Below are 54,383 nucleotides of genomic sequence, written 5' to 3' on the forward strand. Positions count from 1 at the left end.
CGGCGCCCGGCGCGTCTTCTGCAGGCGCGCCGCCTCGGCCCACCAGACCAGGTCATCGGCGAAGCGGGCGAAACTCTTCTCCAGCGACTTGCCGGCCTCGCCGACAGGTTGCCCCTGCTCGTCGAGTGTCCTGGCGATCGGCCCGACGTTGACGGCGCTGGAAATCACCACCATGCCCATCTCCGACAGCGTGCCCAGCCACGCGACGTTCGCGCGGGCACCGGCCAGACGTCCGGCCGAATAGCTGACCACGCCTGCGGGTCGCCAGAACCACTCCTCCAGGAAGTGATCCGTGAGGTTCTTCAGGCCCGGCTGCACGCCCCAGTTGTACTCGCCGGTGACGAACACGAAGCCATCGGCAGCCCGGATCTTCTCTGCCAGCACTTCCATTGCCGTGGGAGCCTGGCCTTGCGGATATTCCTTGTACATCCGGTCCAGCATCGGCAGGTCAACTGCCTTCGCGTCGATCAGCTCGACGTCGTGACCCCGGGCCAGCAGTGTCCGCACGCAATAGTCGGCCAGCCGGATGCCCATGCGGTCGGCGCGATAGGACCCGTAGAACACCAGGATGCGTTCGGACATGAGCGTGCTCCGAAGGTGGCGGCGACAGTGGACCTTGATCATCGCACCGTTCGTGCAACGGTATGCAACGCGGACTTACGCTCCGAGGGAACAACGCCGTACAAACACGAGGTGCCGCCCCACCGGAGCCCCAATGGCGGACGCAGCGCAATCGCTGCATTCGAGGCGCCATCACCCGTGGCGGTCGCGCACGGTCCGGCCGGATAGTCCCGGAACGCCGGCACCAGATGCATCAGGGCATGCCGAGCGGCCCGATCCAGAAGATCTCGCGTAACGATCGTGCGCGCGCCTGATGCGCCGACTGCTGGAGGCCGGACCCACCATCAGCGCGCCCGATGGAATCCTGCGGTAGCTGCAACGGCAGGCGCTGCGCCGGTCGGGGTTGGACCGGACGTCCCTGTCATCCGAAGTCGCGGTGCAAGCGAAGAGCGCTCCGCTCCCCATCCACCGCCATCGATGCGTGCACGCAATTAAATTGATTTGCAATGCAAATCATATGTCTCTAGGATTCGTCGATGATTGCTTTACCTTCGGCATCGTCCCCACGCGCTCGTTTCGGAATCCGCTTTGCCGTGCTGGCACGTCGCTGGCGCCAGGTGCTCGACAGCGAACTCGTTGCTGCCGGGCTCACCGATGCCACCTGGGTCCCGCTGGTGCACCTGCACGAAAGTGGCGACGGCATCACCCAGAAGGCGCTCGCGGCACGTATCAACCTGGACGGGTCCAGCCTCGTGCGCCTGCTCGACATCCTCGGCCGTCAGGGGCTGGTGGAGCGCCGCGTGGATCCGGCCGACGCCCGCGCGCGCCGGGTGTACCTGACCGCCGCCGGGCGGATGCGCGTGCAGGCCATCCGCCGCACCCTGCTGCGGCATGAGACCCGCATGCTCGAAGGCATTTCCGATTCCGATCTGGCCAACATGCTCGGGCACTTCGAACGCATCGACGAACGTCTGCGCGCACTGCAGGACAGCGGCGCCGAGCCAGCGCCATGAATCCGCCCCCCGGCACCACGTCCGCCGCGCGCATCCGTCGTCGCGACGCAATGCGCCAACTGCTGCAGGGCTACCACCTGCGCGACAGCGTATCGCTGGCACCGCGCGCGCCCATCGGCGATGCATTGGCCGCAGGCACACAGGCCGCCGTCGCGGCCCTGATCGTACTGCCGCTTGCCCTGCTCTCGCCCTGGCCGCACCTGATCGGCTTTGCTTCGCTGGGCGCCCTGGTGGCGCTGTTCGCGCGCTTCGCTCCTGCCGCGCAACGCCGTGCCCAGATGTTGCGGGTGGCCCTGCTTCAGGTCGGCTCGGTCGCGGCCATGTCCATGGCTGCATGGCTCGGCCTGGGTTTGGAACTGCAGTTGCTGGTGCTGGCGCTGCTGTGCGGCGTGTTCTTCCTGGCCTGCGAAGCCGGACGCTTCGGCGCGCCGGGGCCACTGATCTTCGTGTTCGCGGCGAGCGCGTCGATGTCGCCGGCGCTGTCCACTACCCAACTCCTGGAACGGATCGCGGTCACCGCCGTGGCCGCGCTGGTCGCCTGGCTGGTCTGCGCCCTGTCGGACCCGGCACGTCGACGCCGCCTGACCATGGCCTCGCCCGCGCCAGGTGCACCCGCGCAATGGCGGTTCGTGCTGGGGCGGATCATCGTCGGTACCGCGGCCGCTGCCTTTGTCACCCATGCAGCAGGCGCGGCATATCCGGGCTGGGCGGCGATGGGAGCGCTTGCGGTTCTGCAGGCCACACGGCTGCACTTCGGCCTCCAGCGGGCGCTGCAGCGCGTGGTGGGAACGGCGATCGGCGCGCTGCTGGTGGGGTGCCTGCTGGCGATGCAGCCGTCAGCGTGGACCATCATCGGCGTGCTCGCGCTCATACAAGTGGCCACAGAACTGGTCATCGGCCGCAACTACGCGATCGGCCAGGTCCTGGTCACGCCGATGGCGCTGCTGATGACCGCACTTGCAGCGCCCACGGCCGCGGGCAGTGGGATGGTGGCCGAACGCGTCGTCGACACCATTGCCGGTGCCGTCATCGGCCTCACTGTCTTGGTGCTGCTGTCGTCCGAGCGCGACCGCCTGCATCTGCAGCTCCACCACAGCGAGCAGACCTCTGGCCGGCACTGAACACCCCGCATCGTTGAACACGGACCGGTGCCATTGCGAACGCACCGGCCTGCGCAGCGCCTGACCGCCGCCGCGACTGATCCGGGATACGGCGTGGCCAGCCTGGGGCAACAGTGGGGACAACGCGGCCCAATGGCCTGCCACAGCCGAGAAACGGGTGCGTGCGCTTGACCCGGGGCGCGGCGCCGCGTGCTGTCCACGGGCGACACGCGCCCAATGATTCCGCCCCGCTGATTACCAGGGTTGCCCGGCAGGCCCCACGGTGAACTCGTTGATCGTGGTGTCCTCGGGCTGGTCGATCGCGAATGCCACCACGCTGGCGATACGCTCCGGCGGAATGCCGTAACGATCGTAGACCGCCTGCATCTGGCCGAGTGCGCCTTCGTCCCGGATCGTCGTGAGCAGTTCGGTATTGATCGCCGCCGGATATATCGTCGTGGTCCGGATGTGGGTGCCCTCGATCGCCGACTCCATGCGCAGCACCTCCATGAAATCGCGCACGAACCACTTGGTGCCGCCGTACACGGCGCCGCCGGGATACGCCTTCAGTCCGGCCACCGATGAGGTGGCAACGACATGCCCCCATCCCTGCTCCAGGAAGACCGGCAACACCGCGGCCACGCCGTTGAGCACGCCCTTGATGTTGACGTCCACCATGCGGTGCCACTCGTCCGTACGCAGCGCGGACAACGGCGCATTGGGCATCAGGCCGGCGTTGAGGAACATGACATCGACGCGCCCGAACCGTTCCATCGCCAGTTCGACGATCTGCGTGTTGGCGGCCTGGTCTGTAACGTCGAGTGGGTGATGGATGGCCTCGCCGCCCTCGCGCTGGATGTCCTCGACAATCCGCAGCAGCCTGTCTTCCCGACGTGCGCCGAGGACAACCCGGGCCCCCTGCGCGCCCAACAGCCTGGCAGTGGCCTCGCCGATGCCCGCCGACGCACCGGTGACGATGACGACCTTGTTTCCGATCATGACGTTCTCCAACGGGAAGGCGCGTCGCAATCACCCCGCGCGACGAGGCCCGCGTGCCGCCGCCCGACCGTCGGACACGCGCAACTCGCGCATGAAGATCGGGCCGCGCCGGGTGCGGCTCCATGCCGACGATTGAGCACCCCGAGGGCGGAAACGCGACGTCCCGGCCGGGGCCGGGACGTCGGTTGCGAAAACACCGCTGGCTGCAGGCCTGCGGCGCGCCGCGGTCAGGCGTCGTGCGATGCCTTCAGCGAACGGGCCATTTCCAGATGACGCGCGATCATTGCCCGGGTCTGTTCGAGCTGCGCTTTCACCGCCGGGTCGGTTGCCTTGGGGATGTCGCGATCGAGCTTCGTCAGCGCGTCCTCATGGCTGCGGATCATGTGGTCCACCCACGCCTTGGCGTAGGCATCATCGGCCAGCTCATCGAGGCGACGCACGTCCTCGTCGAATTTCTCGCGCATCCGATGCAGGTCGGAATCGTTGTCGGTGGCGGCATCCGCCGTACCCGTGGCACCGGTCGAACCAGTGGACGTCATTCCCAGGGCGCGACGCGAACTGCTTGTCTTCCCGTCTGTGCTGCCACCCAACAGCCGCTCGGTGGCCTCGAGATCGCGGGTGTGGTCCGCAAGCAGGGTTTCCGCATAACTGCGCACGGCTTCTTTCATGTTCTTCTTGTTCAAAGCATGCTTCGCGGCCGCGATCTCATGGCGGTCGATCTCAGCCACCTCCCGGAGGGCCTTGCGATCGGACTCCGACAGCGTGCCGTGCGCGGCAGCGGTGGCATCGTGTGTCGCATCCGCCGTCGTGCTGGCGCCAGTCGTTGCGGTGCCTGCGTCCGCGGCGGTGTTCGCAGCGGTGTTCGACGTATCGGTGGGTGGAGCGGTGGCACCACTGCCGGCGGTGGTGCTTCCGGCGGCGGAGGTGCCGGTACCGGCGGTGCTGTCGGCAGACCGATCGTTCTTTTTGTCATCACATGCGGAGAGGACCAACGCGAGAGCTGCAGCAAGCAGGGTCGGTGCGATATTCATGGGGGATTCCCGGGCCGGAAGGGGGGTATAGCGAAGGTAGTCCGGCAAATGCTATGGCACGGTGAATACCCGGACCCGGTAGAAACTCCTGGATACCAGCGTGGCCGTTCCGGGGCCCGGACAACCGGTGTGCCTGCCAGGCTGCGCCGCCAATCGCCTCCCTTCCGAGCACTAGCGCGCACGCGCCCTGTGCCGCCCTGCAGAATGATGGTCCGGCAGGGCGGGCCAACACAGCGGACGGACCGACCAGGCGGTCGGCACATTCACGATCGCGACTGCCCAGGTGTCGGGCGCGGGGGCGTGCGCGCGCCGGTGACAGCGTCGCGCAACTGGTCCAGCGCCAGCTTTGCCTGATCCAGCGCGTCGCCGTAGGAGACGACCATCTGGTCATCCGCGGCGGAGCCACCCGGCGGTGCGACACGCGGCAACCGTGCCGCGGCCTGGACCACACGTCGGCTGTTGGCGGCCGGCCCGCCGTGGCCGAATTCGGCTGCGAGCTCGAGGAGATAGGCACGAATGGCCTCGCCGACCGCCCGCAGTCCGGCCGCGACGTGGCTGTCCCCATCGCGGAGTGCACGGCGCCACACCCTGTGCAGGCCGGATACCGCAATGCGCAGGTGGCGCAGCGCATGATTGACCCTGTCCGGATCGACCGCTCCGCCGTGCTCCCGGCCGAACCGCTCGGCCTCGGCCTGTTGACCGAACGCGTCCAGGCGGGCGAACGCCTCGTCGAGCTTGCCGTCGAGCGCGGCGTTGGCGCCGTCGCGGGGGGCGACGATCACCTGGCCCAGCAACACCAGCACCTCCGCCACCTCGCTGCGCAGCAGCGTCTCGGCGCGGCGCGGAAACACCAGCAGCTGCACGCCGATCCCGATCAGACAACCGATCAGGATCTCCAGCACCCGGTGCCCGGCGGAAACGACCACGTCGGCGTGGCTGGGCGCGGCGACCAGCATGATCGCCGCGGTCATCGGCGCGATGCGCAGGCTCGGGTAGCGCACCGCGAAGATCGCGAGCCAGCCGGTGGAGATCACCAGCGCGACAAGCGTGCCCCACTCGCCCGAGGGCGTGACCATCGCCAGCAGGAAGCCGATCGCCGCACCCGCAAACGTCCCCACCAGGCGGACGCGGACGGCCTGCACTGTCGCGCCCATGGTTTCCTGGGTGATCAGCACCGCGCTGATCACCGCCCAGTAGCCCTGCGGCAACGAGAACGCCTCGGCGAACAGGAAGGACACCGCGGCCGCCACGGCGGTACGCACGCCCTGCTTCCAGGCCCGGTCGTCCCTGAGCACGTCCACGATCGCCATGCCGTTCTCCTGAGCGCAATCGACGGGCAACGCATTACGCGGGGCACGGCCCGGTGGACACCCAGCGCCGCCAGCCACGAACGCCGTTGGCGCAGCAGCCGATGGAGGCAGCGCTGCATCAAGCGCAAGAGGGTGACGGCGCGGCCTGAGCTGTCGGGCCATTGCTCCGGCCCGGGCAACGGTCGGAAGTTCAGCCCGACACCGGTACGGCCGTGTGAAGCCGCCCCACGCCGTGTCGCAAGCATTGGCCGCGCGGCGTCGCAGCGCGGGCGAGCATCCACCGCGGCGCGCGGCCAGTCCTGGACAACGTCAGGAACGATCGCAGAGACGCGCGCGTGACAAGCGACATTCGGGCCGGCGATCGCGGACAAGCTCAGGCTGGGGCGAGCAGGACAGACCGGAATGGCTGGAAACGGAGCTCCGCCTGCCCCCGGCGCACAGGACGGATCCGCCTTACCCGGCGTCAGCCATCCGCACCTGGTCGCGACCACCGTGCTTGGCGGCGTACAGGGCGGCATCTGCCTTGGCAACCGCACGCGAAAACACGCCACCGGCCGGCCACGGCGCCCCGCCGATGCTGATCGTGACCCGCAGGCAGGTGGCACCGAACGCGAACGGCGTGCCGCCCACCGCCTCGCGCAAGCGCTCCGCAGTTGCACCGGCCTCGTCCAGATCCGCCGGGTCCAGCAACACCAGGAACTCCTCACCCCCCCAGCGGGACAGCGGCGTGCCCGCCGGCAGCGCGCCGCTCAGGCGGCCGGAGACCGCTCGCAGCACCTGATCGCCGCGCTCGTGGCCGTGGGTGTCATTGATGCGCTTGAAGTGGTCGACGTCCAGCAGCACCACCACCGGCTGACGCCCGCGTTCGAGCACATCCGCCTGCCACTTCCCTGTGCACTCGTTGAGCGCTCGACGGGTCAACAGACCGCTGAGCTCGTCCGTACTGGCTTGCCGGCGCAGGCGGCGGTCCAGGCGCGCGTTGGCCAGGTTGAGCACATGTGCGCCCACCAGCAGCGGCAGCAGTGCATAGCTCACGCCGTACGCGGCCAGCAGCGGTGGCTCGACATAGAGCAGGTGACGGTGCTCGGGTCCATCGTGCTGGAGGGTTGCATACAAGGCGAAGACCCAGGTTCCGGCGTAGAACAACAGGGTGGCCGCCATCGCGGTCTCCGCCGCATTGCGCGGCGCCAGCAGCGCCCGCCGCACCGCCCAGGTGAGGCCCAGCGACAGGGCCAGGCCCACGAGGTGGAATGCGAGCGCGAAACTGCGCGATCCTGCGGACCAGGCGACCAGCAACAGCAGGCACAGCGCAGCGATCTCGGAGAGTCGCCGGGGCCGGGGGATCGGCGGCACGCCCACCAGTTGGCGCAGTGCGCGATAGATCACCAGCGTCGCCACCACCGCCGACAACGCAAGTGTGAGGGTGGGCCATCGCGCAGTGCGCTCGACGAGGCCGCTGAGCACCATGCCCGCGCCAAGCACCGCGAATCCCAGCGCGCAGCGCAGCAGCACGTCGCGATGCAGACGGTCCCCCTGGACCGCGATCAGCATCATCAGGGCAGCAGCCCAGGCACCGAAGCCGCCGATCACATACGCGAAGAGGATGTCGATGGAGTCCATGGCCCGTAGCCTCCTGGCGCACGCGGCAGACGCGGCATCGGAAGCTTGTATCGGCCGGCGCCGGGCGGACTTGAACGCCTGCGAGGTCGGGCCGGGACGCCCCGACCCGCGCCAGGTCTACCGGGGCGCGTCGCATGCGCTCGCGGAACCTTCCCCCTATGCCTACCCGGGCATGGATAAGATACGCGCCGATGTTGGCCGGCCCGGCCTTCGCCATTGCACGAGAGCAGGATGAAACTGGTTTTCCCCGATGGCGAGCACGACCCGGTCCCGCTGAGCGCAGGGCTCCACCGCATCGGCGCGGCACCCGGCGGCGCGGTCGTGCTGAGCGCGGACGGCATCGCCGCTCTCCACTGCGAGATCCATGTCACGGTAACCGGCGCGAACGTGCAGGTGCCGCACGGCGGCGGCCCGGTGTCGGTCAACGGCAGGCCGGTTTCCGACCTCATGGCGCTGCGCGACGGGGACCAGATCGACATCGGTCCGGTGGCCGCGACGTTCGTCCTCAAGGAATCCGTGCGTGATCCCATCGCAGCGGCCGATACCCGCGAGCACAAAGAGGACGTCGGCGCCACCCGCGTGCGCGCGGCACTGCCCCGGTTCGTACTGCGCGGCGTATCAGGCGCGCTGTCCGACAAGGTCTTCCCGGTCACGGGGCCGGTGGTCATCGGCCGTTCGCCGGAGTGCGACATCACGGTGCCTGCCGAAGAGATCTCCCGACGCCACGCCATGGTGAAACCGGCCGGTGATGGCCTGTCGATCGAAGACCTCGGCTCGTCCAACGGCACCTACATCAATTCCAGACGCGTACAGCAGGGATTTCTGGGCCCGGGCGACGAACTCCGCCTGGACGCCGTACGCTTCGTCCTGGTGGCACCGGGCGTAGAAATCCCGAGGCAGACCGCGCCCGGGGCCGCGCCCAGCGAACCTGTGCCGCGGCTGCACGCCGCCACGCCGGTCCGCAGATGGGTGCCCATCATGCTCACTGCCGCGGCGGTGGTGGCGATCGCTGCGCTCGCGCTGGGCTGAGTCGTTCACGGAGCACTCCCTGCCGGGGAGCGGCACGTTCTCGCCCTCCCCCATCCTCCGGTGTGCGCGAAAGGACTCGGCGGCTCCTCCCCGGGGACGCCCTTGTGAGTTGCAAATGCCTGCTCCGCGGCCGCGAGTGCCGGCCCGCCAACGCTTGGCCGGATCCGGGACAGAACCACGTGCCGCGAATGCGGTCGTGACGTTGCGCCAGCAGAGTTCCAGCAGGACAGCGATTGCATGCCTCGGGTGAAGACGCGCCTCGCAGGATTCCCGGGCGCCGGCAAAAGGCGCCGGTGCCGCAGCCGCCTCCGTCTTCAGGGTGTCGGCATCATGCCGGGGGAGGCGCCCGGCTCACAGACAGAACGCCCGGCCGATCCGCCGTCAATCGCGCCTGAGACTGCGCGCGGCTTCCGCCGCCGACTGGAGAGCGCGGAGGTAGTCCGTGCGTGCCGCGGGGGCCTGGCTGGCCACGCTTTCCAGGCCATCGATATAAGCCCTCATCAACGCCGAAGCATTGAACTGGTCGGCCATTTCGGCCATCGAAGTGGTGACGGCGTCGCGCAGGTGCCAATCCACCTTGACGCCTTTCTGCGCTTCATTGGCAAGGTCTACGACGCGCAGCAGATGCGGCGTCACGAGGCCGACAACGGTGGCTCTCATTCGTTCCATCCTGGATTCAAAACATGGAAGGCTAACAGGGCCCGAGGCGTCTTTCGCGGATGCGAAGCAGGCGCACGCGCCTGTTCCGCCAGCCGCGGGTCACGGCACCTGCGCGGTTATCGGTTCTGCAGCCGCGCCTTCAGATCGGCGAACGGATTGGACGTGGCCGCGGCCGGGGCGTCCTCTGCATCCAGGGCACTGACGCCGGTATGGTCGAGCTGTCGGGAGTGCTCGTTGTCGTGGCAGTACACGCACAACAGCTCCCAGTTGCTGCCGTCGGCCGGGTTGTCGTCATGGTTGTGATTTCGATGGTGCACGGTCAGCTCGCGCACGTTGGCGCGGGTGAACTCGCGCGCGCAGCGGCCACAGACCCATGGGTACATTTTCAGCGCGCGCTCGCGGTATCCGCTGGCGCGCTGCTCGGCGCTGCGCCTGGCCTCGGCAACGATACGGTCGAGCCTGGCGTGATCGGGGGTCGTCATGGGCGGATTCTAGCCGGTGGGGAGGTCGCAAGAGACCGCGGCATCAACAACGCCCATCCAAGGGCGCGAAGAGGCCCGCACGCAGGCCAGGGACGGGCGCGGGTGGCGCAGACGGTGGCTCAGACGGGTGGCGCCGCTGTCGTGTCCGACGCGGGCGCCGGTTCGAGGATCGCACTGCCATAGGCGCCGCGCAGGCCCGGAGTCTTGATCCAGTCTGCGATCATGCGGAAGTAGCCATCGGGGTTGCGCAGCATGATGCGGTCGTCGCCATCCTGCTCGTACTCGTAGATGCCGTGGTCGGTGCCCGGAAAAACCGCCAGGTCCAGCGGACGCCCGCCCGCCTGCAGGGCGCGCAGCCGCCGTAGCGTCTCCACGTTCGGCGCTTGCCGGTCGTCGCCTGCGATCACCCACAGCTGCGGGACCACCAACGCCTGCAGCACCGGCATCGGCTCGTAGTCCCAGCTTGTGCCCACGTCCTGGCGCGCGGCAATGCGCCGCACCAGCCACCGCGGCGTCCACGCCGGGATGCGCATGAGCTGGCCAGTGAACTCGCCCTGCATCGCGTCGAACCAGGGCTCGCGGCCATGCCGTTCGTGGACAGCCTGGAGTTCGTCGAAGCCGCGGGTGAACCCCGATGCCATCAGCAGCGCGGTTGCATCCGTCGCCTCGCGCGCCTTGGCCAGAACATCGTCGCCGTAGCCCTTGGCGCGCAGGTCGTTGAGAACCTGTTCGCGATCCTCGGCCAATGCGTTCTCCGCCATGCCGTACAGCGCGACCACGTAGTCGGCATCGCTGCGCGATGCGGCAAGCGGCCCCACCCAGCCGCCCTGGCTGGTGCCGACGAAGCCGACGCGGCTGAACCCGTCCGGATGCAACTGCCGCGCATGCGCCAGCGCGGCGACGGCATCGGCGGCCAGCAGGCGGAAATCCTGGCTGTAGTCGCCATCCGAGCCGCCCGTGCCGCGCTTGTCGTAGACGAACACCGCCACGCCCTGGGCCGGCAGCAGGTGCTGCAGGGGATACTCGTCGAGGCCGGATTCCCTGCCCGAGCCGTGCACCAGCACCGCCAGCGGCACCGGCCCCGTGGCCTCGCCCGTCGGCAGCACCAGCCGCCCCTGCAGGCCCACGCCGTCGCTGGTGAAGCGGGTTTCCCGCTGGACCAGCGGAAGCCGGGTGGCGTCCTCGGCCGGGCCATCGCCAAGCTGGATCCGCATGCGCGCTTCGTCGCAGGGGGCGAAGCTGGCCGTGGCCACCACCGGGCCTGCGAGACGCCGCCCCTCGCGCGACTGCAGCGCATCGTCGGGGGCCCCGTCCTGCACCTGGAACTTGCCGCCACGCCCGTCGAGCAGACGCCAGCGCAGGCCGTCGTCCACCGGCAGCAGGGACACCACTGTGCCATCGGCGGTCACCCAGGCACCCGCCTGACAGGCCAGGGCTTCGGAGAGTTCGGCCTCAGGCTGCTCACGGCTGCAGGCGGTCACCGTCAGCAGCGCGGCCATGGCCAGGGCAAGAAAGCGGCATGCGGGCATGGCGGGCCTCCGGTGCGTTGTCGCGAAATGTATACCCGCCAACGAGGTCAGTGGGCCGGCAGCGTCAGGCGACGCTCGCTACAGCTCCCTGCCCCTCATCGTTCACGGATACAAGGCCTGTGCCGGCGCACAGTCGCAGGCGGCGGAAATACCGGCGCCACGTGCGTGAGCTGGATGGACATGCCCTGGTTCCGGAACGTCGCGCCTGACCGCGCTCCGCTGTGCTCGTGCTCTGCCCCCAAGCCGGAGACTATCGATGTCCACCGATCCCGGACGCATGGCAGAGGCGAGCCGCGCCGCGTCGTGCATTGCCTCCGTCGGCTTCTGCGGCCGGCGCGCCGGCACCGCGCTGCGGCCAATCATCGACGACCGCCTTCACCGCCTGGGCCTCGAACTGCGGGCATGCCCGGAGACGAGTTGCCTGCAGCTGCCAGAATTCGACACCCGCTTGTCCGGTCGCCAACCAACGCCTGGCCACCGGCCGGATCGCCAGTACCGGCCACGCTCACCGCGTTTGCGCGTGGCCGCCGTCGAAGCCGGTGCGGCCACGAGGCGCACAAGCGAACCCGCGCCGGCTGCTAGTCCAGATCGGTCTGGATCCAGCGCGGCGAGTGGTGGATGTCGATCGTCTGCAGGCGCCCGGGGCCGATATTTTCGAACCTGTGCGGAATACCCGCGGGCCCGAAAACGACTTCGCCCGCGCCTGCCTCGAGGACGGTCTCCCCGACAAAAACCCTCGCCCGGCCTTCAAGGACGATGAATGTCTCGTCATACGGATGGACATGAAGCCGCGGCCCGGCACCTGGCGTGTCCGTTCCGTATGCGAGCACCGTGACGGGGCCTCCGATGGCGATTCCTTCCACGGAGCCGCGCCACGGGCCTTCGGTTCCAGGATCGAACAGCCTGGCCTGCGCCGGAGGCCGGGCATCGGGCTGGAAGGTCGAGGGGTCGAAATCCTTGCGCGCCATGGGACCTGCTCCAGAGCCGGGTGGAGCAGGAACGATACAGGCCCGGGCCCGCGACCTTTCCCGGCCGTGCGACCCCGGCAAGGGGCCTGACCAGCGGACGCCGGCAGGTCGCGGCACAAACCTTCCGAAGTTGTTCCGGCCCATGCGGCGATGCCCCCAGTGGAGCGTGTAACGATGGACACGACCCCGCCTGCAGGATCGCCGATCGCGCGCCGCCGGGAGGCCCGCCGCCACATCGCGCTGTGCGCAGTCGTCGGTGTGATTGCCGGCGCGATCGGATCGGTGTTCCACCTCGCCATCGAAGCGGCCCTGCGCTGGCCGGCCTATCTGCGCCAGCTGATGGACGGCCCCCTGCTCGTGGTGTGCGCGGCCCTCATCACCATGGGGGTGACCGTGGCAGTGACGTACGTGGTACGCCATTACGTGCCCGAAGCCTCCGGGAGCGGAATCCAGGAAGTGGAAGGCGCGATGGCGGGTTCGAGGCAGGTGCGCTGGGCGCGGGTTCTGCCCGTCAAGTTCCTCGGAGGCATTGCCGCCATCGGCTCGGGCCTGGTGCTGGGGCGCGAGGGGCCGACGATCCACATCGCCGCATCCGTGGCCGCCATGTGCTCGGACTTCGCCCGTGCAGGCAGGACCCAACGCGCAGGGCTCCTCGCCGCGGGTGCGGCCGCGGGGCTGGCCTGCGCGTTCAACGCGCCGGTCGCCGCCATCCTGTTCGTCATCGAGGAGACACGGCGCGAGTTTCCCTACACCTACCGCACCTACATGGGCGTCATCATCGCGTCGCTGCTTGCGACGATCGCGACCGAATGGATCGGCGGCGTGGCCCCGGACATGTCGCTGCCCGCAACCGCGCCCGCATTGCGTACCTTGCCGCTCTTCGCACTGCTCGGCTGCGTGCTGGGCGGCGTGGGCGTGCTGCTCAACAGCGCCGTGCTGCGTGCACTGGCCTTCGCCGGAACAGCGCAGACCAGGGCGCCCTATGTCTACCCCGCCGTAGTCGGCTGCGTGATCGGTGCGCTGATGGTGCTCTACCCGCAGAGCGTCACCGGCGGGGAATCCCTGGTTCGGACGCTGCTGGCGCAACAGACCGCGCTGTTGCTCCTGCTGCTGCTCGCGACGGCGCGCTTCTGCACCACGGTCGCCAGCTACTCGTCCGGCGTACCCGGTGGCATCTTCGCGCCGATGCTGTCGCTGGCCGCATGCGTGGGCCTGGCGTTTGGCGCGGCCGTCAACATCGTCGGGCCCGACTGGGGCGTGACTCCCGTCGTCTTCGCGATCGCAGCAATGGGTGGCCTGTTTACCGCCTCGGTGCGTGCTCCCTTGGTCGGAGTGGTACTCACGCTGGAACTCACCGGCACCTACCCGCTCGCCGTTCCGCTCCTGACGACCTGCCTGGTCGCCAATCTCGTCGCGTCCTTCCTGGGCGGGAAACCGATCTACGACCAACTGCTCGCCCGGACACTGGCGTTGGCCGCGGCTGACGACACGAAGAAGCCGGGTTGATCCCGGTCACCGGCTTGTGCCGCCATCCCTCGGTGAGTCCTCGGTCCAGCCGACGCTCCCCGTATCCAGCGCTGGCCGGTGGCTACCCCGCCCCGCCTTGGCCTTCTTCAGCTGCCAAATCGTTGCCTGGGGAAGCCGCCCTTCGGCCACGGCCGATCGCGCGCCTCTTCCGGTCGATCGCCGCCTACTCGAGTGCCATCGCCGCAAGGCGGGTCACGGTGTTGATGTTGCGGGCCGTGCCGCGCGCGGCGGCGGGCAGTTTGAACCTGGACTGGCCCATTCCCTCGCCAAAATGGATGTAGAGCTCCCGGGTACCGGCGCGGGCCTCCTCGCCACCGGGCGCCACCATGCCCGCCTGCCAGTCGTCTGGCGGCGCCTCATCGAGAAAGACGACCACCGTGCGATTGGGCGCCTTCTCCGGGAACGGATTCGCGGCCAGCACCTCCGACATCTGCGCCGCGCTGCGCACCATCACCCCCACCGGCTTGCCCGCATAGCCTGCGAGCGCCTCCTCGAGTACGGCCTTGATCTGCTGCTCGGAGCTGTCGCTCTCCAGGACCAGATTGCCGCTGGCGATATAGGTCCGCGCCCGCTGGAAGCCCGCGCTCTTGGCCATTGCCACGAGATCGGACATGGGCAGTTTTCCGGTGCCCCCGACGTTGACGGCACGCAACAGTGCGACGTATGCGGGCATGTGGCGGCTCCAGCTCGGGACACGCGGCCCGGAGAACCCCGGCCTGACGGGAGCAGTGTATGAGGAAGAGGAGCCGTGGCGATCAGACCACTCCCTGCGGCTGTATGGGGCAGCGCCTGGTGTGCACGAGGGCACCAGGACGCACTGCGACCCCGGGCTGGCCTTCCCCCTGATGCGCCGGATGGCCGCGTGCTCATTGCATGCAAGGATGCCGATCCAGCGGGTCAGCCGAAACCTTCGTCGATCAGGCTGGAGACGAGGTCATCGGGCACGGAATCGTCCAGCAGGATGCTGATCCAAAGTGTTTTGTCCCTGCGGCATGCCGGGAGCCCCCCTCTGTCGAAGCGCGCGGACCTTTGCCGGGCGCCGCTTGACGTCGAGGACATCGATTTCACCGGCACCCGCAATACCACGTCGTTCGCGAGGCACGCTCATGATCAGCCCCTACCAATCACCTTCCTTGCCATGTCGCAGCGCGATACAGCTCGGGAACTGATGGAACGGGTTCGGCGCGGCGGAGAAACAGACTGCGATGGACGTTGGCCCTGGCGCCATTACTCCAGAGTTATCTCCGGTCCGCTTTCGGGAACGGTGTCATGGCCCGCCGTTTCATCCATACCAGGCCAGCCCCTTGGGGGCGCTCGAAAACCCGATGGCACGAAGCGCAGCGGCCAGCGGGCTCCTGGACGGGGACAGATCGTCCACCCGCTCCAGGGTGAAGGCTCCATGTTTTTCCCGTTTCAGGGCGGTTGCCAATGCGTTGAGGCCGGCGGCATGCGCCCTGGCCGTGGCGACGTCATCCGCATCGCCATAGCTGAGCAAATGGCGCCCGCCCTGGGCGAGGTAGAACATCAGGCGTCCGTCGACCAGCACCACGAAGGCCCCGGCGCGGCACGCTGGACGCGTACTCGACGGATGGGAAGGCCACGGCAGCAAGGTCCCGAAGGGATTGGCGGGGTCCACAGCGGACAGTGCCACCGCGACAGGCTCGCCAGGAGAGGTGGATGCAAGTTCGCGCAATCGGTCGACCGTCATGCGTTCGGCGAACTGGGCAGCCCCCAGGCCCTCGACGAAGCGTCCGCGCAGCACGCGGCCGGTGTCCTCCATCCCGCGAAACACGGGCCGCAAGGCCGGGAATCCCCCGGGAATGTCCTCAGCCATCGCCGCGCTGCGGGTGACCACGCCATAGCGGTCAAGCAGACCTTCGACCCGAGCGAGCGCCCGCGCCGTATCGTTCATCGGCTCAGGGGACAGCAGCGACCAGCGGCCTGCGAGCGTGGCATCGCCGAGTGTCGCGACAGATGTCATGGGCGAGGTCGCCGCCGACATTCGATCCCCGTAGGCCCTGCCGCGAAGTCCTGTGCGCCGCCGGGATGTCTGGATGGCGCGCGGCCGCCGTGTCGGGCGTGCGTTGCAGTAGGCCCGTACGGGCGACCAGGTGTCGGCGGTGACATGACCGCTCCAGACCAGGCTCCAGAGCGCCTCGCCGATATCCGAGGGCGTGGGCGTCGGCGCAGGTTCTCCCTGCCGGCGGGTCGCAGCCAGCGTCGCGAGTTGGCGCACGAAGTACGCGCCGCCGTTGGCGAGACTTCCGAGAAGCTCCTGCTGCAGCGCAGACAGATGGAATGCCGAGGCGGCGTCCGGTGGTGGCAACAGGGTCTCGGCTGCAAATTCGTGGAGGTGGAACGCCACGAGTCCATCGTTGTCGCCAAGCCGTCCATGCCCGGACCAGAGCACCGTGCCCGTGGCGATCAGTTCCTCCAGCATGCCGGGGGCGTAGTCCCGCACCCGAGCAGGAAGCACCTGGCTTTCCCAGAGGGAGGCCGGCAGCGCCACCCCTGCGAGTTGTTCGATGACGCGGACCACGCCGTCGATGCCTTCCAGCGCACCGCTGCCCGCGTGCGCTCCGGCGACGGCTGCGTTGCTCGCGGTCTCGGGCACCAGGTACTGACGCTCTGGCAGCAGGCGTGCGTAGGCCTGCTGCGGCACCGGCCGGGTCGCCTCGCGGGCGGCCTGCAGCGAGCGTAGTCGCAGGCGCTTGAACACCTCGTCGCCCACCCACTCGTGGCGTGCCCGCGGATGGATGCCCGTTTCAGGCGTCTGTGCTTCGAGCCGGCGCTCGACGCCGAAATTGCCCTTCAGCAGCTTGCCCTGGCTCGCCAACTGCTCCAGCGCTTCGTCCGCCACGGCCACGCCGAGGCCGAACCGGCTTGCGACGTCGCCGGTGCAAAACGCCGCATGGGTGCGGGCGTAGCGTGCCAGCAGATCGCGCAGCGGCGCTTGCGTCGGCTCGAGGAAGACGCCGGGCAGCCCGGCTGGCAAGGCGATGCCAAGCGCATCGCGAAGGCGCGCGGCATCCTCGACGGCAGCCCAGTGGTCACTGCCGGCGATCTTGACCCGGATGACGCGGCCGTCGCGCTCCAGATCGGCCAGGTAAGCACGGGCCTGCTCCCCGTCACCGAGTCGCTGTGACACGTCCTGCGTCGTCAGTGGCCCGAGTTGGCGCAGCAGGTCCGCCGCACCTTCCATCCCCCTGGCCTGATGGCTGGGCGCCAGACGTTGCAACTCCCTTTCAATGCGATCGACAACGGCCGGGTCGAGCAGTTCGCCCAGGTCGACCTGGCCGAGCAGGTCACTGAGCAGGCCACTGTCCAGCGACAGCACCGAGGTGCGCCGCTCGGCCAGTGGCGCATCGCTCTCGTACATGAACTCCGCGACATAGCCGAACAGCAGACTCGCCGCGAAGGGAGACGGCACCTCGGTCGTGACTTCGGCGATCACCACCGCGCCATCCTGCAGGCGCTGCATCAGCGCATCGAGCGCGGGCAGATCGTAGACGTCCTGCAGGCACTCGCGCGCGGTTTCGATCAGGATCGGAAAGTCCGGATAGCCCTGCGCGATCTGCAACAGCTGGCCTGCGCGCAGCCGTTGCTGCCACAGTGGCGAGCGACGGCCCGGCATGCGGCGCGGCATCAGCAGCGCACGCGCGGCGCATTCGCGGAAACGGGCGGCGAAAAGCGCCGAGCCAGCCACTGCGTCGGTGACGGTCTTGCGCAAGGTCTGCGGATCGCAGAGGAACAGCTCGGCCCCGGGCACGCGCCCGGCGGTGTCCGGAATGCGGGCGATGATGCCGTCGTCGCTGGCAACCACCGAAGGGTCGACCTTCCAGCGCTGGCGAATCCGCTCGGCGATGACCAGTGCCCACGGGTCGTGGACACGCCTGCCGAAGGGGGAATGCAGGATCGCGCGCCAGTCGCCTGTTTCGTCGCGGCAGCGCTCCAGCACCAGAGTGCGCTCGGTGGGCAGCACGCCGGTTGCCTCACGCTGCTCCGCAGCCAGCCTGAGCAGGTTGTGCATCGCATTGGGGTCGAGCCCGGCTGCCTTCAGCCGCCCCTCCAGGGCGGCGGTCATGTCCGGCGTGCCATCGCCGCTGCAAGCGCCCTCCAGCAGTCCGAGAAAAGCGCCGATGGCCTCGCCCAGCTCGGCGGGCCGGCCCAGCCCGTCGCCGCGCCAGAACGGCAGCCGGGCCGAGCGCCCCGGAGCCGGCACCACGACCACCTGGTCGTTGGTGATCTGCTGGATGCGCCAGGAGGACGTTCCCAGGGTGATGATGTCGTTGACTTTCGATTCGTAGACCATCTCCTCGTCGAGTTCGCCGACCCGGCGTGAGCCGGCCTGTTCCTCACCTTCGGGCAGGACGACGCTGAACATGCCCCGGTCCGGGATGGTGCCGCCGCTGGTGACGGCCAGTTGCTTGGCGCCGGGTCGGGCGCTCAGCAGGCCCGTGTCGCGGTGCCATACCAGGCGCGGGCGGAACTCGGCGAAATCCTCGGAGGGATAGCGCCCGGCCAGCATATCGAGCACCGCGTCGAACACGCTGCGCGGCAAGCTGTGGAACGGCGCCGCGCGGCGCACCGTGGCATACCAGTCGTCGACGTGCACCGCTTCCATGGCCACTGCGGCCACCGTCTGTTGCGCCAGCACGTCGAGCGGATTGCGAGGGGGATCGATCGCCTCGATGCGCCCGGCAAGCATGGCGTCGATGGTGACCGCAGCGTCGACCAGGTCGCGCCGGGTGCGCGGGTAGATCAGCCCGGCGGAGGTGCCGCCCACCTGGTGACCGGCGCGACCGACACGTTGCAGGGCACTCGCCACCGAGGGCGGCGCCGCAACCTGGATAACCAGTTCGACCATGCCCATGTCGATGCCCAGCTCCAGGCTGGAGGTCGCCACCACGCAGCGCAGCTCGCCCGACTTCAGCGCCTGCTCGATCTCGCTGCGCTGCTCCTTGGAGACCGAACCGTGGTGTGAGCGGGCGATCAGCGGTGCGGTCCCCGCGGAGCGGCCGCTGGTGCCGCCAGCGGTCGATGGAAAGTGGACCGCGGGATCGCCAGCTGCCGCCATTGCGCTGGCGTCCGCGTCCTCCAGGCGCTCGGCATAGAGCTCGTTGAGGCGCGCGGTCAGCTTCTCGGCCAGACCGCGCGAATTGGCGAACACGATCGTCGAATGCCGGCGCAGTACCTGGTCGAGGATGCTGGACTCGATGTGGGGCCAGATCGAACCTGCCCGGCCAATGGGGCCATCGTTGCGCGGCGGGACGTCGGTCATGTCCTCGACCGGCACGACGATGCGCAGATCGAACTGGCGACTGGAGGGCGGGTTCACCACCGCCACCGGGCGCGATCCGCCCAGGAACCGGGCCACCTGCTCTACGGGACGCACCGTTGCCGACAGGCCAACGCGCTGCGCCGGCGCCGCCAGCAAGGCATCGAGGCGCTCCAGGCTCAATGCCAGATGCGAACCGCGCTTGCCGCCTGCGACCGCATGGACCTCGTCCACGATCACGGTCCGCACGCCGCGCAGCGTCTCCCGCGCCTTGGACGTGAGCATCAGGTAGAGCGACTCGGGGGTGGTGATGAGGATGTCGGGCGGGCGCCGCAGCAGGCGTGCACGCTCGGCCTGTGGCGTGTCGCCAGTGCGCATGCCGACCATGATCTCGACGGCAGGATCGCCGCGCCGCTTGCGTTGCGCGACGATGCCTTGAAGCGGAACACGCAGGTTGCGTTGCACGTCCGTACCCAGCGCCTTGATCGGCGAGATGTAGAGGATGCGGGTCGCGACGTCGCGTCCACTGGCCGTGCCCGCCTCCTGCGCCTCGCGCTCCCGGAAAAGCTGGTCGATGGCCTGCATGAAGGCGGCCAGCGTCTTGCCCGAACCGGTCGGTGCGATCACCAGCGCGTTTTCGCCGGCGCTGATGGCCGCCCAGGCCGCAGCCTGGACGGCCGTCGGCGACGGGAACGCCGAACCGAACCAGGCGCGCGTAGCGGGCGCGAAGTATTCGAGCGATTCGGCCGTCGTGGTGTCGGGTGACAACATCGTCTGGATCAGTCCTTGGGGCTCTTGATTGCCGTGTGGTCGAGAGCGCCAGGACACCGGCAGTGCTGCCCCAGGCGAAGTCGATGTTACGTCGCGGGGTAGGCAGGACAGCCGGCACACCATCGCCCCCAGCGCGAAGCCAGGACCTGATCTGCAGCGGATGGAGACGCACACGCCGTGCGCTCGAGAGGCCGCGTAGGGCGCCCTGCACGCCACCCTGACGAAGCCCCCCTGCTGCTGAACGTCACTCGATCATGACTCGGCACGCATCGGGCCGGGCGCATGATCCGCTCGACTACAACGGCGCGGATGCGCCACACGGAGGCGGCAATGGACATCAGGAAAGTGCGAATACTTGCCCTGCCCGCGCTACTGGCGCTGGCAGCTTGCGCGTCCACCCCTGGCCTGAGCCAGAGTGAGAAGTTGGCCCTTTACCAGGCCAACGCCGGCCCGCCGGTACAGGCCTTCAGCATGGATGACTTCGATTTCGATGGCGGAATCGATGGCTGGACTGCGCTGGGCGACAGCGCGCTCGCCGTGTGGACAGGTCCCGGGGAAGCCTGGCTCCTCACCCTGAATGCCCCGTGCACCAACCTGGGCTTTGCACAGGACATCTACCTGACCAACTCCGGGGGCATGGTGTTCGCACGCCTGGACAAGGTAATCCCGCGTGGCATCGGCCTGATGCCCTCGCCCATGCCTTGCTACATCCAGCAGATCCAGCCGCTGGACGTGAAGGGTTTGCAGACGACGGAGAAGGAGCTGCGCCAGCTCCAGATGCAGGAACGCGCGGCGTCACAGGGGACGCAAACGTCTCCCTGACGGCACTGACCGCTGTGGTAACCGGGGGGCGGCTCATGTCGCCCCCGTTCTTTTGGGAGGTCGGCAGGCCTTCGCCGCTCCGCTCAGGCAGGCCACCCGATATGTGAGAGCGCCCGTCGCCGAACTTCGGCGTGAGATGCGTCGCGATCGGATCGCGCGAAAGCCAGCCGCGCCGGCGCAAGGCGGGCGGTCCCGATCTTCTGCTCTCGGCGAGCAACCGGAGATCTGCGACCACGGCCAGCGGCCAGCTCTCCTTCCGGCTATCCCCGGCCGATCCGGCCAAGGTCAGGTAGCTGCGCCGTGAGGCCGCTCCCGGTGCTTCAGTTCCGAACCCGCACGGCGCGACTCCCCAGCGGAACGCGCGCCTGCTCCTCGTCGATTTCCACCCAGCCGTCCTGCGCGGAGTATTCGACCGTCGCGACCGTCTTCTGGCGGCCCCACCACATACTCTGGGTCACCCGGATCTGGCCCCCATCCAGAAACTCGATGTCGCTCGTCCGCCAGGTCAACGTGACAGCGAGCAATCCTGCAGCAAGCACAGCAAGCAAAAGTCTGCCCATCCAGGACTCGAAGAAGGCCGCTGAAGCACCTCTGGCGACTTGCTCCGGCGAAGTGGGAATCGAGTGTTCGTCCGCTTTTGAATTCACTACATGGTTCCGTTCGAATACCGGGTGCACCGTGGCCGCACCGGGGGTGTGGAGCGCCCGCTTGCGTCTCCGGCGGGATTGCCAGCAACACATCGATGGCGGCATCTGTCTTGCGCTGCGTCTCGCACGCCTTGGCGATGCCGCTTCAGCTGATGCTCCAGCCGAGCCACCGGACCACCATGATGGCATCGTCCCCACGTTGCGCCACCGGCTTCAGACCATACCTCACGCCCCCGGCTCGCGCGTCCGGTAGCGCGGTGTGCTGGAGAACCTGCCAACGCGGCGTAGAGCGCGGCGCCCACGTGCCTGTGCTGTCGCGCCGGTCGGCAGTGGATCGCCCGGGACGGCCCGAAGCGGAGGTGCCACGACCGCCCCGGCGCGCCCCGCAGGCGTGAAGAAGGCTTTTCCGAACGCGCGCGCATACTGCCGCCCGGCTCCCCGTCGCGGTCCCCGTATCGCAAACCCCGCCACGGTGCGGGTGCGGCGATAACAGGCCCGACACCTTCGGTCAGGAACGGCGATGAAGGCAGGCACAGCGGCCCCCTCCGCTCAGTCCCGGGCAGGCCCGGGCCGCGGCCGGACGCCCGCCGCCACGCCGCCACGCCACACCGTCGTGTCCGCAACTCCTGCGCCACTGCGCGCCCGCATCCAGTCCGCCACGCCCGCGCCAATGCGCGGCCGGCGGCATCGCACCCGCGGGGCTCCGCCCTGCCTTTCCCCTGGCCGCGACCGCGCGACCGCTACGAAGAACGAGGTGCAACATGAAGTGGCAGCACATGCTCTATGCGCCGCTGGGCGCGATCACGCTCCTGGGCCCGATGCCAGCCGACGCCTGCACGGCGCTGCTGTACACCGACGCCAACAACCACACCTATGCCGGACGCACGGTGGAGCTGGGCGGGGAAATGCCCTACCAGCTCAGCTACGTCCCGGCCGGCAGGCGTTACACCTCCAGCCCCGACCAGCACCGCCCGCTGGAGTACACCTCGCGCTACGGCATGCTGGTGGTCACCTTGCCATTTCGCGCACCGACCCCGAACGCGCCGCTGGGACCGGCCGACCAGAAAGTCCTGGAAGGCATGAACGACCAGGGCCTGACCTTCAGCCTGCTCGCCTACGCCTCCGCCAAGGGCCCGCGCGACACAGTCGCCAAGACCCAGGAAGTGCTCTCGGCGCTGGACCTGGGCAGCTGGGCGCTGGGGCAGTTCACCACCGTGGCCGAGGTCAAGGCCGCGCTCGAGCGGCAGCCGGTCATCCTGGCCCCGCTCGCCCGGCTCGGCGGCGGCCAGCCGCCGGTCCATTTCATCGCCCATGACCGCAGCGGCGCCTCGATCGTCATCGAGTACGCCGACGGCAAACAGAACGTCTACGACAACGGCGTCGGCGTGATGACCAACGGCCCCAGCTTCCCGTGGCACCTGACCAACCTGGGCAATTACAGCTTCCTGGACAACGTCGACAAGCCAGAGACCACCTTCGGCACGTTCGTCGCCAAGCAGCCCGATGCGGGCAGCGCCACCTCCGGCCTGCCGTCGTCGGACACGTCGGTGGGCCGCTTCGTGCGCGCCGCGTACTACGCCAAGTTCGCGCACAAGGCGAATACCCCGGACGAAGCGGTGCTGACCCTGGCGCATGTCATGAACAACTTCGACCGGCCCAAGGACATCACCATCGACCTGCGCGGAACGGGCGCCGAAGGCGGCGGCACATCCGGGGGCAATTCCGGCGCCTCCACCGAGTACACCTCGGTCACCGTGCTCGGCGACCTGGACCGCACGCGGCTCTACGTCCGCGACTACGGCGCGCTCAACTACACCGGCTTCGACCTCGCCCGCCTGGGCGCGGCCGGCCAGGCGCGCACGGTGGCGCTGGCGGATGTGGAGAAATGGGGTCTGGACGGCACCGACGCGCTGCTGCAGGCCTCGGCCCCGTGACCGCAGCGCGCACCGCACGGCCAGTGTGATCAACGGGGCGGCCCTCGTGCACCTGCACGGGGGCCGCGCCTACGCCGAGGCTGCCCTCGTTTTCCAAACAGCTTGAGATCGATCCTGCCATCGAGGAGCGGGCACCCGACCGCCACGGAGGGGCGCTGCAGTGACGTCTCACGCCTTCAGCAGCGAAGCAATTCGACGTCCGGATTCACCGCCGCCAGTTGCTGTGTCCAGGCTTGCCGGGTTCTTTCGCCGTTGCAATCCATGGCGCACGCACGACCCCCCGTTTCAGGCATGTAACCCGTCGAAAGCTAGCGCCTTTGAACCACTCGGCTCGCAGACGAGCGTTGATGACGCGACGCAGGCGTTACCTCGCAGGTGACTGTTGCTCGCCTGCGATGCCTGATCCTCCCGTCCGTTTCAACGGATCTGGTCGCCGCCCGGGACGGGATCGGGCCTGCCCATCCGCCCGCCACGGGTTTGCGCCGGCGACGTGCATCGGCCCACGCCCGCATCCACTGCGCGCCGCGACCGGCGCGCAGTTTCCGTCCCGCAAAGCGGGCGGGCGTCCTCCGGCTACGCCAGGCCTGCTCAGAAGTCCCAGCGTCCGGACAGCGTGATCGGCACCGACACCCGCTTGCCGGTGTCGTTGATGCTCGACAACTCGAGCCCGCCGAGCGCGCTGTCGTCGTCGGTGAGGTTGGACACATAACGCACCCCACCCGACAGGGTCATGCTGAAGGTCTCGCCGAGGGGGACGATCACCCCGACGTTGGCACCGCCGGTCGCCGCCCAGCCCGACTCGTAGAAAGGCGCGTTCGGGATCGAGATGCCGCCGGCGGGGATGTCGAAGGTCGCGCTGATCTGGTGGGTCCTGGTGGCGCCCAGATAGCCGTCGATAAACGGGCGCGCAGTGTCAGGCGTGCCGAAGTAGTAGCGATAGCCCACCTGCGCCGACAGCGCTTCGTACTCGCTGAAACTGCCGTAGATCGGCAGCTCGGCCGACAGCGCCGGCACGAAGGCGTAGCCGACCAGCGCGCGACCACCGTCGGCGCGGGTCTGCCGGACCTGGCCGTAGATCTCGCGGCGATCATCGAAGGCGTAGCCAACCTCCAGGCCATAGGCCAGGGCGTTGTCGTAAATGCGCTCATGGCCGCGCGGACGGATGCGCAGTTCGGCAGGGAGCCCGGCCAATGCAGGGTTGAGGGCACCCAGGTCGGCGACGCGCGCGGTCGCGCCGCCATGGACGTCGCCGTTGACCGGCACGTCGATGCCGCCAAGGAGCGAGACCGACCATTTGCCGGCTTCGGGACCGGCGGCATGTGCGGTGGTTGCAATCAGGGCAGTGAATGGAAGGATCAGCCAGGTACGCATGGATAGCTCCGGAGCAGTCGGGGGAATATCGCCGCAAGCCGGCGATACAGATTCCTACGCGCCACGAGGCCGCTTGGATGCATCTGGGAGCGATTGATTTCAGGGCTGGGATCTGGCTGTCGGGAGGCCGCCCTGTACACCTTTCATACAGAGCCGCAATTGACCCATCGCTAACAGTGACGCGCCTAGCGTCCAGCCTCCCATGCCGTTTTCCCGAGGCCCGCCGGTGAGCGTCGCATGCAGGATCTCCCGCCGCAGTGATGTGCCAAGGATGGAACCAACCGACTGGTCGGAACTGATGACGCGCGTGGCGCGCACGCGCGATGCCGTCAGCTTCATGCGCATGTACGAGCATTTCGCCCCGCGCCTGCATCACTACCTGCTGGGCCTCGGCGTGCCCGCCGCGCGTGCAGAGGACCTGGTGCAGGACGCGATGCTGCACGCCTGGCGCGGCGCGCGGCAATTCGACCCCCGCCGCGCGACGCTATCGACCTGGCTGTTCCGCATCGCCCGCAACCTGCACATCGACAGCGTGCGGCGGGCCGCAACGGCCGCCCACGGCGATGAACTCGCCAGCGGCGACAATGCGGCCGTGAACCTGGCGCAGGTGCCCTCCCCCGAGGCCTATGCCGACCACGTCGGGCTCACCCGCGCTATCGACGCCCTGCCCGCCCTGCAGGCGCGGCTGGTGCGGATGTCCTTCCTGGAGGCCCGCAGCCATGGGGAGATCGCCAGCGAGCTGCACATGCCACTGGGCTCGGTGAAGTCATCGCTTCGACGTGCCTTCGCCCGGCTGCAGCACGGACTGACCGACCTGGCAGCGTAAGCGCCCCTGTTCCCCATCGGGATGTGGCCACGGTGCGATGTGGCCGCCGGGCGCGCTAGCGGGCTCCGATGAGGAATGCTTTCCGCGCGGGATCAGCAAGCGCCCGCGCGCTTCCCGCCGCGCATCGATTGCGAGCAGGCCTTCAAAATTGGCCGTGTGCCTGCACGGGCCACAAGCAGCGCGCGGCCCTTCGGCCTGCCTCCCCGGCTTCAGCCAGCCGCTGTCCGCTCGCGACGCGTCCGCAATGGGCGCCGCGCCGAGGCACATCGCCGGATGAGTTCCGCAAGCGACATCGGGTCGATCACCGCCTGGATCCGCGGCGACGCCACCGCTTCGGCCAGGTAGCGTGCATTGCCGCCGCCTACCCACACCGGCACATGCGGCTCGAGCGCCGCATCCAGCGCGCGCATCCCGGCCAGGGCCTGCGGTGCGTGGCCCGGATCGATCGAACTGACCGCCACCGCAGCCGCATCGAGGCGGCTGGCCACCGTAGCCAGCTCGTCGGCAGGCAATCCGGTGCCCAGATACAGCACCGAGGCGCCGGCGTCGTGCGCGTGCAGCCCGGCCCCGAGCAGACCGAGTTCGTGCGGTTCACCGGGCAGGGTCGCAAACAGCACCCGCGGACGGGCCGCGCCGGGGTGCTGGGTCAGCACCGACATCAGCCTTGACCGCAGCAGACTGCTGACCAGGCGTTCCTGCGCGATCGCCAGACGCCCGTCGGCCCAGCGCACCCCCACTTCGCGCAGCAACGGCGCGACCACACGCGACACCAGCACCGCCACCGGCAATGTGGTGATGGCGACTGTCAGGTCGCGATCGAACTCGTCGATGCGGTAATCCGCAATCGCATCGAGCATCTGCCCCGGCAACGCATCGAGCCCGCCATAGCCGGTATCGCGACTCGCTCCCGACAGGCGCTCCAGCGCGGCATCGTCGAGTGCGGCCAGATCGCGGATGGGATGGCCGCGGCCGGTGAGGCGATGCAGATGACACAGCCTGTCCACCATCTGCGCGTCGTACAGACGCCGACCGGCCGCGTCGCGAAGCGGCACAACCGCGCCGTGGCGGCGCTCCCATGCGCGCAGGGTCTCGGGCGTCAGCCCGGTCAGTTCGGCAGTGGCCTTGATGGGGAACATCGGTCACGAATGTACATGGTCCGTACACCCTTGTACTGGACAGCCGATTAACCGCGGCGAATGGAAGCTGGTGCTACATCCACAAGGGAGTTTCCCGATGAATCAGCCCACCGCCTCCACCCTCCGCTCGCTGACGATCGCCCTCGCGCTCGGCCTGGCCGCCCCGCTCGCCTTCGCGTCTCCGCCGTCGTCGGGCACCGCCGCGCCAGCGAAGCGCGCGTCTGCCGATATCGTGGACACCGCCATCGCCGCGGGCCAGTTCAAGACCCTGGCCGCCGCCCTCACCGCCGCCGATCTGGTCGACACCCTCAAGGGGCCGGGCCCGTTCACCGTGTTCGCGCCCACCGACGCCGCCTTCGCCGCATTGCCGCCGGGCACCGTCGCCAATCTGCTCAAGCCCGAAAACAAGGAGCAGCTTGTCGCGCTGCTGACCTACCACGTCGTACCGGGGCAGGTGCCGGCGGCGCGGGTGGTCACCATGGATTCCGCGACCACCGTCAATGGCGGGAGCGTCGACATCAGCGCCCAGAACGGCAAGGTGACCGTCGACGAGGCCAATGTCGTCACGCCCGACGTGATGGCCAGCAATGGCGTGATCCACGTCATCGACCAGGTACTGATTCCACGCTGAGCGTGGCCCCTGCGCACCCCGACGGTGCGGATGATCGGCTCACGCAGCAGCAACGGAGGGGCGTCCCGGGCGTGCCGTCGCGTCCGACCTTCTCCGGTCAAGCACCGGCGGGGGTGAGCCAGACCGAGCGGGCAACCCGACCTACTCGTCGGTTACATACAACCGCTTCGGGGAAGTGAACCGACCGGGCTTCTCCGGCCTGCACTACTCCGAGGACTACATCGATCCCGGGGTCTGGAAATATTCGGCGGCCGCCAGCACTGCCGAAGCCCGCCGGCTCCACCGGTCCGACCGCTACTTCGAGTACCGCCCCCAGGTGCGGCCGGAGGGCCACCACGGTGAGGCCTTCCACTACCGCACGGTCAACGCCGACATGGCCGGCTGGGCGGTCGCTCGCCTCGGGCATGTCGGTCGCGAAGCTGCCCTCGGAACGGCTGCGGCGGCCGATGGGCACCGAGCAGTCGGGCTACATGCCGGTGGACGCCATCGGCACGCCCTACGCCCGGCGATGGCCTCAGCGCCGGACTGCGCGACCTTGGACGGCTGGGCCTGCTGATGCTCACCGAGGGCAGGAGCAACGGCCGCCAGCTGTTTCCGCCGAAGGTGGTGCGCCATATCCGCGGCGACGGCGACAGGGCCAGTTCGGCACCGCCTACCCGACGATGATCGGCGGCAGCTACACCAGCCTGTGGTGGGTGTATCCGGGCGGGCACGAGGACATCCCCGCGCGCGGGGTGCATGGCCAGACGATCTACCTGGACTTCACCGCGTGCGTGGTGCCCGCGCGCCTGCCACGTTCCCGAAGGCCGGCAACCGACGCCGCTGGGCCACGTGGACGCGCCTGCGCCCCGGGTGGAACGCTCAGGCAGGAGGCTTCACGACCGCCGTACGCCCCAAGCGTACGCTGCCCGCTACCGCCTATTCGGCGGTGCCAACGGACCACCGGGCATGGGCAGGCTGGGCCGATACCTCCGGGTAGCGCTGCGCACAGGCGCGCTGGTCTGCGCCGGCGTCGCCTGCGCCAGTGGCGCGCAGGCGCAGGATCGCACGACCCTCTGGACCTCCAACGCCACCACGGTGCGCTGGCATGCGCAGTTCGGCCTGAACCTGGTGTCCGAACGCAACCTGTTCTGGAACCTCTCCAACACCACCAACCCCCAGGCCGGCTTCGATCCGGATACGACCTGGCTGGAAGGCTATGCCACGCCCGGGGTGAGCTTCACCCACCGCACCGGCAACCTCGACGTGTACGGCAAGCTGTCGGCGGTGGCCTCATTCACCCGTGGCACCGATGCGTTCGACGCCACCAACACCGGCGCGACCACCCTCGACGATGCCTACCTCGGCCTGCGCGAGGCGGGCGATCTCCCGCGCTGGGACATCTCCCTCGGCGGCCGCGCGCTGGAGCTTGGCAGCGGCATGCTGATCTCCAATGGCGGCTCCAGCGGCTTCGAACGCGGTGCGCTCAAGTTCGGCCCGCGCAAGGCCTGGCGGCATGCGGCCATCGCGCGCGCGCGGCTCGGCGACAGTGAGCTGACGGCGTTCCGCCTCGCGCCCAACGAGCTGCCGTCCAACGACGGCCACAACCGGCTCGCGGGCCTGGACCTGCGCTGGGACAGCGGCGATGGCAACTATGCCGGTGCCACCTTCGTCCACGTGCTGGAGTCGCGCTCGCCCTACGTGCAGGCCGCTCCGGACGGCCTCGGCCCGCCGACCATCCTCCCGGAGGGGCGGCACGGGACCCGCGCGCTCAACCTGTACCTGCGCGCCACCCTGCGTGAGGGCCCGCTGCGCAACTGGTTCGGCGCGGCCGACATCGCCATCGAGCGCAACCGCAGGGTCGACCTGCGCGCATGGGGCGGTCGCGCCCAGGTCGGCTATGTGTTCATGGATAAGCGCTGGACCCCGTGGGTGTCGCTGACCTACAAGACCTTTTCCGGCGACGACCCGCGGACGCGGGCGCTGGAGCGGTTCGATCCGCTCTATTACGACGGCGACCCCAGCACCTGGTCGTCCGGTTCGAAGTCCTCGATGGTGTTCATCAACTCCAACGTGCGCAGCACCGAGCTGGCGGTCGGGATCAGCCCGACCCAGCGCGACACGTTCAGCCTGCGCATCGCGCGGCTGGAGGCCAACCAGCTTGGCAGCCCGCTGCAGTTCGGCCAGGCCACGCGCGTGGTCGGTTCCGGCAGCGCCGCCAACCTGATCTCCGGCGTGGTGCGCCCGCACCTGGCGGACGACGTGTTCGTGCAGTACAGCCGCGTCATCAACCCGGTGACGTTCCTCACCACCGGCCTGAGCGCATCGTTCCCCGGCAGCGGGATCAGGCGCGTGGCCCCGGGCAGCACGCCCGTCTGGCTCGGAGCATTCGTCAATGTCGTCGTCAATTACTAGAACGTGGGTCCTGTTGGTCGGCATCGCCGCCGCGACGGGCGTGGCGGCGCAGGAGCCCGCCCCGCCGGAACCGGCGCCGCTCACCGCCGCGCAGTCCGATCCTCGCGTGATGGGCTGGATGCAGGGCTTCCCGCCGCCGCCGGACAAGCGCATAACCCAGCCCGACTCCGTGTACTTCAGCTTTCCCAGGCTGCGCTGGTCGGTATGCCACATCCGCCAGCTGCTGCCGACCATCGGGATCAGCCGCGGCCTTGGCGACCCGGTGCCGTTGCGGTACGTCGGCGACCGGGAGCTGGAGCGGCTGGGGCGCGAGATTGACGCGCTGAGCTTCACCCCGCTCGACGGTCGTCCGCCGATGACGTGGGAACAATCGCTGGCGGCGAACTACACCGACGGCATCCTGGTATTCCATCGTGACCGCGTGGTCTACGAGCGCTACTTCGGCTGCCTGGGCGACGACGGCAAGCACGCCGCGATGTCCATGACCAAGTCCCTGACCGGCCTGCTGGCGCAGATCCTGGTGGCCGAAGGCAGGCTCGACGAGAACGCGAAGGTGGTGGACATCGTGCCGGAAGTGGCGCGCAGCGCCTACGCGGACGCGACCGTTCGCCAGGTGATGGACATGACCACCGGCGTGCGCTACTCCGAGGACTACGCCGATCCGGACGCGGACATCTGGCAGTACGCCGCGGCGGCCAGCCCGCTGCCGAAGGGAGAGGACTACGCCGGCCCCAACGGCTATTTCGAGTACCTCGCGCAGGTGCAGCCGGAAGGTGAGAATGGCGCGGCCTTCCACTACAAGACCGTCGATGCCGACATGGTCGGCTGGATCGTCGCACGCGTATCCGGCAAGTCGGTCAGCGAGCTGGCCTCGGAGCGGCTGTGGCGGCCGATGGGCGCCGAGCAGGACGCCTACATGACGGTGGACGCGATCGGCACGCCCTACGCCGGCGGCGGGCTCAGCGCCGGCCTGCGCGACATGGGCCGCCTGGGCCTGCTGATGCTGCAGGAGGGCGTGATCAACGGCAGGCGCCTGTTCCCGGCCGCCGTGGTGCGCCACATCCGCGACGGCGGCGACCCGGCCAAGTTCGGCAACGCGTATCCGGCACTGGTGGGCGGCAGCTATACCAGCCTGTGGTGGGTCTATCCGGGCGAGCACGACGTGATCGCCGCGCGTGGCGTGCACGGCCAGACGATCTACGTCGACTTCAACGCGCAGGTGGTGATCGTGCGGTTTGCCTCGTTCCCCAAGGCACAGAACACGCTGATCGACCCGACCTCCATCCCCGCCTTCCAGGCACTGGCCGGCTACCTTCAGGCAGCGGCGGACAGATAACGTGCCGCTGGCGGCGGGCGCGTCCGGCGGTCACCCAGCTGGCCGCGGCAGCGGCCTGGGGTCGGCAGCGTCATGAATCGGGTTCACGGCGAGCCCGAGTTCTTGCAGGCCCCGCGCCAGGCGCCAGGGCGGCGACCTGTATTCCCCTGCAAAACAAATGTTAGCGCCGGTTGCCGGATCGGCCGTGCTTGGCCTTCAGCGCACGCGCCATTTCCAGATGATTGGCGATCATCGTGCGGGTCTGCTCCAGCTGGGACTTCACTGCCGCGCCAGTCGCGCTCGGAATCGCGATCCGGCCGCTTCAGTGCTTCCTCCTCGCCGTGGATGATGTGATCCACCCAAGGCCTCGGCATACAGATCGTCGGTCATCGCGTCGAGTTTGCGGAAGTCCGCTTCCAGCCGTCACGGGTGCGCCGATGCTCGTCATCGTCGGCCTTGCTGTCAGCACTGCTGGCAGCGCTGCGGGCAGTCGTGGTGGACGTCGTCCGCTGGTGGTCGACGCCGTTGTCGACGTGGACGCTGGGGACGTGGAAGCGTGGTCTTTTCCACCATCCTTGCTGGAGGTGCCCAGCAACCGCTCCGTCTCGGCCAGGTTGCGGGTGCTGTCGGCCAGCAGGGTCTCTGCGTAACTGCGCACCTCGGGCTTCATGTTTTTCCTGTCGAGCGCATGCCGGGCCGCCCTGATCTCGTGGCGCTCGATGTCCGCCACTTTCTCCAGCGCCTTGTGATCGAACCCTGGGAGTGCGCCATCGGCCGTGATGGTGATGTCACCCGCCGTGGCCTGAGCGGCCGTGGAACCGCTGTCGGCGGTAGCCGCGAGCACGGTACTGGGCAGGCGCGGTGCTGCTGGCAGCGGACGAGCCGGTGGGCAGTGGTCGGCAGTCTTGTCATCTCTCTTGCCATCACAGGCGACGAGGACGACCGCAATAGCTGCAGCAAGCAGAGTCGGTGGATCCGCAATTGCTAGGCCTCAGTGAAAATGGAGGCGTCCCGAATGCAGGAGCGGCGCGCCGAACGACGCGTGTGGTGGCGGCGGGCTTGCCGCCGATCCTGAGTCGTTTCCCGCGTTCACGACCCCGCACCGCAGGAGGCGCAAGATCGACACGCCCGCTGCTCGGAGGCCGCGTATGCATACCGTCGAGACCGTGCTTGTGGTGCTGATGCTCGGCGCGATCACCGGCATCGTCGCGCGCTACATGCGCGGCATCCCGCTGCCGCTGATCCAGATCGCGCTGGGCGCGGCGGTGTCGCTGCCGCAGCGCGGCCTGCACATCGCCTTCGATCCCGAGCTGTTCCTGCTGCTGTTCATCCCGCCGCTGCTGTTCTCCGACGGCCGCCGCATCCCCAAGCGCGAGTTCTTCGCGCTGTACAAGCCGATCCTGCTGCTGTCGCTGGGGCTGGTGCTGTTCACGGTGATCGGTCTGGGCTATGTCGTGAACTGGCTGATCCCGAGCATCCCGCTGTCGGTGGCCTTCGCCCTGGCCGCGGTGGTGTCGCCGACCGATGCGGTCGCGGTCAGCGCGATCACCCGCAACCTCGGCATGCCGTCGCACACCCTGCATGTGCTCGAAGGCGAGTCGATGCTCAACGATGCGTCGGGCCTGGTGGCGCTGAAGTTCGCGGTCGCCGCGGCGCTGACCGGTGCGTTCTCCTGGACCGAGGTCGCCCGCGACTTCATGTGGATCGCCATCGGTGGCCTGGGCATCGGCGCCCTGCTCGGCTGGGGGTTTTCGGTGGCCCGCGACCGGGTCACGCGGCGCCTGGGTGACCTGGCCGCAACGCAGATGGTGCTGCTGCTGTGGCTGCTGCCGTTCCTGGCCTACATCGTCGGTGAGCGCATCGGCGTCTCCGGGATCCTGGCCGCGGTGGCGGCCGGCGTCACCACCAATTTCACCGAACTCAACCGCAGCAACTTCGTTGCCGAACGCATGCAGTCGCAGGGCACCTGGACCATCATCGAGGCAGCCTTCAACGGCGCCATCTTCCTGCTGCTGGGCCTGCAGCTGCCGACCGTCATCGGCGTGACCCTGGAGGAGGCGGGCGCGCACTGGTGGCTGCCGATCGTGTACGCGGCATGCATCTCGATCGCGCTGTTGCTGCTGCGCTGGATCTGGCTCACCCTCGGCGTGCAGGGCAGCCTGTTGCGTGCGCACCTGGAGGGCAAGATGACCGAGCGGCCGTCGCGGCTGCTGACCGTGGTGTCGACCCTGGCCGGTATCCGCGGCGCGGTGACCCTGGCGGCCGCACTGTCGCTGCCGCTGATGCTCAATGACGGCCAACCGTTTCCGGCCCGCAATCTGGTGATCTTCCTGGCCACCGGCACCATCCTCTTCACCCTGGTGGTCGGCAGCATCGGCCTGCCGCTGCTGCTCCGGCGGCTGCCGCACCAGGGCGTACCGAGCGTGGTCACCGAGGAACGCAATGCGCGGGTGGCCGCGTTCAAGGCCGCGATCGCCAGCATGGTGCTGGACAAGGACCAGGTGCAGTCGGCCGATCCGCACTGGCTGGCCGAGTACCAGGAGTCGGCCGGCCTGCTGACCCAGGAGTACCGGCGCCGGATCGACATGCTGCTGCCCGAGGCCATGGACACCGTCGAGGCGCAGGCCGAATCGCCCGAGGTCACGCGACGGCGGCACGAGCGTTACGTGGTGGAGATGGAACTGCGGTTGCGGGCTCTGCGGGTGGAACGCGACGCGCTGTATGCCGAGCGCCAGAAGCAGCACATCAACGACGAATCGCTGCGCAAGCTGGTGTCGGAGCTCGACCTGAGCGAAGTGGCCATGACCAGGCGCCTGGCCATGGCGCGGGAAGCCGCCGCAGTCTCAGCGGAGGCCGCAGCATCCGACCAGGAGACCGACGCGGACAGCTGAGCGCCGGGTCCCCGGCGGGCCGACGTGGGCAGCCGTCAGGGACAACTCCACCGTTCAACGCCCGTCCCCTGGCCCGCAGTGCTGCCAACTTCCCGTGCGCTGCGTGACCACGTCGGGAGCCGACGGACCAGGCGCAATCCCCTCACGATGCACGCATCCCACCCCCGGACCTTGCCCGCAGGACGACCCGATGACCGCCACGCTCAGGCTGTACTTGATGTCGCTGGATCCCGGCGGGGTGGGATTCCGCATGGGCCTGCGCGTGATGCTGACCCTGGCGATGGTGTGCCTGGTTCTGTGGGCGCTGGATCATTGGATTCCCCTGCATGCCCCGTCTTATGTACTCGGCATGATCACGGCCATCCAGAGCGCCATCCAGGTCAGGGACCGGACGCGCGCAGACCGTGCCCTTACACGGTTCTACGCCGCTCTGGGCGGATTCGCTGCAATCGCCGGCATTGCGGCTGCGGGAGCGTCCCTGCTGCGCATCGACGCATTGCTGCTGGTGACCGTCTTCCTTGCCACCTGCGCACGCCGCCTGGGTCCCCGCTGGCAGGCGGTGGGCATGTTCGCCTTCATGTGCGCGGTGGTCGGCTCGTTCCTGAAAGCGCCGGAAGCGCAGCTGCCGCAGATCGCGCTGGTGCTGGGCGTGTCCGGGCTGGTCGCGCACCTGGTCCAGAGCTACCTGATGCCGACCCGGCCGCCGCGCGCATTCCGACGGGTGGTGACCGCGACCACCGACATCTCCCGGCAGCTGCGACACATGCTCGGAACGCTCCAGGCAGACCAGCGCGACCTGCACTGGAAGGAGGCCCTGCGGCTTGCCCGTCGGCTGCGCAGCGATATCCGCATGTGCCTGGACTACCTGCCCATGCAACTGGAGGGGCCCGGCGCCGAGGCAACCCGCGCTGTGACGCTGCGGCTGCTGGATCTGCAACTGGCACTGGAGAGCGCGCTCTACTGCGCATCGAACGAAGCCTCGCGCCGTCCCGATGCCCACGCAGCCGTCGCGCGGCAGTTGCAGACCATGCAGGAGGCGGAAACCGGGCTCGCAACGGCCGTTGCCACCTTGCCGGCCACCTTTCCCGACGGGGCGGGCCCGGCCGGTGGTGCCGCGGCCGGCGCCACGCCCTGGCCCCAGCGCGGCCAGTGGCTCGAGGACCCGCAGTTGCGCATCGCCATCCAGGCCACCCTGGCCTGCGCGATCGCCATGGTCGGCGGCCGCCTGATCTCCTCCGATCGCTGGTTCTGGGCGGTGCTGGCGGCCTTCCTGGTCTTCATGAACACGCAGAACACAGGCGCGGTCACGGTCCGTGCCCTGAACCGGGCGATGGGCACCCTGGCGGGCATCGTCGTGGGCATCGGGCTCGCCACACTGCTCGGCGGCGACCTGTACCTGACGGTGTTGCTGGTGGCGCTGTCGGTGTTCGGCGTCGTCTACCTGGCACGCATCTCCTATGCCGGGATGAATATCTGCATCAACGTCGCGATCGCGCTGGCCTACGGCCTGGTCGGCATCTTCACGCCCAGACTGCTGGTGCTGCGGCTGGAGGAAACGGTCATCGGCGCCGCCGCCGGCATCTTCTGTGCGCTGGCGGTCCTGCCGATCGGCACGCATCGCGCCGTGGAACAGGCCAAGAACCGTCTGCGGGCCGCGCTGCAGGAGTTGCTGGAAGCGCTGGCTGGCGTGGCTTCCGACGACGCCGCCAGAAGCTCCGTCCCGTCCGCTGCCCGCGCGGTGGACCTGGCCTTCGCTGCTGTCCTCAATGCCTACGAGCCGTTTCGCAGCGTCTGGCACTTCGGTACATCCCAAGCCAGCACCGACGAAGGCCTGCGGCGCAGCTATCTCCTAGCCCATGCCGCGCACCTGCTCGAACATGCCTTGCGCTATCGCGCCCCGACGCCCGCCGAAGCGCAGCAATTGCGCGCCGTCGCCGCGCGGCTGCAGGCCGTGCAGGACCCGGGGGGCACGGGGGACGCCGAAGCGTCCGCCGCCGCAGCCGAACGCCGGTTCGCCGAACGTCAGGCCGCCGCAGCGATTCCCGACGAGGCGGTCCGGCGTGCCCTCCAGATCCTGTCGGAGAGCCTTGAGGAGGATGGGGCGAAAGGCCGGGTCGGCCCACTCGGGGATAGGGGCAGTGTGTGAAAAGGGTATCAATGCGAAGGTGCCAGGGACATCACGCGCAAACGGGGGCAGCGAACGGCGAACGGGGTCGGATTCACTTCCTGCACTTCGCCTTGGCCTCAGCCGACCCATGGGTTCAGCACGCACCGGATGCGCATAAACCCGCGTTCGCAAGCTACGCCGACGGCAGGTGGATGACCCGGCTGAATATCGCTGGTCGAGCTGCGCGGCGAGCCTGGGGCTGCGGCCCCACTCCGCCCTCAACCCGCAACCGGCGTGGCTCGCGCTCGGCTCCACCCCGACTGAGCGGTCGCGCTGTTACCGGGCTCCCCTTCTCGGCGCGCTCTCCGAGGACGCCTTGACCGAGATCCGCAACTCCCTGCAGCAACAACGCGCACGGGGCCGGACGACTTCCGCGCCACGGACGAAGCCAAAACCCGACGCTTCGCCGGCATCCGGCCGGCACACCGCCCGCGTCGTAACCCAGTCGATTGGGGGAACCTGACCCCGTTAACCACCCGCTCCGGGGGCCGGCGCGAGCAGCTGATGGCTGGGTCCCGCCGTAACGAAGTGAACAGGTTTGGAGGTCCCTGACACCTTTTCGTCACGCTTCCCCACCAGGACGCGGTTGATAACCTGAGTCGTCATGGACGGAACAAGTTTGCCGGGCCAGACATTGTTCCAACGCGCCTGGTGTCACGACTACGGATCACGCGACTGCAGGCAATTCCTGCCGGTGATCGCTTGACGGCCGGTTCACCAGGACACCGGCCACTGTGAGCGTGCCGTGTCGCCAGTAAGCGGTCGCCCGCAACCGATATGTCCTGGATACGTTCCGTATTTGGAGCTCGTCATGCGCACGATTCCGTTGGCGTTGCGGTATGGACTGGGGCTGTTCCTGTTGGCGGCCACCGCCCTTCCGCCGGTGGCGCAGGCCTGCTCGCGCCTCGTCTATCTGGGCGCGGACGACCAGGTCGTGACCGCCCGCTCCATGGACTGGGACGCTGAAATGCCGACCAATCTCTGGGCCTTCCCTCGGGGCATGCAGCGGTCGGGCGAAGTGGGCCCCAATTCGATCCGATGGACCTCCCGATACGGGAGCGTCATTGCAGCCACCTACGAGAATTCGACCGCCGACGGGATGAACGAAGCCGGGCTGGTCGCCAACGCGCTGTGGCTCGAGGAATCCTCCTATCCCGCCTTTGAAGGCAGCCGGCCGGGCCTCAGCATCGCCGCGTGGGCCCAGTACGTGCTGGACAATTTCGCCACGGTCCAGGAGGCGGTCCAAGCGCTCCAGGCCGAGCCTTTCATCCTCGTCAGCGGCAAACTCCCCGGCCTGGGCGGTGTTGCCACCGTCCATCTTTCGCTCTCCGATGCAGGCGGGGACAGCGCAATCATCGAGTATGTGGATGGCCGGCAAACCATCCACCACAGTCGCGCCTACCAGGTGATGACCAACTCGCCCGCATTCGAGAAGCAGCTGGCGATGCAGGAGTACTGGCAGGAGATCGGCGGCACGGTCTTTCTTCCAGGCACAAGCCGGGCGGCGGATCGCTTCGCGCGCGCCTCCTTCTATGTGCGCACCATCCCGAAGACGCCCAACCCGGTGAAGACGATCGCGAGCGTCTTCAGCGTGATCCGCAACGTCTCCGTGCCCTTCGGCATCAGCTCACCCGACGAGCCCAACATCGCATCGACCCGCTGGCGTACCGTCTCGGACCACAAGCGGCGGCGTTACTTCTTCGAGTCTGCGATCACGCCCAACGTCTTCTGGGTCGATGTGACCCGATTCGACTTCTCGCCTGCCACCGGACGCCCACTGAAGCTCGAGCTGGGTCCGGAGGAAAGCAACATCTATTCCGGCATGGTCAATGCGCAATTCAAGCCCACGGCGCCCTTCCGGTTTGCCGGGTTTCCCTGACCTCCTTCACCGGCGCTGGCGCGTCGAGGGGAAAGTCGGCGGAGGCAATGACTGCTGGAGAACCCTCGACAGCGGTCGGTAAATGTCCCCGCGTGGCACTCGTCCAACAACGGCACCGGCCCCATGAACCAGGATGTCATCTATCTGCTGCTGATCTTCGCGCTGCTGGTCATTCCGCGTGCGATGCAGCGATTCAGTGTGCCGGCACCCTTGACCTGCCTGGGCTTCGGCATCGGCGCGGTGCTGGGGCTGGGTGGCCATGCCCATGACCCGGTGGTGGACGTGCTGGCCATCCTGGGGATCTCCTCGCTGTTCCTGTTCGCCGGGCTGGACGTCGACCTCGCCCAGCTGCGCAAGGGCCTCGGGCCATTGCTGCTGTACCTGCTGATCCGCAGTGCCGCGCTGGTGGTCGTGGCCTGGCTGGCCTGGCACTACGGCCACCTGCCCTGGCAGGCGGCCGGCCTGCTGGCGCTGGCACTGCTGACGCCCTCGACCGGCTTCATCATGGATTCCCTGCCGCAGCTGGGGCTTACCGGGGAGGAAGAGTTCTGGGTCATCAACAAGGCCATCGCCGGTGAACTGTTCGCGCTGGTGATGATGTTCGTGGTGATGCAGGCCGACAACCCGATGCATCTGGGCATGTCCAGCCTGGTACTGGTCGCCATGCTGGTCGGCTTGCCCCTACTGTTCATCGGCCTGGGGCGCTGGGTGGTGCCGCATGCCCCGGGCTCGGAGTTCTCGCTGCTGGTGATGGTGGGCATGCTGGCGGCCTACATCACCTACTGGCTGGGGGTGTCGTACCTGGTGGGCGCCTTCATCGCCGGCCTCGTGGCGCGCCGGCTGCAGCGCGGGATGCCCCTGCTGGCCTCGCACGAGAACCTGCACGCGCTGCGGCTGTTCTCCTCGTTCTTCGTTCCGTTCTATTTCTTCAACGCCGGCACCGAAGTGCCTGGCGATGCCCTGAGCCTGGAAGCACTCGGCTGGGGCGTGGTGATCACCCTGGTGGTGCTGCCGCTGCGCCTGGCCGGGATCATCCTGCAGCGCCGGCTGATCTTCGACGAGAGCCTGCGTTCCAGCATGCGCGTGGCGCTGGCGCTGTCACCGACCTTGATCTTTACCCTGGTGCTGGCCGCCGTGCTGCGCGAGCAGTTCGCCGTGCCAGAGGTGCTGTATGGCGCCCTGCTGTTCTACGCGGCCGTGACCACCCTGCTGCCATCGCTGGTGTTCCGCAGCGCGATGAGTGTGGATCCGCTTCAGAACGAGCGCAGCGGCGACAAGGCTGCTGCGCCGCCCAGGAAGGGCTGATGATGGACGGAAAGATCAGGCACGCCCAGGGCCGACACACGTTCGCGTCAATGTCGAAACCAGGACTCTGCATGTTGTGGGCATCGGGCCGGCGCACGGCCGCACCGGTCGACTGACTGGACCCGACTCGTTAGCGCCCACCGGACGACCTCGAGCGCGCCCAGCCTGCGTGCACCCGACATGCAACCGCTACTCGTCCTGCACCGCCGCGATGCGGCCGTCCGCAATCTTCCACAGTCCCTCTTCGGTGGTCACGTAGAGCGGTTTGCCGCTCCACAGGCTCCAGAACACGTGCACCTCGGTCGCGACCGGATCCAGCAGATGGGTCATGATCATCGCCGCCGCATCACGAGCAGGGCTGAGGGTGATGCAGGTGTTTGTATACCGGCGCCAGTCGACCATCTCTGCACCTCGTGTTTCCACGCGAAACGAGCCGCCGATCGGAACTGCACCGCGTGACGGCGTGCGCAGCAGATACACGACCCATTCGTTGTCCTTGCTGGAGGGCAGCGTGATCGTGCCGTAGTTGCGCCCGCACCGGGGAAGGTCCACGTTGAGCGCTGTGCTGCGCGCCAATGCGGCCGCCGCTTCAGTGGCCGACAACGGTGATGGCTCGGGCAGCGCTGTGAGCGGGGACACCAACGTGCCATCCGCCGCCACCGTGGCCCGGTACAGCGCCGCGGGTGTCGCGTCGATCACGGTCACCACGACCTGTCCATTGCGGCCTTCCGTGATCTCGCCCGCGATGCGGCGATCCCGAAGCATAGCGCGGTTCTCCTGCATCACGTCCTGCACGGTCGCCAACGCGCGTGCATGCTGGTACAGGACCCGACCATTGGCTTCAGCGGCCGCAATATCCGATGCGTAGGCGCGGTCGTCCACTTGCTGGGCCAGAACCGGCGCTGCGAGGGCCAGAAGCCCGGTCAGCACGGCCATCCCGAGCCATCGGTAGGTAACGGCAGCGGTGCACGGATCTAGTTGGGTAGCCATTCTCTTCCCCTAGTTGGATGTGGATGTTGGCAAGCGCGATGATGCCTGGACTTACATTTCCGGCGGGCGGCCGAACGGGGTCATGTTCACTTTCCCCGACGCGTCGATCGTTTGATCGGCCAGCCTTCTGCGGAGTCCACCGATGCGCGCGCCGCGTCCGGAGTGCCACGCTGACCCGAATGGCTCGCCTGCCCCGCCTCGATCTGCCCGACATTCCGCAGCACATCGTGCAGCGCGGCAACAATCGCCTGCCGTGCTTCCTCGACGATGGTGACCACCTGCGGTATCTGCAGGCCCTGCAGGAGGCGCTGATGGCGACCGGCGTGCAGCTGCATGCCTACGTTCTGATGGACAACCACGAGCATTTATTGGCCACGCCGACCACAGCTGGCGATATCGGGCGACTCATGCAGCGGCTTGGACGCCAGTACGCCGGTTTGTTCAATGCCCGTCACCGTCGCACCGGCACGCTTTGGGAGGGCCGCTACAAGTCGTGTCTTGTCGATAGCGAGCGTTACGTGCTGACCTGCCAGCGCTACATCGAACTCAATCCAGTACGTGCCCGCATCACCGACGATGCGGCCGCCTGGCGCTGGTCCAGTTGCGCCGCCCATCTGGGCCAACGCAACGGATCGATGCTGACGCCCCACCCGGCCTGGCTGGCACTCGATACCGATCCGTTAATGCGTGCACGCCGTTGGCGGGAGATGCTCGACGAAGCCGTGAACGGAGAAGACCTCACCGCGATCCGCGAGTACCTGCAACAACAGCGCGCCTGGGGCCGCGACGATTTCCGCGCCATGGTCGAAGCCAAAACCAGACGTTTCGCTGGCGTCCGTCCTGCTCATCGACCAAGCAAGACGGATAGGTGAACCTGACCCCGTTACTCCCCCGCTTCGCTCATCAAAGCGGAGAAGTGCCACCGGGCACCGTTGTGCGACGATCCGCCTTGCAGCCCGTGCCCGCTCGGCGCACCGTTGCAGCAGCGCAGCCATCATCCACCCGGCTGCAGACGCATACGACCCAAGAACCGTTTTTTCGAGGGAGACAGGCACCATGCAGATCGGAGTGATCGGCCTTGGCCGGATGGGCGGCAATATCGCGCGTCGTTTGATGCGCGGCGGCCACGACGTCGTGGGCTTCGACCAGAACACGGCAGCCACCAGCGCGCTGGCTGATGAAGGCATCGCAGTCACCAGGTCGCTCGACGAGCTGGCCGCCCGACTGCGGGAACCCCGTATTTTCTGGATCATGCTGCCGGCGGGCGCCATCACCGAGTCCACGATCGAGGCGCTGATTCCGCTTGCCGCGCCCGGCGACATCTTCATCGACGGCGGTAACAGCTTCTACAAGGACGACATCCGCCGGGCCAAGGCCTGCGCCATGCAACATCTCCACTATGTCGATGTCGGCACCTCGGGCGGCGTCTGGGGGCTGGAACGCGGCTACTGCATGATGATCGGCGGCGAGAAAGCGGTGGTCGAACGTCTCGATCCGATCTTCGAAACGTTGGCACCGGGCCATGGCGAGTTGCTCCGTACCCGCGGCCGCAGCGGCCCCGTCAAACCGTCCGAGCGCGGTTACATCCATGCGGGACCCGCCGGCGCAGGCCACTTCGTCAAGATGGTCCACAACGGCATCGAGTACGGCCTGATGCAGGCCTACGCCGAGGGCTTCGACATCCTCAAGGGCAAGGCATCGGAGAAGCTGCCCGAGGAGGAGCGGTTCGATATCGATCTGGCGGAGGTTGCGGAGGTCTGGCGGCGGGGCAGCGTGATCTCCTCGTGGCTGCTCGACCTGTGCGCATCGGCCCTTGCCGATGACCCGCGTCTCGCCGGATTCTCGGGAAACGTCTCCGACTCCGGCGAAGGCCAGTGGACGATCGACGCCGCGATGGAAGAGGCCGTGCCCGCCTACGTGCTGTCTGCCGCGTTGTTTGCCCGCTATCGCAGCCGCGTCGATACCACCTTCGGCGATCAGCTGCTGTCGGCGATGCGCTTCGGCTTCGGTGGGCATGTCGAGATGCCGCAGTAATCGACAACGGTCCAGGGACATGCCGGAAACCCGCACGGCACACGCTCACGCAGTAGCCCGGGCCCGGCGCATGTGACCGCTGAAGACGTGCGTCGCCATCTGGCGCGGCCCGCCGGACGAAGCGCTGGCCGGACAGCTGTTCGACGGGATCCGCGAGTCTCTGCGACCGCGCGCCAAGGGCCACGACGACTTCAGCGTAATCGTCGAACCCAGGACCCGCCGCGCTGCAGGTACCTGCGCGGCGCATCTGACGTAACGGAGCCGGGTTTACTTCTCAGACACAGCATCCGCATGTTCGACGCGTGCCAAGCGGGATTCGCTGATCAAAGCCAAGCAACTGACGCTTCACGCTGGCCGGCATGGCCCGCCTACCCCGCTTTGATCTCCCCGGCATTCCCCAGCACGTCGTGGAGCGTGGCAACAACAGGTTGCCGTGCTTTCTCGACGATGACGACCGGCTGCACTACCTCACCCTGCTGCGGGAAGCTTTGCTTGCCACCGGCGTTCAACTGCACGCCTACGTGCTGATGGACAACCACGTGCATCTGCTGGCCACGCCCGCAGCCGCCGGGGACATCGCCCGATGCATGCAGCGGCTCGGGCGGCAGTATGTCGGCCAGTTCAACGCCCGCCACCGCCGCACCGGCACGCTCTGGGAAGGCCGCTACAAGGCGTGCCTGGTCGACAGCGAGCGGAACCTGCTGACCTGCCAGCGCTATATCGAACTCAACCCCGTGCGCGCGCGCATCATCGATGATCCCGCCGCCTACCGATGGTCAAGTTGCGCGGCCCATCTGGGACAGCGCACCCGCTCGTTGCTCAGCCCACACCCCGCGTGGCAAGCGCTTGGCGAGGACACGCAAGCACGCGCCCAGGCGTGGCGGGGGCTTCTGGACGAAGCGATCGGCGACGACGAGTTGGCCGAGATCAGGTGCTACCTCCAGCAACAGCGCGCATGGGGCCGCGACGACTTCCGCGCCATGGTGGAAGCAAAGACAGAACGCTTCGCCGGCGTTCGTCCTGCTCATCGACCGAGCAAGGCGGATAAGTGAACCTGCTCCCGTTATTGGAAGGACAAATGAACCTGGCACCGTTACTTCCGCTATTCGCACTCACCCGATATCGGACGAGGTGGGCACGGACACCAGCCCGCCCAGCCGGCACCCTCAGGCAGCGACCACGTTCATGCCATCGTAGTCGGCAATCTCGAACTGCTCGGCGATGGCGTAAAGCGCTTCAACCCTTGCCTGCAGCGATTCCGGGGTGTGCTGCTCGAGTTTGTCCACCTGCAGGTAGAAGAACGGATCCTCTTCGCCGTCCGGCTCGGTGATGCCGACCACCGTATAGCCCAACGACTCCATGTGTTGCGCCACCGGAAGCAGCGCTTCGCCATCCTCGTCGACGAAGAAGAACGACCAGCGGCAGACCTCGTCGATGCTCCAGTTCTTGCCCGCCTCGATGTTCTTCTGCCGCGTGTCGGAGAAAAACGCCTGCATCATTTCCTTTGTAATCATGAAACCGGGCACGCCGTGCTGGCGCCTGGATGTGGCGCAGGGCGAGTATCGGGCATCGGCTACCGTCTGCCTACCGGGGCGTAATGGGTAACGGAGTCCGCTTACGGGCTCGCAATCAAGGGAACTGACCTCGTTATCGCCCGACTCCGCTTGCCATCAGGGCGCCAAATCAATCTCCGGGGTGGTTTCCCGCAAGATTTCCATGGACTCCCGGTTTCGACGCTCCCATTCCTGCACCGACATAGTCGGCTTGGAAACACGCTCCACGTGCGGTTTGACGATCTCCGCGCGCGCCCGGGTCTCTGGAGGGGGTGAAGGTGCGGGTCTGGCAACAGGTTGCACGGCGGGCTGCGCGGGCGCAGGCGCAGCGTCCGCCCGGGAATTGAAACGGGAACACTGCCACAGCATCGTGATTGCAGCGAACATCACAGCGACCACGACTCCGGCTCCGTCCGTGCGATCCCGGCGACGGTCCGTGCGTCTTTGCCCCCCGAGAGTGGCATCGACCGGCTTCCACACTGCCTCCGTTGCCGCAGCCGCAAGCTCGGGAAACCAACGGCGCACCTCATCACCGTCAACAAGCTGCAGGCGGCCCTCCCGCTGCGCACTGCGACGTGCGGCTTCGGTGAACTCGCCACTGTTGACCACGATTGCACCGGTGGCACCTTGCGTACACATGACGCCGATCAGCTCGTGGCCCACGTTGTGGGTGACCTGATATGCATTCTCGCGCTTGCACTGGACAACGATGTACTCGTCGCCACGTCGTAACTTGAGGTCGATTCCGCCGTCGAAATGGGCCCCGCCGTGTCCAACTCGCTCGACGTGATAGCCCTGCCGGCGATAGTGATCGGCAACTTTGGCCTCGAAGTCCGCAGGAGACAGTTGCGCGAGCATATCGCCCCTGCGATTCCGAACCGCAAGACGATCCTTCCTCCAGTGACCGCCCCTCACCGTCAAACCGTGAAGCTCTCTGGCCAGAGGAAGTAGGGCCCAAACCGTGGGCTCATCCTGAATTCCCCACCAGCCTGCTTGCCCGCCTCGGTCAAGTAATGCTTGCCATCCCGCACTTCCATCAGACCCGCCGTTGCGAGCTTGTCCAACAAGTCCTGCGTTTTAAAACCCAACTTGCGCGCAAGTTTCGACGACGTGAGCTTGCTCCCGTCGCCGACTTCGCCTTCCGCGTCGGAGGCCGTCGTCGATTCGAGCTCTTCCGCCGATTCCTCACTGCTGGGCACGCGCTCCATCGAAATCCGCACCTCGTCGCTGATGCGGATGATGCGTTGCGCCTCCTCATAGGCATCCCGGTAGAGATCGGCATCTTCCCCACGCCTGATCAGGATGCCCATCTCGTTGTTGTTGACCTGGCTGAACTCGTAGAGATTGAGGCTGGTCACGATGCACAGCTCTTCGTTCAAATAGCACTTCGCGTGCAGGTTCTTGCAAAAACTCGTCCGGATGTAGGACTGCTCACGGAGCCACGTAATCTCGGCAGGCTGCAGCTCGCTCTTGCCGTACACGATGCGGACGTCGATCTTGAGCCGATTCTTGTCAGCCAGCAGTTCCTTCACCCGGTCGTTGAGCTTCAGGTACGGGCTGATCAGGGTCAGTCGGTCCTTCGCATCCTTGATCAGCTCTTCAAGGAAATAGTTGGTCGCGCTCGTATTGAGAAATTTCGCCATGAGAATCCCTTCCTTCTACAGACAACCCTTCTGACACATTGTCGGTACCGCTTCGAGGCGCCCATCTCGCGACTGACCCTACGCTACCGCGCGCCAATGGAATGTCCTGGGCAGCTCTAATGATCTGCACTGCAGCAGCTCGCACAGCACATCCAAGATAAGTGAAACTGACCCCGTTATCCAGAGACACTGGCCGGAAGAAGCATGGAGGTCAGGTCGCGCGGGCGGCCGAGGTCGGCGCCGGCTGGAAAATGAACATGACCCCTTTGTTAGGCCTGCGTCACCGTTCGCGCGGCGTCATCCTCGTTAAGTAAACCTACCCCTGTTAACCCGGACCCCGTTAATCCGAGCGTAAAGCATCGGTGTAGGCATGCGCCCCCAGCGCAAAAGGGTGGCGTGATGCAGCGTTCGAACAGCGAAGAGTAGCGCTCACCAGACTTCGCAGCGGGTATGCATCAGGTTGTTCGATACCTGGACGGCCCTGCGAAATGCAGTGCTCTTATCGGCAGCGCCTTTGAGCAAGGACGGCTCGTGACTGTAAGCCAGGCCCGCAAGACGGTAGAGGTCGGGCGCAATTTGATCTGCGTAGGCTTGGTTGCAGTTCGCGCACAGCGTGATCATGTTTCGGCTTGCCGTCTCCCCACCGGCAGAGAACGGCCAGATGTGTTGGAGCGTTAGGTTTAATTCCGAGCCGCAAACGCGGCAGGCGTTTCCGTCTCTAGCAAGTACTTGCCGCTTCGCCTTTCCCCGGTAGCTTCGCATCAGTGTCTTCGGCGATGCGATTTCTACATCTGTAAACGATCCCAAAGCAGATTTCAGACACCTTCGACTGCGCAGCCAAGTTGCCATGTGTCTTTGTGCAAATGCTGATTCGAGCACAGCCCATCCTTGGAGATAGAGCCAGCGCCCATAGGATGCCTCCGAGTCGACAAGCCCGAGGTCCTGACCAAGTTCTCTCATTGCCTGAGAGAACTTAGCAACATCCACTTCCGACGGCTGTCGCCTTTCAAATCGTTCATCAACGCCTTTGATGTAGTGGGAGTAAGTGCTGAAGTAGGCGTAGCCACCGCACACCTGCCTCAATTCCATTGCATAGGCCAATGCTTTCAGATCCTCTGGTTCACAGCTTCAAGATTTTTTCGTCGCATCACTAGACCGGCGAGCCCGAAAATAAAATTAAAAGTTGATGCCTCGTGCAGCAAATATACTGATCCGCCCCCTGCCTCTTTCCGCGCCATCCTAGATAAGCGAACCTGACTCCATATATTCGGTTAAGTGAACCTGACCCCGTCATTCCTCGTTTACTTCCACCACCAAAGATAGGCTTGGTAGATCCCGAGAGGTATGGATGCAAGTGCGCCAAATAGAGCAACCCCCCTCGTTAGTCTGCTCTCGAAGGTTCGATCTAACCAGACACCAAGCTCGCGATTCGCGGTAACTAGCTTCCCACGAATGAATCGATTGAACGCTTTGGATATAAAACCCGTCTTCGCGTGGGTTGAATTATGCATGCGCAGAAATTCATTTTGCTCAAACGCCAGAACCTCCTCTTCTCCGCCAAGAAAGTCCCGATGCACCCCCCCATTCAACTCCATCAAACTTCTGAGGCGCGGATGCGCGGCATATCCATCCCCAAAATGCTCGGCAAAAATGTCATTTAAATTCACGCGTCTATCCACTGGGATTTCAGGAGGCGTCGCGTTGGTTAGCACCCGGTAGCGATGTTCAAGATGCTCAAAACCAAACGTAAGGTTACGCATGTTCCAGTGGACCCAGTACTTCTGACGATTGTTCGCGATGAACTGGAAGAAGCTTCGCAGAAGCTGACGCTCTACGGCGTCGAAATTGCCCCGAACTTCTTCGCGTGATATACCCAGCTCCTCGGCGATGGCATGGGTGGAAAAGCTAAGAGACTGCCCGCTCCCAAGATGGGATACGATGATGGATGTAATTCTCGGCGACATACTTTCTCGATTGTCGTCGTAAAGGCTCTGGCAGGAATAGTGGATGACGAAAAATTCATGCGGCTCTTTTCTCGCACGTTTACGCAACTGTCTGCCGCTCGAAATCCCCATTGAACTACCACTCATAGAACCCCCCCATTCCACCGAGATATGTCAATGAAATTAATTAAACATGTGACCCGGATAGCTGCTCCGATCCGACGGATTTCTGCAGGCCAGCGCCTCCTCTAGATGCGAGCCAAGTCCTTCGCAAACACTCTCGCAAAAATTATGGCTTGATCCAAGAGACTCGGTGCGAACCTTCTTGAGAGCAACAACTGCCCCGGCGTTATGTTGGGCAATGCTGCGCCGTAATGGTGGGTGACCACCGGCCGAAATTTCTTGCTCGTGTCCGCGTTGCCGTGCGCAATGTGATTTCGCACGCGCCGCCACCTGTCCAGCTCAGCCTCGTGCGCCAGAATTGTTGAATAAATGGGGTCGGCTGGAGCAATCACGTGTCTCACGTTGTTCCGGATGTCTCCCCCAATCGTCCATTTCAATTCGATCGATTTCGCCCGGCCATGCCTGCGAAGATTTGAAATAGCGACCACTCGATTGGCGGAAGCGATCAGCAAGCTTGGCGGGGTGCCATCTGCGTAGCTGGTGCCGCAAGCGATGCGAACTGTTACATCTTCCAGGTACGCTTCAAGACGAAAGAAGAGCCGAAGCAGCACTAATTCGGCGAGTGCCTTCTGCACTTCCACCGCACCGGCGCCCGTAGGTCGAACCAACACAGCCTTGTCGATCGCAGTTGCAAATCGCCCATACACACTGGGAAGAGTGAGCATCTGATTAGGACGTCAGTTGCCCCCGAATGTACTCATCTCTTATCTGCCGGGACTTGATGCGATGGGGATTCGACAAGCACGCGATAACGAACTCAGCCTCCAATTCTGAGCGATCAGAAATCGAGACATCCGCACTAAACCTCTCATCGATGTGCCAAATTGCACGCTCCAATCGATCTAAAGGGATAGGCGCACCATCTGGTGCATCTAGGATCAAGAAGAGAGAGAAGAACAGAGGGGCACGACTGAAGATCGTTTCGGTGATCGCCTTCTTTTCCATGCTCAAGATTCGCCTAAATACCAACTCGCTTCTTAGCTCTAATTCTTCCCTGAGCGGAAAAGATTCGTCGAAATCCTTATAAAACTTATCGATACGCGAGGCGCTATAATCTTGAAGCCCTTCAACCATATTGATTGCCAGTTCTGAAACGAACTGAACTTCGGCCATGCGCGCAATATCGTTTGAGCTAAAGATACCGTAATCACGCCAAATCTTCACCCGCTTAGACGCCTCGCCCAAACTGAATTGCTTGAATTCACCTCCAAACTTGGCGTTTCGCTTCTCTTGCAGGTTGAGATTTTTGCTGATCGAATTCAATCTGCCGAAAATTTCGATTACATCGGGATCGGTGGCTCCGACTAGATAACCGACCGAGATACTTGTAAGCCGGAGCCTCTCCTGCTGGGACTTACTCAGCTCACCGTATCTGACTAATTTCTTGTGATCGGGGTGGCGGGCCGCGAACTGCCCTCCAAGATACTCAAGTATTGCCTTAATCCTTTGCTGACCGTCGACAACCTCCTTAATGCTTTTTTCTTTCTCCAGATCTAGCGAGTGCCGAATATAGATAGTCGGAATAGGCTTCTGCTCGAAAATCGTGTTGATTAGATATGACTTCTGCGGACGATTCCAAACCTCGCGACGCTGGTACCACGGGTTTAGATCAAGCTCACTTCTCGCAGCCATCCCCTGAATATCTTGGACCACAAGTGATTCGTAACTTACCCGATCCATTTCGTTCCCCAATAATCTATCCAAGACATCGCAATTACATATTCCGCCGATATTCCCCGCCCACGTCATACAACGCATGGCTGATCTGCCCAAGGCTATGCGTCTTCACCGCTTCCACCAGCGCTTCGAACACATTGCGCCTCTCCCGCGCAGCGTTCTGAAGATACGCGAGGTTTTCGGTTTCTGAGGCGTCAGCGCTAAGAGCGCCCTCACCCCGGCCCTCTCCCGTGGGGAGAGGGGGAGAAGCGGAGGCATCGGCGGCGGACAGAACGACGGCATTGCGCCCTTCCTGCCAGTTCCGCACGTTCTCGATCTGCTGCCCCTTCTCTTCCTCGGTGCTGCGGATCAGCTCGATCTCGGTGGCGACCTCGCCTGCATGTTCCTTGGGCAGGAATGTATTCACGCCCACCAGCGGCAGCGAGCCGTCGTGCTTCTTGTGCTCGTAATACAGCGACTCTTCCTGGATCTTGCCGCGCTGGTACATGGTGTCCATGGCGCCGAGCACGCCGCCGCGATCGCTGATGGCCTCGAACTCCTTGTAGACGGCCTCTTCCACCAGGTCGGTGAGCTGGTCGACGATGAAGCTGCCCTGCCAGGGGTTCTCGCAGAAGTTCAGCCCCAGCTCCTTGTTGATGATCATCTGGATGGCCACCGCGCGGCGCACGCTTTCTTCCGTGGGCGTGGTGATGGCTTCGTCGTAGGCGTTGGTGTGCAGGCTGTTGCAGTTGTCGAACAGCGCGTAGAGCGCCTGCAAGGTCGTGCGGATGTCGTTGAACTGGATCTCCTGCGCGTGCAGGGATCGGCCGCTGGTCTGGATGTGGTACTTCATCATCTGGCTGCGTTCGTTGGCGCCGTAGCGCTCGCGCATGGCGCGCGCCCAGATGCGGCGGGCGACGCGGCCGATGACGGTGTACTCCGGGTCCATGCCGTTGGAGAAGAAGAACGACAGGTTGGGCGCGAAGTCGTCGATCTTCATCCCGCGCGCCAGGTAGTACTCGACGATGGTGAAGCCATTGCTCAGGGTGAAGGCGAGCTGGCTGATCGGGTTCGCCCCGGCCTCGGCGATGTGATAGCCGCTGATCGACACCGAGTAGAAGTTGCGGACCTTGTTGTCGACGAAGTACTGCTGGATGTCGCCCATCATGCGCAGGGCGAACTCGGTGCTGAAGATGCAGGTGTTCTGGGCCTGGTCTTCTTTGAGGATGTCGGCCTGCACGGTGCCGCGCACGGTGGCCAGGGTCTCGGCCTTGATGCGGGCGTAGGTCTCGGCGTCCACCAACTGGTCGCCGGTCATGCCCAGCAGCGCCAGGCCCAGGCCGTCGTTGGTGGGCGGCAGTTCGCCGTGGTAGCGGGGACGCTCGCGGCCTTCGAAGAAGGCATCGATCTTCGCCTGGGCATCGTTCCAGCGGTCCGGGTCGGCCTTGAGGTACTTCTCCACCTGCTGGTCGATGGCGCAGTTCATGAACATGGCCAGGATCATCGGCGCCGGGCCGTTGATGGTCATGGAGACGGACGTGGTGGGCGCGCACAGGTCGAAGCCCGAATAGAGCTTCTTCATGTCGTCCAGGGTGGGCACGTTGACGCCCGAGTTGCCGATCTTGCCGTAGATGTCCGGGCGCGGCGCCGGGTCTTCGCCGTACAGCGTCACGCTGTCGAAGGCGGTGGACAGGCGCGCGGCGGGCTGGCCGACGCTGAGGTAATGGAAGCGGCGGTTGGTGCGCTCGGGCGTGCCTTCGCCGGCGAACATGCGGATCGGGTCCTCGCCGCTGCGGCGGTAGGGGTAGACGCCGCCGGTGTAGGGGTAATAGCCCGGCAGGTTTTCCTTGCCCAGGAAGGTCAGCAGCTCGCCCCAGCTCTTGTAGGTGGGCGCGGCGATCTTGGGGATCTTCTGGTGGCTGAGCGATTCGCGGTAGTTCTCGACGCGGATGGTCTTGCCGCGCACCTGGTACTCGGTCACTTCGTCGGTGATCGACTTCAGGCGGGCGGGCCATTCGCGAAGGTTGCGCAGGTTCTCGCTGGTCAGCGCCTGGACGGCATCGTTGTAGCGCTGGCGCAGGGTGAGGAGGGTGCGGTCGGCTTCAAAAGCGCCCTCATCCGCCCTGCGGGCACCTTCTCCCGCAGGCGGGAGAAGGGTGTTTTTCGCGGCGGGGACGAGGTCGGCGCCGTCGTAGAGGTCGAGCTGCCTGGGCAGCTTGTCATCGCCGAGTTCGTGCAGCGCCTGCCAGAAGGATTGCGCGCGGTCGGCGGCCTCGGCCTGCTTCTCGATGGAGGCGTTGATCGCCCTGCCCTGCTCGGCGATCTCGGCGAGGTAGCGCACGCGGGCGCCGGGGATGAGCACGGTGGCGCGCGGCTCCTTGAGCGAGGTGTCGAGGCTGGGCTGGAAGCTGCACTGCCCTGCATTGCCGGCGCCGGTCTTCTCGCGCAGCAGGCGGCACAGGTTGGCGAACATCCAGCTGATGCCGGGGTCGTTGAACTGGCTGGCGATGGTCGGATAGACCGGCACGTCCTCGTCGGCCATCTGGAAGGCCAGGCGGTTGCGCTTCCACTGCTTGCGCACGTCGCGCAGCGCGTCCTCGGCGCCGCGCTTGTCGTACTTGTTGAGCACGATGAGCTCGGCGAAGTCGATCATGTCGATCTTCTCCAGCTGGCTGGCCGCGCCGTAGTCGCTGGTCATCACGTACATCGGGAAATCGACGAGATCCACGATCTCCGAATCCGACTGGCCGATGCCGGCGGTTTCCACGATCACCAGGTCATAGCCCAGCCCCTTGAGGAAACCGATGCAGTCCTTGAGCACGGCGTTGGTGGCGACGTTCTGGCGGCGGGTGGCCATCGAGCGCATGTACACGCGCTGCGAGCGCAACGAGTTCATGCGGATGCGGTCGCCCAGCAGCGCACCACCGGTGCGGCGGCGGGTGGGATCGACCGAGACCACGGCGATGCGCATCTGCGGGAAGCTGGCGAGGAAACGGTTCAGCAGCTCATCGGTAACCGAACTCTTGCCGGCGCCGCCGGTGCCGGTGATGCCGATGACCGGCGCGGGGCCTTCATGCGCCGCCGCGCCCGAGGCCCACTGCTTGCGCAGCATCGCCAGCTCGGATTCGGAATACACGCCGTCTTCCAGCGCCGAGAGCACGCGGCCGATGGCGATCTCGTCGTCCAGCGCCGGGCGGGTGCTGGCAGGTTCGCGGGTGGCCGCGGCGTGCGCGTCGCGCGCACCGGACACGCGGGACACCACGTCCTCGATCATCTCCACCAGGCCCATCTTCATGCCGTCGTTGGGGTGGTAGATGCGCTCGACGCCATAGGCCTCGAGTTCGCGGATCTCTTCCGGGGTGATCGTGCCGCCACCGCCGCCGACCACGCGGATATGGCCGGCGCCGCGCTCGCGCAGCATGTCGACCATGTACTTCATGTACTCGACGTGGCCGCCCTGGTAGCTCGACAGTGCGATGCCGTCGGCATCCTCCTGCAGCGCGGCGCGCACCACGTCCTCCACCGAGCGGTTGTGGCCGAGATGGATGACCTCGGCGCCCTGCGACTGGATGAGCCGGCGCATGATGTTGATGGCGGCGTCGTGGCCGTCGAACAGGCTGGCGGCGGTGACGAAGCGCAGGGGCGTGGCGTCGGTCTCGGGGGCGGTTTCGTTGGAATCGATGTGAGTGGCCGGCGTGCTCATGGCGCGCTCCTGCGGGGAAAAAAGATGCGTCGATTGTAGCGGCCGGGCCGTGGCGGTTTCGGCTGAAAATATGCTGCACTGCGGCATTCGGCGGCAGCGGAATGTCTCCGGCTGCGGGCGGTTCCGGATAGCGGGTGGTATGCACGCCGTGGGCGGCCCCCGACTATCCGCAGCCCGCCTTCCGGCGGCTGGGTGTTGGGTGGCATGTGTTGTCCTGCATCGGGGCAGTGACTGCAGCCAAACACGCTGCAGTGCGGTCATTACGCCAGGCTGCACCGCGGCGCCGTGCCGGCCGCTTGACGCCCCCAGGGGCAGCATCGGCCGCGTCCATTCCCGACCGGCCGCCATGACCCCACTCGACAAAGCCCTCAAGCGCGAACTGCAGATCGGCGATACGCCGTATGTGCTGACCATCGACCCGGACGGCCTGAAGCTGGTGCCCAAGGGCAAGCGCAAGGGGCTGGAACTGAAGTGGACCGATCTGGTCAGCGGCGATGCGGCGCTGGCGACGGCGCTGCAGGCCTCGCTGAAGACGCGCTGATTCCGGATCAGAACAGCCCGCCCTGCGCTGGCGGATAGATCACGCTGCCGTCTTCGGCACGTGCGTCGGGATGCATCACATGCGGCTGCACGTGCCTGGCGTCGAGGATGTGGCAGACCCGGGTGCCGCGCGCGGTCAACAGGTCGGAGATCAGGCGCCTGTGGCAGCGCCACCACAGCGCTTCGGCGCACATCAGCGCGGTGCGTCTGGACGCCGCCAGCTCGAGCGCGGCGGCAAGGCCCTCGGCGAACTCGGCGCTGGCCATGTGGTCGGCGTAGCCCTGGAACGCGGCATTGCGCCAGGCGCCGTTGGGCGAACCGGCCTGCGCGCGGCGTCGGCCACCGAGCTGCGGCAGCCAGAGATAGGCGACACCCGTCTCGGGCAAATGTTCTGCCATGGCCTCGGACGCGAACCATGGATAACGCTTCGAGCCGGGAAAGCGGCGCACGTCGACGACCGCGTCGATGCCCTGGCCTTGAAGCAGCGCCAGGAACTCGTCCCAGCTGCGCGTGGAGTGGCCGATGGTCCAGATGGTGGCGACGGCGGGTTGGGCTTCGATAACGGACACGCTGGAATGCCGGGCGGAAGGCGCCATTCAAACGAAGTGCGCGTCGCAGGGGCGTAGGGCGGCGCCGCGGCGAATGGCCCCTTGCCCGGGACAGTGCTTGGGGACGTGGCTTAAGCCCCTCTCCCGGGGAGAGGGCTGGAGGCTGCTCAAGCCCCTCTCCCCCCGGGAGGGGGCTGGAGGCTGCTCAAGCCCCTCTCCCCCTGGGAGAGGGGTTGGGGTGAGGGCAGCCGGCCCGGCGATCCCTGAGCCAGCGCGCGCGCCTCACAGGTGTCCCCTCTGGCTGCGTCACCCTCCGGAAAGTTCAAGGGGGCGTCCCCACCCTCACCCGCCGCGCTTCGCGCGTCGGCCTCTCCCTGAGGGAGAGGCGCGAGGC

At 66.7% G+C, this 54,383-nt stretch carries 45 protein-coding genes (1 of these 45 only partly in view); 19 read left to right on the forward strand and 26 right to left on the reverse strand.

Annotated features, from left to right (window positions below; translation table 11 throughout):
• Positions 1–582: the 5' portion of an NAD(P)H-dependent oxidoreductase gene (locus EGK76_RS14635; RefSeq protein ID WP_096300475.1), read on the reverse strand. The gene continues 9 nt to the left of window position 1, outside the view; 582 of the gene's 591 nt are visible here — the first part of the coding sequence; its start codon is at positions 580–582; its stop codon lies beyond the left edge, outside the window.
• A 515-nt stretch (positions 583–1,097) separates the two neighbouring features.
• Between EGK76_RS14635 and EGK76_RS14640 the strand changes: the two genes are divergently transcribed.
• Positions 1,098–1,574, forward strand: coding sequence for a MarR family transcriptional regulator (locus EGK76_RS14640; protein ID WP_096298071.1), 477 nt, complete (start codon positions 1,098–1,100; stop codon positions 1,572–1,574).
• Positions 1,571–2,695: an FUSC family protein gene (locus EGK76_RS14645; RefSeq protein WP_123833101.1), complete on the forward strand. Its 1,125-nt coding sequence runs from the start codon at positions 1,571–1,573 to the stop codon at positions 2,693–2,695. The genes EGK76_RS14640 and EGK76_RS14645 overlap by 4 nt, the downstream gene beginning before the upstream one ends.
• 234 nt (positions 2,696–2,929) lie before the next feature.
• Here EGK76_RS14645 and EGK76_RS14650 read toward each other — a convergent pair whose 3' ends face one another.
• From EGK76_RS14650 to EGK76_RS14665, 4 genes are all read right to left on the reverse strand, one after another.
• Entirely contained in the window at positions 2,930–3,673 is a 744-nt protein-coding gene (locus EGK76_RS14650) for an SDR family oxidoreductase (protein WP_096298067.1), read from the reverse strand.
• A gap of 227 nt (positions 3,674–3,900) precedes the next feature.
• Positions 3,901–4,704: a DUF4142 domain-containing protein gene (locus tag EGK76_RS14655; RefSeq protein ID WP_123833102.1), complete on the reverse strand. Its 804-nt coding sequence runs from the start codon at positions 4,702–4,704 to the stop codon at positions 3,901–3,903.
• A 263-nt stretch (positions 4,705–4,967) separates the two neighbouring features.
• A complete protein-coding gene (locus tag EGK76_RS14660; RefSeq protein ID WP_158613513.1) occupies positions 4,968–6,014 on the reverse strand; it encodes an FUSC family protein in 1,047 nt (348 codons plus the stop codon).
• 453 nt (positions 6,015–6,467) lie between these two features.
• Positions 6,468–7,634: a GGDEF domain-containing protein gene (locus EGK76_RS14665; RefSeq protein ID WP_123833104.1), complete on the reverse strand. Its 1,167-nt coding sequence runs from the start codon at positions 7,632–7,634 to the stop codon at positions 6,468–6,470.
• Positions 7,635–7,865: 231 nt separating this feature from the next.
• On the opposite strand from EGK76_RS14665, the gene EGK76_RS14670 reads away from it, so the two are divergent.
• Positions 7,866–8,663, forward strand: coding sequence for an FHA domain-containing protein (locus EGK76_RS14670; RefSeq protein WP_123833105.1), 798 nt, complete (start codon positions 7,866–7,868; stop codon positions 8,661–8,663).
• A gap of 381 nt (positions 8,664–9,044) precedes the next feature.
• On the opposite strand, the gene EGK76_RS14675 is transcribed toward EGK76_RS14670, so the two are convergent.
• From EGK76_RS14675 to EGK76_RS14690, 4 genes are all read right to left on the reverse strand, one after another.
• The gene (locus EGK76_RS14675) at positions 9,045–9,323 is read right to left on the reverse strand and encodes a hypothetical protein (protein ID WP_123833106.1); all 279 of its coding nucleotides are present in this window, start codon (positions 9,321–9,323) and stop codon (positions 9,045–9,047) included.
• Positions 9,324–9,439: 116 nt separating this feature from the next.
• A complete protein-coding gene (locus EGK76_RS14680; protein ID WP_096298057.1) occupies positions 9,440–9,805 on the reverse strand; it encodes a YajD family HNH nuclease in 366 nt (121 codons plus the stop codon).
• 119 nt (positions 9,806–9,924) lie between these two features.
• Complete coding sequence (locus EGK76_RS14685; protein WP_123833107.1) at positions 9,925–11,334, reverse strand: alpha/beta hydrolase; 1,410 nt, start codon at positions 11,332–11,334, stop codon at positions 9,925–9,927.
• A gap of 578 nt (positions 11,335–11,912) precedes the next feature.
• Positions 11,913–12,302, reverse strand: coding sequence for a cupin domain-containing protein (locus tag EGK76_RS14690; RefSeq protein ID WP_123833108.1), 390 nt, complete (start codon positions 12,300–12,302; stop codon positions 11,913–11,915).
• A 174-nt stretch (positions 12,303–12,476) separates the two neighbouring features.
• Between EGK76_RS14690 and clcA the strand changes: the two genes are divergently transcribed.
• Positions 12,477–13,808 carry a H(+)/Cl(-) exchange transporter ClcA gene (gene clcA / locus EGK76_RS14695; protein ID WP_123833109.1) on the forward strand — a complete coding sequence of 444 codons (1,332 nt, stop codon included), beginning with the start codon at positions 12,477–12,479 and terminating at the stop codon, positions 13,806–13,808.
• Positions 13,809–13,992: 184 nt separating this feature from the next.
• On the opposite strand, the gene EGK76_RS14700 is transcribed toward clcA, so the two are convergent.
• Both EGK76_RS14700 and EGK76_RS14705 read right to left on the reverse strand, forming a co-directional pair.
• A complete protein-coding gene (locus EGK76_RS14700) occupies positions 13,993–14,502 on the reverse strand; it encodes a DUF1697 domain-containing protein (RefSeq protein ID WP_096298049.1) in 510 nt (169 codons plus the stop codon).
• 609 nt (positions 14,503–15,111) lie between these two features.
• Entirely contained in the window at positions 15,112–19,878 is a 4,767-nt protein-coding gene (locus tag EGK76_RS14705; RefSeq protein WP_123833110.1) for an ATP-dependent helicase, read from the reverse strand.
• A gap of 330 nt (positions 19,879–20,208) precedes the next feature.
• Here EGK76_RS14705 and EGK76_RS14710 point away from each other — a divergent pair, with 330 nt between their 5' ends.
• A complete protein-coding gene (locus EGK76_RS14710; RefSeq protein ID WP_096300472.1) occupies positions 20,209–20,700 on the forward strand; it encodes a DUF6491 family protein in 492 nt (163 codons plus the stop codon).
• 320 nt (positions 20,701–21,020) lie between these two features.
• Here EGK76_RS14710 and EGK76_RS14715 read toward each other — a convergent pair whose 3' ends face one another.
• Positions 21,021–21,377 carry a hypothetical protein gene (locus EGK76_RS14715; protein WP_123833111.1) on the reverse strand — a complete coding sequence of 119 codons (357 nt, stop codon included), beginning with the start codon at positions 21,375–21,377 and terminating at the stop codon, positions 21,021–21,023.
• 731 nt (positions 21,378–22,108) lie between these two features.
• Between EGK76_RS14715 and EGK76_RS14720 the strand changes: the two genes are divergently transcribed.
• A complete protein-coding gene (locus EGK76_RS14720; protein ID WP_199730929.1) occupies positions 22,109–23,281 on the forward strand; it encodes a linear amide C-N hydrolase in 1,173 nt (390 codons plus the stop codon).
• A gap of 588 nt (positions 23,282–23,869) precedes the next feature.
• On the opposite strand, the gene EGK76_RS14725 is transcribed toward EGK76_RS14720, so the two are convergent.
• Positions 23,870–24,652 (reverse strand): hypothetical protein, encoded by a 783-nt coding sequence (locus tag EGK76_RS14725; protein WP_096298041.1) that lies wholly within the window; start codon positions 24,650–24,652, stop codon positions 23,870–23,872.
• Between the two features lie 271 nt (positions 24,653–24,923).
• On the opposite strand from EGK76_RS14725, the gene EGK76_RS14730 reads away from it, so the two are divergent.
• Complete coding sequence (locus EGK76_RS14730) at positions 24,924–25,478, forward strand: sigma-70 family RNA polymerase sigma factor (RefSeq protein WP_123833112.1); 555 nt, start codon at positions 24,924–24,926, stop codon at positions 25,476–25,478.
• Positions 25,479–25,687: 209 nt separating this feature from the next.
• Here the strand turns inward: EGK76_RS14730 and EGK76_RS14735 are convergent, their stop codons facing one another.
• On the reverse strand, positions 25,688–26,614 hold the full coding sequence (locus EGK76_RS14735; protein ID WP_123833113.1) for a cobalamin B12-binding domain-containing protein: 927 nt from the start codon (positions 26,612–26,614) through the stop codon (positions 25,688–25,690).
• Positions 26,615–26,711: 97 nt separating this feature from the next.
• On the opposite strand from EGK76_RS14735, the gene EGK76_RS14740 reads away from it, so the two are divergent.
• The 4 genes from EGK76_RS14740 to EGK76_RS14755 all read left to right on the forward strand — a co-directional run bounded on the left by EGK76_RS14740 (position 26,712) and on the right by EGK76_RS14755 (position 30,975).
• On the forward strand, positions 26,712–27,245 hold the full coding sequence (locus tag EGK76_RS14740) for a fasciclin domain-containing protein (RefSeq protein WP_123833114.1): 534 nt from the start codon (positions 26,712–26,714) through the stop codon (positions 27,243–27,245).
• Between the two features lie 175 nt (positions 27,246–27,420).
• Entirely contained in the window at positions 27,421–27,801 is a 381-nt protein-coding gene (locus EGK76_RS14745; RefSeq protein WP_123833115.1) for a hypothetical protein, read from the forward strand.
• 392 nt (positions 27,802–28,193) lie between these two features.
• A complete protein-coding gene (locus EGK76_RS14750; RefSeq protein ID WP_123833116.1) occupies positions 28,194–29,639 on the forward strand; it encodes a hypothetical protein in 1,446 nt (481 codons plus the stop codon).
• A complete protein-coding gene (locus EGK76_RS14755) occupies positions 29,620–30,975 on the forward strand; it encodes a serine hydrolase (protein ID WP_123833117.1) in 1,356 nt (451 codons plus the stop codon). Before EGK76_RS14750 ends, EGK76_RS14755 begins: the two co-directional genes overlap by 20 nt.
• A 301-nt stretch (positions 30,976–31,276) precedes the next feature.
• On the opposite strand, the gene EGK76_RS14760 is transcribed toward EGK76_RS14755, so the two are convergent.
• Complete coding sequence (locus tag EGK76_RS14760; RefSeq protein ID WP_123833118.1) at positions 31,277–31,798, reverse strand: hypothetical protein; 522 nt, start codon at positions 31,796–31,798, stop codon at positions 31,277–31,279.
• 304 nt (positions 31,799–32,102) lie between these two features.
• Between EGK76_RS14760 and EGK76_RS14765 the strand changes: the two genes are divergently transcribed.
• The 4 genes from EGK76_RS14765 (at position 32,103) to EGK76_RS14780 (ending at position 39,196) form a co-directional block, all read left to right on the forward strand.
• Positions 32,103–33,845 (forward strand): Na+/H+ antiporter, encoded by a 1,743-nt coding sequence (locus EGK76_RS14765; RefSeq protein ID WP_123833119.1) that lies wholly within the window; start codon positions 32,103–32,105, stop codon positions 33,843–33,845.
• A 190-nt stretch (positions 33,846–34,035) separates the two neighbouring features.
• Positions 34,036–35,991 carry an FUSC family protein gene (locus EGK76_RS14770; RefSeq protein WP_123833120.1) on the forward strand — a complete coding sequence of 652 codons (1,956 nt, stop codon included), beginning with the start codon at positions 34,036–34,038 and terminating at the stop codon, positions 35,989–35,991.
• An 832-nt stretch (positions 35,992–36,823) separates the two neighbouring features.
• Positions 36,824–37,891 (forward strand): linear amide C-N hydrolase, encoded by a 1,068-nt coding sequence (locus EGK76_RS14775; RefSeq protein WP_123833121.1) that lies wholly within the window; start codon positions 36,824–36,826, stop codon positions 37,889–37,891.
• Between the two features lie 123 nt (positions 37,892–38,014).
• Entirely contained in the window at positions 38,015–39,196 is a 1,182-nt protein-coding gene (locus EGK76_RS14780) for a cation:proton antiporter (protein WP_123833122.1), read from the forward strand.
• Positions 39,197–39,385: 189 nt separating this feature from the next.
• Here the strand turns inward: EGK76_RS14780 and EGK76_RS14785 are convergent, their stop codons facing one another.
• Together EGK76_RS14785 and EGK76_RS15695 are read right to left on the reverse strand one after the other, a co-directional pair.
• Positions 39,386–40,132: a hypothetical protein gene (locus EGK76_RS14785; protein WP_096298024.1), complete on the reverse strand. Its 747-nt coding sequence runs from the start codon at positions 40,130–40,132 to the stop codon at positions 39,386–39,388.
• A 140-nt stretch (positions 40,133–40,272) separates the two neighbouring features.
• Positions 40,273–40,521, reverse strand: a complete 249-nt coding sequence (locus EGK76_RS15695) for a hypothetical protein (protein ID WP_233580330.1) — start codon at positions 40,519–40,521, stop codon at positions 40,273–40,275.
• Between EGK76_RS15695 and EGK76_RS14790 the strand changes: the two genes are divergently transcribed.
• The 3 genes from EGK76_RS14790 to EGK76_RS14800 all read left to right on the forward strand — a co-directional run bounded on the left by EGK76_RS14790 (position 40,414) and on the right by EGK76_RS14800 (position 43,272).
• Positions 40,414–41,058 (forward strand): transposase, encoded by a 645-nt coding sequence (locus EGK76_RS14790; protein WP_342744096.1) that lies wholly within the window; start codon positions 40,414–40,416, stop codon positions 41,056–41,058. The two genes, EGK76_RS15695 and EGK76_RS14790, sit on opposite strands and share 108 nt — an antisense overlap.
• A gap of 124 nt (positions 41,059–41,182) precedes the next feature.
• Positions 41,183–42,220 (forward strand): phosphogluconate dehydrogenase (NAD(+)-dependent, decarboxylating), encoded by a 1,038-nt coding sequence (gene gnd / locus EGK76_RS14795; protein WP_255409796.1) that lies wholly within the window; start codon positions 41,183–41,185, stop codon positions 42,218–42,220.
• Positions 42,221–42,579: 359 nt separating this feature from the next.
• Positions 42,580–43,272 carry a transposase gene (locus EGK76_RS14800; RefSeq protein ID WP_123833124.1) on the forward strand — a complete coding sequence of 231 codons (693 nt, stop codon included), beginning with the start codon at positions 42,580–42,582 and terminating at the stop codon, positions 43,270–43,272.
• A gap of 114 nt (positions 43,273–43,386) precedes the next feature.
• On the opposite strand, the gene EGK76_RS14805 is transcribed toward EGK76_RS14800, so the two are convergent.
• The 8 genes from EGK76_RS14805 to EGK76_RS14840 form a co-directional block, all read right to left on the reverse strand.
• The gene (locus tag EGK76_RS14805) at positions 43,387–43,716 is read right to left on the reverse strand and encodes a ribonuclease E inhibitor RraB (RefSeq protein ID WP_158613514.1); all 330 of its coding nucleotides are present in this window, start codon (positions 43,714–43,716) and stop codon (positions 43,387–43,389) included.
• A gap of 174 nt (positions 43,717–43,890) precedes the next feature.
• Positions 43,891–44,631 (reverse strand): restriction endonuclease, encoded by a 741-nt coding sequence (locus EGK76_RS14810; RefSeq protein WP_123833126.1) that lies wholly within the window; start codon positions 44,629–44,631, stop codon positions 43,891–43,893.
• A gap of 59 nt (positions 44,632–44,690) precedes the next feature.
• Positions 44,691–45,416 (reverse strand): phospholipase D family protein, encoded by a 726-nt coding sequence (locus EGK76_RS14815; protein WP_123833127.1) that lies wholly within the window; start codon positions 45,414–45,416, stop codon positions 44,691–44,693.
• A gap of 429 nt (positions 45,417–45,845) precedes the next feature.
• The gene (locus tag EGK76_RS14820; RefSeq protein ID WP_123833128.1) at positions 45,846–46,517 is read right to left on the reverse strand and encodes an HNH endonuclease; all 672 of its coding nucleotides are present in this window, start codon (positions 46,515–46,517) and stop codon (positions 45,846–45,848) included.
• A 200-nt stretch (positions 46,518–46,717) separates the two neighbouring features.
• Complete coding sequence (locus EGK76_RS14825; protein ID WP_123833129.1) at positions 46,718–47,491, reverse strand: hypothetical protein; 774 nt, start codon at positions 47,489–47,491, stop codon at positions 46,718–46,720.
• Between the two features lie 116 nt (positions 47,492–47,607).
• Positions 47,608–48,207, reverse strand: coding sequence for a hypothetical protein (locus EGK76_RS14830; RefSeq protein ID WP_123833130.1), 600 nt, complete (start codon positions 48,205–48,207; stop codon positions 47,608–47,610).
• Between the two features lie 4 nt (positions 48,208–48,211).
• A complete protein-coding gene (locus EGK76_RS14835) occupies positions 48,212–49,234 on the reverse strand; it encodes a DUF262 domain-containing protein (protein WP_158613516.1) in 1,023 nt (340 codons plus the stop codon).
• Positions 49,235–49,256: 22 nt separating this feature from the next.
• Complete coding sequence (locus EGK76_RS14840) at positions 49,257–52,901, reverse strand: methylmalonyl-CoA mutase family protein (protein WP_123833132.1); 3,645 nt, start codon at positions 52,899–52,901, stop codon at positions 49,257–49,259.
• Between the two features lie 346 nt (positions 52,902–53,247).
• Here EGK76_RS14840 and EGK76_RS14845 point away from each other — a divergent pair, with 346 nt between their 5' ends.
• Entirely contained in the window at positions 53,248–53,442 is a 195-nt protein-coding gene (locus EGK76_RS14845) for a hypothetical protein (protein ID WP_096297999.1), read from the forward strand.
• A gap of 7 nt (positions 53,443–53,449) precedes the next feature.
• Here EGK76_RS14845 and EGK76_RS14850 read toward each other — a convergent pair whose 3' ends face one another.
• Entirely contained in the window at positions 53,450–54,010 is a 561-nt protein-coding gene (locus EGK76_RS14850; RefSeq protein WP_343205624.1) for a DUF488 domain-containing protein, read from the reverse strand.
• Positions 54,011–54,383 lie beyond the last annotated feature (373 nt).

This window comes from Luteimonas sp. 100069, from assembly GCF_003813845.1.
Lineage (GTDB): Bacteria > Pseudomonadota > Gammaproteobacteria > Xanthomonadales > Xanthomonadaceae > Luteimonas > Luteimonas chenhongjianii.

Excerpts from the sequence above, each read along its gene's own strand:
- EGK76_RS14640 (WP_096298071.1), top strand. The coding sequence starts at position 1,098 with ATGATTGCTTTACCTTCGGCATCGTCCCCACGCGCTCGTTTCGGAATC.
- EGK76_RS14645 (WP_123833101.1), top strand. The coding sequence starts at position 1,571 with ATGAATCCGCCCCCCGGCACCACGTCCGCCGCGCGCATCCGTCGTCGC.
- EGK76_RS14650 (WP_096298067.1), bottom strand. The coding sequence starts at position 3,673 with ATGATCGGAAACAAGGTCGTCATCGTCACCGGTGCGTCGGCGGGCATC.
- EGK76_RS14655 (WP_123833102.1), bottom strand. The coding sequence starts at position 4,704 with ATGAATATCGCACCGACCCTGCTTGCTGCAGCTCTCGCGTTGGTCCTC.
- EGK76_RS14660 (WP_158613513.1), bottom strand. The coding sequence starts at position 6,014 with ATGGCGATCGTGGACGTGCTCAGGGACGACCGGGCCTGGAAGCAGGGC.
- EGK76_RS14665 (WP_123833104.1), bottom strand. The coding sequence starts at position 7,634 with ATGGACTCCATCGACATCCTCTTCGCGTATGTGATCGGCGGCTTCGGT.
- EGK76_RS14670 (WP_123833105.1), top strand. The coding sequence starts at position 7,866 with ATGAAACTGGTTTTCCCCGATGGCGAGCACGACCCGGTCCCGCTGAGC.
- EGK76_RS14675 (WP_123833106.1), bottom strand. The coding sequence starts at position 9,323 with ATGAGAGCCACCGTTGTCGGCCTCGTGACGCCGCATCTGCTGCGCGTC.
- EGK76_RS14680 (WP_096298057.1), bottom strand. The coding sequence starts at position 9,805 with ATGACGACCCCCGATCACGCCAGGCTCGACCGTATCGTTGCCGAGGCC.
- EGK76_RS14685 (WP_123833107.1), bottom strand. The coding sequence starts at position 11,334 with ATGCCCGCATGCCGCTTTCTTGCCCTGGCCATGGCCGCGCTGCTGACG.
- EGK76_RS14690 (WP_123833108.1), bottom strand. The coding sequence starts at position 12,302 with ATGGCGCGCAAGGATTTCGACCCCTCGACCTTCCAGCCCGATGCCCGG.
- clcA (WP_123833109.1), top strand. The coding sequence starts at position 12,477 with ATGGACACGACCCCGCCTGCAGGATCGCCGATCGCGCGCCGCCGGGAG.
- EGK76_RS14700 (WP_096298049.1), bottom strand. The coding sequence starts at position 14,502 with ATGCCCGCATACGTCGCACTGTTGCGTGCCGTCAACGTCGGGGGCACC.
- EGK76_RS14705 (WP_123833110.1), bottom strand. The coding sequence starts at position 19,878 with ATGTTGTCACCCGACACCACGACGGCCGAATCGCTCGAATACTTCGCG.
- EGK76_RS14710 (WP_096300472.1), top strand. The coding sequence starts at position 20,209 with ATGGACATCAGGAAAGTGCGAATACTTGCCCTGCCCGCGCTACTGGCG.
- EGK76_RS14720 (WP_199730929.1), top strand. The coding sequence starts at position 22,109 with ATGAAGTGGCAGCACATGCTCTATGCGCCGCTGGGCGCGATCACGCTC.
- EGK76_RS14725 (WP_096298041.1), bottom strand. The coding sequence starts at position 24,652 with ATGCGTACCTGGCTGATCCTTCCATTCACTGCCCTGATTGCAACCACC.
- EGK76_RS14730 (WP_123833112.1), top strand. The coding sequence starts at position 24,924 with ATGGAACCAACCGACTGGTCGGAACTGATGACGCGCGTGGCGCGCACG.
- EGK76_RS14735 (WP_123833113.1), bottom strand. The coding sequence starts at position 26,614 with ATGTTCCCCATCAAGGCCACTGCCGAACTGACCGGGCTGACGCCCGAG.
- EGK76_RS14740 (WP_123833114.1), top strand. The coding sequence starts at position 26,712 with ATGAATCAGCCCACCGCCTCCACCCTCCGCTCGCTGACGATCGCCCTC.
- EGK76_RS14750 (WP_123833116.1), top strand. The coding sequence starts at position 28,194 with ATGGGCAGGCTGGGCCGATACCTCCGGGTAGCGCTGCGCACAGGCGCG.
- EGK76_RS14755 (WP_123833117.1), top strand. The coding sequence starts at position 29,620 with ATGTCGTCGTCAATTACTAGAACGTGGGTCCTGTTGGTCGGCATCGCC.
- EGK76_RS14765 (WP_123833119.1), top strand. The coding sequence starts at position 32,103 with ATGCATACCGTCGAGACCGTGCTTGTGGTGCTGATGCTCGGCGCGATC.
- EGK76_RS14770 (WP_123833120.1), top strand. The coding sequence starts at position 34,036 with ATGACCGCCACGCTCAGGCTGTACTTGATGTCGCTGGATCCCGGCGGG.
- EGK76_RS14775 (WP_123833121.1), top strand. The coding sequence starts at position 36,824 with ATGCGCACGATTCCGTTGGCGTTGCGGTATGGACTGGGGCTGTTCCTG.
- EGK76_RS14780 (WP_123833122.1), top strand. The coding sequence starts at position 38,015 with ATGAACCAGGATGTCATCTATCTGCTGCTGATCTTCGCGCTGCTGGTC.
- EGK76_RS14785 (WP_096298024.1), bottom strand. The coding sequence starts at position 40,132 with ATGGCCGTGCTGACCGGGCTTCTGGCCCTCGCAGCGCCGGTTCTGGCC.
- EGK76_RS15695 (WP_233580330.1), bottom strand. The coding sequence starts at position 40,521 with ATGCAGCTGCACGCCGGTCGCCATCAGCGCCTCCTGCAGGGCCTGCAG.
- EGK76_RS14800 (WP_123833124.1), top strand. The coding sequence starts at position 42,580 with ATGGCCCGCCTACCCCGCTTTGATCTCCCCGGCATTCCCCAGCACGTC.
- EGK76_RS14805 (WP_158613514.1), bottom strand. The coding sequence starts at position 43,716 with ATGCAGGCGTTTTTCTCCGACACGCGGCAGAAGAACATCGAGGCGGGC.
- EGK76_RS14810 (WP_123833126.1), bottom strand. The coding sequence starts at position 44,631 with ATGCTCGCGCAACTGTCTCCTGCGGACTTCGAGGCCAAAGTTGCCGAT.
- EGK76_RS14815 (WP_123833127.1), bottom strand. The coding sequence starts at position 45,416 with ATGGCGAAATTTCTCAATACGAGCGCGACCAACTATTTCCTTGAAGAG.
- EGK76_RS14825 (WP_123833129.1), bottom strand. The coding sequence starts at position 47,491 with ATGGGGATTTCGAGCGGCAGACAGTTGCGTAAACGTGCGAGAAAAGAG.
- EGK76_RS14830 (WP_123833130.1), bottom strand. The coding sequence starts at position 48,207 with ATGCTCACTCTTCCCAGTGTGTATGGGCGATTTGCAACTGCGATCGAC.
- EGK76_RS14840 (WP_123833132.1), bottom strand. The coding sequence starts at position 52,901 with ATGAGCACGCCGGCCACTCACATCGATTCCAACGAAACCGCCCCCGAG.
- EGK76_RS14845 (WP_096297999.1), top strand. The coding sequence starts at position 53,248 with ATGACCCCACTCGACAAAGCCCTCAAGCGCGAACTGCAGATCGGCGAT.